At 45.5% G+C, this 57,671-nt stretch carries 41 protein-coding genes and 2 pseudogenes (2 of these 43 cut by a window edge); 28 read left to right on the top strand and 15 right to left on the bottom strand.

Annotated features, from left to right (window positions below; translation table 11 throughout):
- The 3 genes from AB4Z30_RS22220 to AB4Z30_RS22210 form a co-directional block, all read left to right on the top strand.
- A protein-coding gene (locus tag AB4Z30_RS22220; RefSeq protein WP_441929635.1) for a hybrid sensor histidine kinase/response regulator crosses the window boundary here: on the top strand, positions 1 to 2,324 show its 3' portion. The gene continues 730 nt to the left of window position 1, outside the view; only the last 2,324 of its 3,054 coding nucleotides appear in the window; the start codon falls outside the window, past its left edge; its stop codon occupies positions 2,322 to 2,324.
- Positions 2,325 to 2,568: 244 nt separating this feature from the next.
- Complete coding sequence (locus AB4Z30_RS22215) at positions 2,569 to 7,713, top strand: S-layer homology domain-containing protein (protein WP_441929634.1); 5,145 nt, start codon at positions 2,569 to 2,571, stop codon at positions 7,711 to 7,713.
- A 156-nt stretch (positions 7,714 to 7,869) separates the two neighbouring features.
- Positions 7,870 to 8,694 carry a VanW family protein gene (locus tag AB4Z30_RS22210; RefSeq protein WP_441929633.1) on the top strand — a complete coding sequence of 275 codons (825 nt, stop codon included), beginning with the start codon at positions 7,870 to 7,872 and terminating at the stop codon, positions 8,692 to 8,694.
- A gap of 142 nt (positions 8,695 to 8,836) precedes the next feature.
- Here AB4Z30_RS22210 and AB4Z30_RS22205 read toward each other — a convergent pair whose 3' ends face one another.
- Together AB4Z30_RS22205 and AB4Z30_RS22200 are read right to left on the bottom strand one after the other, a co-directional pair.
- Positions 8,837 to 9,043: a DUF2536 family protein gene (locus AB4Z30_RS22205; RefSeq protein ID WP_441929632.1), complete on the bottom strand. Its 207-nt coding sequence runs from the start codon at positions 9,041 to 9,043 to the stop codon at positions 8,837 to 8,839.
- A gap of 115 nt (positions 9,044 to 9,158) precedes the next feature.
- Positions 9,159 to 9,233 (bottom strand): annotated as a pseudogene (locus tag AB4Z30_RS22200) (DinB family protein); the annotation flags it as partial.
- Positions 9,234 to 9,336: 103 nt separating this feature from the next.
- On the opposite strand from AB4Z30_RS22200, the gene AB4Z30_RS22195 reads away from it, so the two are divergent.
- Complete coding sequence (locus AB4Z30_RS22195; protein ID WP_441929631.1) at positions 9,337 to 10,338, top strand: tRNA dihydrouridine synthase; 1,002 nt, start codon at positions 9,337 to 9,339, stop codon at positions 10,336 to 10,338.
- A 346-nt stretch (positions 10,339 to 10,684) separates the two neighbouring features.
- On the opposite strand, the gene AB4Z30_RS22190 is transcribed toward AB4Z30_RS22195, so the two are convergent.
- From AB4Z30_RS22190 to AB4Z30_RS22180, 3 genes are all read right to left on the bottom strand, one after another.
- Positions 10,685 to 11,371 (bottom strand): response regulator transcription factor, encoded by a 687-nt coding sequence (locus AB4Z30_RS22190; RefSeq protein ID WP_441929630.1) that lies wholly within the window; start codon positions 11,369 to 11,371, stop codon positions 10,685 to 10,687.
- Entirely contained in the window at positions 11,368 to 13,527 is a 2,160-nt protein-coding gene (locus tag AB4Z30_RS22185) for an ATP-binding protein (RefSeq protein ID WP_441929629.1), read from the bottom strand. The genes AB4Z30_RS22190 and AB4Z30_RS22185 overlap by 4 nt, the downstream gene beginning before the upstream one ends.
- 124 nt (positions 13,528 to 13,651) lie before the next feature.
- Positions 13,652 to 14,707 carry an ankyrin repeat domain-containing protein gene (locus AB4Z30_RS22180; RefSeq protein WP_441929628.1) on the bottom strand — a complete coding sequence of 352 codons (1,056 nt, stop codon included), beginning with the start codon at positions 14,705 to 14,707 and terminating at the stop codon, positions 13,652 to 13,654.
- Between the two features lie 254 nt (positions 14,708 to 14,961).
- Between AB4Z30_RS22180 and AB4Z30_RS22175 the strand changes: the two genes are divergently transcribed.
- From AB4Z30_RS22175 to hemG, 5 genes and pseudogenes are all read left to right on the top strand, one after another.
- Entirely contained in the window at positions 14,962 to 15,531 is a 570-nt protein-coding gene (locus tag AB4Z30_RS22175) for an SF0329 family protein (protein WP_441929627.1), read from the top strand.
- A gap of 360 nt (positions 15,532 to 15,891) precedes the next feature.
- Entirely contained in the window at positions 15,892 to 17,088 is a 1,197-nt protein-coding gene (locus AB4Z30_RS22170; RefSeq protein WP_441929626.1) for a winged helix-turn-helix domain-containing protein, read from the top strand.
- 146 nt (positions 17,089 to 17,234) lie between these two features.
- Positions 17,235 to 18,395 carry a cobalamin-independent methionine synthase II family protein gene (locus AB4Z30_RS22165; RefSeq protein ID WP_441929625.1) on the top strand — a complete coding sequence of 387 codons (1,161 nt, stop codon included), beginning with the start codon at positions 17,235 to 17,237 and terminating at the stop codon, positions 18,393 to 18,395.
- A gap of 270 nt (positions 18,396 to 18,665) precedes the next feature.
- Positions 18,666 to 18,800 (top strand): annotated as a pseudogene (locus AB4Z30_RS22160) (radical SAM/SPASM domain-containing protein); the annotation flags it as partial.
- Positions 18,801 to 18,824: 24 nt separating this feature from the next.
- On the top strand, positions 18,825 to 20,381 hold the full coding sequence (hemG, locus tag AB4Z30_RS22155) for a protoporphyrinogen oxidase (protein ID WP_441929624.1): 1,557 nt from the start codon (positions 18,825 to 18,827) through the stop codon (positions 20,379 to 20,381).
- A 136-nt stretch (positions 20,382 to 20,517) separates the two neighbouring features.
- Here the strand turns inward: hemG and AB4Z30_RS22150 are convergent, their stop codons facing one another.
- Together AB4Z30_RS22150 and AB4Z30_RS22145 are read right to left on the bottom strand one after the other, a co-directional pair.
- On the bottom strand, positions 20,518 to 21,126 hold the full coding sequence (locus AB4Z30_RS22150; protein WP_441929623.1) for a GNAT family N-acetyltransferase: 609 nt from the start codon (positions 21,124 to 21,126) through the stop codon (positions 20,518 to 20,520).
- Positions 21,127 to 21,232: 106 nt separating this feature from the next.
- Positions 21,233 to 22,045 carry a TVP38/TMEM64 family protein gene (locus tag AB4Z30_RS22145; protein WP_441929622.1) on the bottom strand — a complete coding sequence of 271 codons (813 nt, stop codon included), beginning with the start codon at positions 22,043 to 22,045 and terminating at the stop codon, positions 21,233 to 21,235.
- Positions 22,046 to 22,205: 160 nt separating this feature from the next.
- Here AB4Z30_RS22145 and AB4Z30_RS22140 point away from each other — a divergent pair, with 160 nt between their 5' ends.
- From AB4Z30_RS22140 to AB4Z30_RS22130, 3 genes are all read left to right on the top strand, one after another.
- Complete coding sequence (locus tag AB4Z30_RS22140) at positions 22,206 to 22,904, top strand: response regulator transcription factor (protein ID WP_441929621.1); 699 nt, start codon at positions 22,206 to 22,208, stop codon at positions 22,902 to 22,904.
- Positions 22,897 to 24,234, top strand: a complete 1,338-nt coding sequence (locus AB4Z30_RS22135) for a histidine kinase dimerization/phospho-acceptor domain-containing protein (RefSeq protein ID WP_441929620.1) — start codon at positions 22,897 to 22,899, stop codon at positions 24,232 to 24,234. The genes AB4Z30_RS22140 and AB4Z30_RS22135 overlap by 8 nt, the downstream gene beginning before the upstream one ends.
- 190 nt (positions 24,235 to 24,424) lie before the next feature.
- The gene (locus tag AB4Z30_RS22130) at positions 24,425 to 27,805 is read left to right on the top strand and encodes a HEAT repeat domain-containing protein (protein ID WP_441929619.1); all 3,381 of its coding nucleotides are present in this window, start codon (positions 24,425 to 24,427) and stop codon (positions 27,803 to 27,805) included.
- Between the two features lie 85 nt (positions 27,806 to 27,890).
- On the opposite strand, the gene AB4Z30_RS22125 is transcribed toward AB4Z30_RS22130, so the two are convergent.
- Entirely contained in the window at positions 27,891 to 28,382 is a 492-nt protein-coding gene (locus AB4Z30_RS22125; protein WP_441929618.1) for a hypothetical protein, read from the bottom strand.
- A 216-nt stretch (positions 28,383 to 28,598) separates the two neighbouring features.
- Here AB4Z30_RS22125 and AB4Z30_RS22120 point away from each other — a divergent pair, with 216 nt between their 5' ends.
- From AB4Z30_RS22120 to AB4Z30_RS22065, 12 genes are all read left to right on the top strand, one after another.
- Positions 28,599 to 29,708, top strand: a complete 1,110-nt coding sequence (locus AB4Z30_RS22120; RefSeq protein ID WP_441929617.1) for a glycosyltransferase — start codon at positions 28,599 to 28,601, stop codon at positions 29,706 to 29,708.
- A gap of 572 nt (positions 29,709 to 30,280) precedes the next feature.
- The gene (locus tag AB4Z30_RS22115; RefSeq protein ID WP_441929616.1) at positions 30,281 to 31,639 is read left to right on the top strand and encodes a radical SAM protein; all 1,359 of its coding nucleotides are present in this window, start codon (positions 30,281 to 30,283) and stop codon (positions 31,637 to 31,639) included.
- Positions 31,611 to 31,907 (top strand): PqqD family peptide modification chaperone, encoded by a 297-nt coding sequence (locus tag AB4Z30_RS22110; protein WP_441929615.1) that lies wholly within the window; start codon positions 31,611 to 31,613, stop codon positions 31,905 to 31,907. The genes AB4Z30_RS22115 and AB4Z30_RS22110 overlap by 29 nt, the downstream gene beginning before the upstream one ends.
- Complete coding sequence (locus AB4Z30_RS22105) at positions 31,877 to 32,653, top strand: S24/S26 family peptidase (RefSeq protein WP_441929614.1); 777 nt, start codon at positions 31,877 to 31,879, stop codon at positions 32,651 to 32,653. Before AB4Z30_RS22110 ends, AB4Z30_RS22105 begins: the two co-directional genes overlap by 31 nt.
- On the top strand, positions 32,641 to 32,883 hold the full coding sequence (locus tag AB4Z30_RS22100; RefSeq protein ID WP_441929613.1) for a 4Fe-4S dicluster domain-containing protein: 243 nt from the start codon (positions 32,641 to 32,643) through the stop codon (positions 32,881 to 32,883). Before AB4Z30_RS22105 ends, AB4Z30_RS22100 begins: the two co-directional genes overlap by 13 nt.
- Positions 32,884 to 32,973: 90 nt before the next feature.
- Positions 32,974 to 34,269, top strand: a complete 1,296-nt coding sequence (locus AB4Z30_RS22095; RefSeq protein WP_441929612.1) for a hypothetical protein — start codon at positions 32,974 to 32,976, stop codon at positions 34,267 to 34,269.
- Positions 34,266 to 36,122: an ATP-binding cassette domain-containing protein gene (locus AB4Z30_RS22090; RefSeq protein ID WP_441929611.1), complete on the top strand. Its 1,857-nt coding sequence runs from the start codon at positions 34,266 to 34,268 to the stop codon at positions 36,120 to 36,122. Before AB4Z30_RS22095 ends, AB4Z30_RS22090 begins: the two co-directional genes overlap by 4 nt.
- Entirely contained in the window at positions 36,122 to 37,831 is a 1,710-nt protein-coding gene (locus AB4Z30_RS22085; RefSeq protein ID WP_441929610.1) for an ATP-binding cassette domain-containing protein, read from the top strand. Before AB4Z30_RS22090 ends, AB4Z30_RS22085 begins: the two co-directional genes overlap by 1 nt.
- Before the next feature lie 31 nt (positions 37,832 to 37,862).
- Positions 37,863 to 38,870: a glycosyltransferase gene (locus tag AB4Z30_RS22080; protein WP_441929609.1), complete on the top strand. Its 1,008-nt coding sequence runs from the start codon at positions 37,863 to 37,865 to the stop codon at positions 38,868 to 38,870.
- A complete protein-coding gene (locus AB4Z30_RS22075) occupies positions 38,867 to 40,264 on the top strand; it encodes a glycosyltransferase family 2 protein (RefSeq protein ID WP_441929608.1) in 1,398 nt (465 codons plus the stop codon). Before AB4Z30_RS22080 ends, AB4Z30_RS22075 begins: the two co-directional genes overlap by 4 nt.
- Positions 40,227 to 41,579 carry a glycosyltransferase gene (locus AB4Z30_RS22070; protein ID WP_441929607.1) on the top strand — a complete coding sequence of 451 codons (1,353 nt, stop codon included), beginning with the start codon at positions 40,227 to 40,229 and terminating at the stop codon, positions 41,577 to 41,579. Before AB4Z30_RS22075 ends, AB4Z30_RS22070 begins: the two co-directional genes overlap by 38 nt.
- A gap of 91 nt (positions 41,580 to 41,670) precedes the next feature.
- Positions 41,671 to 42,249: a DUF4256 domain-containing protein gene (locus tag AB4Z30_RS22065; RefSeq protein ID WP_441929606.1), complete on the top strand. Its 579-nt coding sequence runs from the start codon at positions 41,671 to 41,673 to the stop codon at positions 42,247 to 42,249.
- Between the two features lie 313 nt (positions 42,250 to 42,562).
- Here AB4Z30_RS22065 and AB4Z30_RS22060 read toward each other — a convergent pair whose 3' ends face one another.
- Positions 42,563 to 43,408, bottom strand: a complete 846-nt coding sequence (locus AB4Z30_RS22060; protein WP_441929605.1) for a MerR family transcriptional regulator — start codon at positions 43,406 to 43,408, stop codon at positions 42,563 to 42,565.
- Positions 43,409 to 43,538: 130 nt separating this feature from the next.
- Between AB4Z30_RS22060 and AB4Z30_RS22055 the strand changes: the two genes are divergently transcribed.
- Positions 43,539 to 45,275: an ABC transporter ATP-binding protein gene (locus AB4Z30_RS22055; protein WP_441929604.1), complete on the top strand. Its 1,737-nt coding sequence runs from the start codon at positions 43,539 to 43,541 to the stop codon at positions 45,273 to 45,275.
- On the top strand, positions 45,268 to 47,085 hold the full coding sequence (locus tag AB4Z30_RS22050) for an ABC transporter ATP-binding protein (protein WP_441929603.1): 1,818 nt from the start codon (positions 45,268 to 45,270) through the stop codon (positions 47,083 to 47,085). The genes AB4Z30_RS22055 and AB4Z30_RS22050 overlap by 8 nt, the downstream gene beginning before the upstream one ends.
- 110 nt (positions 47,086 to 47,195) lie before the next feature.
- On the opposite strand, the gene AB4Z30_RS22045 is transcribed toward AB4Z30_RS22050, so the two are convergent.
- Together AB4Z30_RS22045 and AB4Z30_RS22040 are read right to left on the bottom strand one after the other, a co-directional pair.
- A complete protein-coding gene (locus AB4Z30_RS22045; protein WP_441929602.1) occupies positions 47,196 to 49,007 on the bottom strand; it encodes a flagellin N-terminal helical domain-containing protein in 1,812 nt (603 codons plus the stop codon).
- A gap of 203 nt (positions 49,008 to 49,210) precedes the next feature.
- Complete coding sequence (locus tag AB4Z30_RS22040; RefSeq protein ID WP_441929651.1) at positions 49,211 to 50,746, bottom strand: carboxylesterase/lipase family protein; 1,536 nt, start codon at positions 50,744 to 50,746, stop codon at positions 49,211 to 49,213.
- 189 nt (positions 50,747 to 50,935) lie between these two features.
- Here AB4Z30_RS22040 and AB4Z30_RS22035 point away from each other — a divergent pair, with 189 nt between their 5' ends.
- Positions 50,936 to 51,766, top strand: a complete 831-nt coding sequence (locus AB4Z30_RS22035; protein ID WP_441929650.1) for an AraC family transcriptional regulator — start codon at positions 50,936 to 50,938, stop codon at positions 51,764 to 51,766.
- Between the two features lie 136 nt (positions 51,767 to 51,902).
- On the opposite strand, the gene AB4Z30_RS22030 is transcribed toward AB4Z30_RS22035, so the two are convergent.
- The 4 genes from AB4Z30_RS22030 to AB4Z30_RS22015 all read right to left on the bottom strand — a co-directional run bounded on the left by AB4Z30_RS22030 (position 51,903) and on the right by AB4Z30_RS22015 (position 57,390).
- Positions 51,903 to 52,106, bottom strand: a complete 204-nt coding sequence (locus tag AB4Z30_RS22030) for a hypothetical protein (protein WP_441929601.1) — start codon at positions 52,104 to 52,106, stop codon at positions 51,903 to 51,905.
- Complete coding sequence (locus AB4Z30_RS22025; RefSeq protein ID WP_441929600.1) at positions 52,107 to 53,276, bottom strand: glycoside hydrolase family 27 protein; 1,170 nt, start codon at positions 53,274 to 53,276, stop codon at positions 52,107 to 52,109.
- A gap of 359 nt (positions 53,277 to 53,635) precedes the next feature.
- Positions 53,636 to 54,559 carry a hypothetical protein gene (locus AB4Z30_RS22020; RefSeq protein ID WP_441929599.1) on the bottom strand — a complete coding sequence of 308 codons (924 nt, stop codon included), beginning with the start codon at positions 54,557 to 54,559 and terminating at the stop codon, positions 53,636 to 53,638.
- Positions 54,556 to 57,390 (bottom strand): AAA family ATPase, encoded by a 2,835-nt coding sequence (locus AB4Z30_RS22015; RefSeq protein ID WP_441929598.1) that lies wholly within the window; start codon positions 57,388 to 57,390, stop codon positions 54,556 to 54,558. The genes AB4Z30_RS22020 and AB4Z30_RS22015 overlap by 4 nt, the downstream gene beginning before the upstream one ends.
- A 178-nt stretch (positions 57,391 to 57,568) precedes the next feature.
- Here AB4Z30_RS22015 and AB4Z30_RS22010 point away from each other — a divergent pair, with 178 nt between their 5' ends.
- A protein-coding gene (locus AB4Z30_RS22010) for a DUF4317 domain-containing protein (protein WP_441929597.1) crosses the window boundary here: on the top strand, positions 57,569 to 57,671 show its 5' end (the start). Its footprint extends 1,070 nt past the window's final position; 103 of the gene's 1,173 nt are visible here — the first part of the coding sequence; its start codon is at positions 57,569 to 57,571; its stop codon lies off the right edge, out of view.

Genomic DNA, 57,671 nt, shown 5'->3' with positions numbered 1-57,671 from the left:
TCGCGGCGTTTACAAGTGTCAGTGGAGAGAGAGTGCTCTTTGATGCCATTGGTCCAGTTCCATTCTGGCTATACTTCCGTATTCAAATGGTGCTAACCGTAGGGGTTGGTGCAGGATTTTTCCTGTATGTGTATACGGCTTTTCGCCCTTACAGTTACAAATGGCTTACCAAAGGAGGGCTGGTCGCAGGTGCAACCTTGCTGCTTCTGCATATGGGTTTTGCAGCGCAGATCACGACAGGTCCATTCCGTCTTCTGACGTCTTTATATGTCACATTTGCTTTGCTGTATGCCACGTATGTGTTTGTCTACGCTGTTCTGAACAAGGTGGCTGGAAGCTGGTACCTCGCTGTGGCAGCCATGGCCTTGAACGCAATGGTGCTGAATCAGAACTTAAACGTTTATTTTGGCGTACCGATCTATTCTATTGCACCCGTCGAGCCATTTCTTGTACTGCTCATGCTTGCGCTTATGATGTCACTCCGCTTCTCCAACGCCTTTAAGAGAATCGAAGAGCTCTCGGGTCAACTGTTGGAAGCGGACAAACATAAGGACGATTTTCTGGCACGCACCTCACATGAATTCAAGACACCTCTTCACGGCGTAATGAATATATCCAGATCCATGCTTGAGGATGTGACGAATCCCCCAGGAATTGACCAACAAGAAAAGCTTCAATTAATGATTGATATTACGAAAAAACTGTCTCAGCTTGTCTACGATATTCTGGATTTGTCCAAGCTGAAGCAGGGTGAACTTAGAATCGAGCCGGCGTCTGTCGACGTGCGTTCAGTTGTGGAGATGCAGGTCCGTTTCTATGCATATCTATGTATGGAAAAAGAAGTAGAACTCCTCAACCAGGTGCCGACAGGTCTTCCTCTTGCATATGGTGACGAAGCTCGATTGAGCCAGATCGTCGGAAATTTGCTGGATAATTCCATCAAGCATACGGACGGCGGGACGATTGTGGTTAACGGTAGAGAGCACAGCGGTATGCTTCAGTTTGAAGTCCGGGATACAGGAGTGGGTATCCATCCGGAAGATCTGCCGTATATATTCGAACCGTTCAAATCCATTGATAACACAGGGCGGCGGGCCACAGGTCTGGGGCTGTCCATTGCGAAGCAACTGGTTGAATTGCAAGGGGGAACGCTTCTTGTGAGTTCGACACCGGGAGTGGGGACAATTTTCACCTTCACACTGCCAGTGGCAGATCCAAATGATGAATCCACCGGGTCCTTGGACCATATGGCTGTATCTTACGTACAGCCTATGAAGACCAATTATTCATTCCAAACCCCTTATGTTACCAATGCTGAAGGTAAACGCACTGTGTTAATTGTTGATGATCAATACGTGAATCTGAAGGTTCTGCTGGATGCTCTGCAATCGCTCGACTATCGTGTGATTGCTGTCAAAAAAGGAGCAGAGGCCCTTTATGAGATTGAACAACCGGGGAGAATTGATCTTGTCATTCTCGATCTGATGATGCCGGGCATGTCTGGATACGAAGTCTGCCAGGAAATCCGCAAGCGTTATTCCTTATTGGAGTTGCCTGTACTGATGGTCACTGCCGCATTTCAGCCGCAAGACAAGGTGGCGGCCTTTCAGGTGGGAGCCAATGATTATCTGCCCAAACCGTTTGATCTTGAGGAACTGAAAGCACGAATTGGCAGCCTGCTCGCCATGAAAGAGTCACTGGGACGAGCAGTAGATATGGAGGTTGCTTTTCTTCAATCACAGATCAAGCCACATTTTCTATATAACGTTCTGAATAGCATTGTGTCTTCCAGCTATACAGATGTGGAACAGGCACGGAACATGATTGTTTCACTGGCTGATTACTTGCGGGGGAGTTTCCGGTTCAGTAATACGGATGAACGGATTGCGTTCGAGGAGGAGTTCAGCCTGATCCAAACGTATGTAGAGATCGAGAAAGCCAGATTTGGAGATCGCATCTGTTTCGAATATGACATACCTGAGGCTGCTTATCATGTGGCAATGCCACCTCTATTGTTGCAACCGTTAGTGGAAAATGCAATTCGCCATGGCATTGGTGATCAGATCAAAGGAGGCAAGGTCAAATTGACAGCGGTGTGTGCTGAAGGGTATTGGTTATTCACCGTAACCGATGATGGAATCGGAATTTCTCGCGAGCAACAGCAACAGTTGCTTGAGCAAATTAAACCGAACAGTGAGCGAGGTGTTGGATTACGAAATATTGATAAACGGTTAAGATTTGAATATGGCACCGCGCTCGATATTACAAGTGAGCCGGGGCATGGAACGAGTGTTGCTTTCCGTATTCCCGATGTGCAGCTCTGAGCAGCCTTAATCGCAGAAATATGCCAGTAATAAGTATGAGTCCTATCGTATGAGCGATGGGGCTTTTTTGTTTTTTTTTAAAATTAACGCACGAGTAAGACAAAAAATGAATTAATCCCCTCAGATTTTTGTTTGAAAAAGTAGAATTTTGTCATTATTTTAAGGTTTTTTTAAGGTAGCTTCAGATATGCTGAGCTGAAAGTACAGATGCAATAACAGAACGATACGATGGAGGGATCGAGACGTGGTATTTTCAGTGAGCACAACAAGGGACAGGTACAGCACTATTCGAAGAATGGCACATTTATTTTTAGCCATGATTCTCTTGATACCATCTTTAATAATTGGCGGTGACAAGACTGTGGCAGCGGCCAGTGGATGGACGATCATCGACGGAGGCGGAGCAAACGGGCTTAATGTAAATCAAGCAATGGCTGCTGAAACACCTGCAATAGTGGAGTGGAATGGGGAGATTTACGTCGCATGGAGTGAGCGAATTCAGACAACTCCTGCCATCCACCAGATTAGGGTTAAAAAGTTTAATGGGTCTGGCTGGGTGAGTATTGATGGGAACCAGCCAGTATATGGTCTAAATGCCGATATTAACAGAGATGTTGGAAATCCTGATCTGGCGGTGTATAACAACGCTTTGTACTTGACCTGGATGGAAAAGAATGCATCTTATAAGGATCAGGTCCGGGTTAAAAAATACGACGGCACCATGTGGACGAATGCAGAAGGCGGGTCCACTATTGGAATCAATGTGAATCCTGCAGCAAATGCTTTTGGTCCCAAGTTGACTGCTTATAAAGGTGAGTTGCACGCAATGTGGACAGAGGACGGTAAAATGCGTGCCAAAAAGTATAACGGTACCACGTGGACAAGCATAGATGGTGGAGGAGCAGGGGGAATGAACGTTAATCCTTCCAGTTATTCCAGTCCTCCTGCAATGATTGTCATGGGAGATGACTTATATGCAACATGGTACGAGATGACCAATGGCCCAAATTACAAATTGCGTGTCCTAAGGTATGACGGATTAGACTGGTCGGTGTCCGACGGAGGAGTTGGGTTAAATAGATCTGCTACGAAGATTCCGATTAATCCCTCACTTGCGGTCATGAATGATATCCTGTATGTGGCATGGACGGAACCAATAAGTAGTACGGACGAGCAAGTTCATGTGAAGAAGTTCGAAGGTGGCGTCTGGTCGAGTATTGATGGCGATGGTAACAATGGAATAAGCGTGACTCCGGGAGCACGCAGCGAAACTGTCAAGTTGGTAACATTAAACAACCAATTATATGCGGTTTGGTCTGAATATAGTTTAAATACAGTCAACACTGTACCTATTTTCAAAATCCGTGTGAAAAAATATGATGGTAACAGATGGACACTGGCTGAAAGTGGGAGAAATGGTGGTTTGAATGCGTCAGCCAGCAGAACGGCAGTTACACCTTCGGTTGTACCAATGAACGGAGCACTTTATGCCGTATGGAGTGAAAACGATCGATCCGTGACGAACGTTCGTGCGGCGAGTTACATGCCCCCACCTCCGCCTAGTGTTAACGGTGTTACCGTTAGCCCGATTACAACGAGTATGCAGCAGGGTGTGAACAGACAGCTAACGGCTGTGGTGGATGCAGTGGGTGAGGCTGCAACGACGGTGACGTGGAGCAGTAGTGATGCAACGAACAAGGTAATTGTGGATTCTGGGGGAGTAGTGAGGGTTGCTCGGGATGCAGTGCCAGGCGATTACTTGATTACGGCAACTTCCACATATGATAACAGCAAAAAAGGAACGGCTACGGTAACGGTGACTTATGCACCCGCTGTCAACAGTGTTACTGTGAACCCCGGCACGGCCAGCCTTTTGCAGGGGGAGAGTACACAGCTTACGGCCAATGTGGCATCCGTAGGGGGAGCCCGAACCACAGTGACGTGGAGCAGCAGTGATACGAACAATAAAGTAACTGTAAACGGGACGGGGAAAGTATCCGTTGCAGCCAATACGCCTCCGGGTGATTACACCATTACGGCGACCTCCACGTTTGATACTAGCAAAAAAGGATCAGCGGTCATTACGGTGACATACGCACCTGCCGTGACTGGCATCACCGTTACCCCGGATAACGATAGCATGATGCAGGGAGAGAGCAGACAACTTGCGGCAACGGTAAACGCGGTGGGCGGGGCTGCAACAACCGTGACGTGGAGTAGCAGTGACGCGGATAACAAGGTTGCAGTAAGTGATACAGGCTTTGTTACTGTCGCGTCCGATGCTGTACCCGGCATCTACTCCATTATGGTGACCTCAACTGTGGACAGCAGCAAATCAGCTACAGCAACGATTACCGTGACATATGCTCCGGCCGTCAACGGTGTTACCGTTACTCCTGATCCTGCAAGCATTGTTCAAGGAGATAGCTTGCAGCTGGGAGCCAGCGTGGACGTCGTTGGGGGAGCTTCGACGGAGGTAACATGGAGCAGTAGCGACCTTAATGGTAAGGTGCTGGTTAGCAATACAGGCAATGTAACGGTCGCATCCGATGCGGTGCCAGGCAATTACATCATTACGGCGACCTCGGTGGAAGATAACAGCAAAGCAGGTACATCCACTGTGACAGTAACGTATGCGCCAGCCGTTCAGGGAATCAGTATTCAGCCGGACAGTGCCCGTGTGGTACAAGGAAGAGGCACGCAACTTGCCGCGACTGTAACTGCCGTTGGTGGAGCGGATGAAACGGTGAATTGGACAAGCAGTGACTCCAGCGGCAAGGTGACGGTGAGTAATACAGGTTACGTAAGCGTGGCCGTGGATGCCGAACCAGGAGACTATACGATTACGGCGACCTCGGTGTACGATTTTTCCCAAACGGCAACAGCAACAATCAAGGTAACGTATGTGCCATCCGTGAACAGTGTGGTTGTAACCCCGGTTACGGCGAGTCTCATGCAGGGGGAGAGCAGACAACTGGCAGCCACCGTGGATGTTACAGGCGATGCTGATGTGAGTGTGACGTGGAATAGTAACGACACGACAAGTAAGGTTGCCGTAGATGATACGGGTTACGTTACGGTGGCTACCGATGCGGAGCCGGGTGAATATGTCATTTCCGCGACCTCTACAGAAGATAGTAGCAAAAAAGGAACCATGATCCTTACGGTCACGGCCGCCCCGACCTATACGATTGCTGGCATTGCAGATCAGACATTGCAATCGGTGTTGCTCGGTTATAATTCGGGTTCTCAGGAGATGATTACAGTGCCTGTTCAACATACCGGAACAGGCAAATTAGTTAATTTGTCGGCAGCTCTTGACGGTAATGATCCAGATGCTTTTACCCTCACGCAGCCCATGGTTGAATTGGAAGCGGGTGATAAGACAAGTTTCAATGTACATGCCAAAGATGACTTGCCAGCAGGAACATATACGGCTACGGTTACTTTGACAGCTGATCACATGCGGCCTGTGACTTTTAAGGTTACACAAGCGGTAAACTTGCCGAATGCACCGGCTAATCCTCGCCATCTGACAGCAGAGAGCGGAGATCGTAAAGTCACGGTAAAATGGGATATGGAACCTGATGTTACGCAATATCGAATTTATATGGCAACCGATGCTGATCCGAATCACAGGGTGGAAGTGACAGCCAATGCTTCGTCACCATACACGATCCCTGATTTGGTTAACGGGACCACCTACTACTTTGTGGTAAAAGCAGAGAATGTGGGGGGAATGAGTGAAGCTTCTAATTTGGTTAGTGCCATTCCTTCGAACATGCCAGGGGTACCAACGGATGTGACAGCAACTCCGGGTGACGGACAAGCTGTTTTGAAATTTACAGCACCGACGGATGACGGTGGTAGCCCAATTACGGGTTATGAAGTAACCGTATCACCAGGAGAGAGGAAAATCACAGGTAATGCCAGTCCAATCACCATTACCGGATTAAGTAATGGAACAAGTTATACCTTTACGGTGAAAGCAATGAACGGAGCAGGTAAAGGTGCAGAATCAGTCCCATCCAATGCGGTTGTTCCATTAGCTACCTCTGTACCGTCTAACAATTCGCCGAGCACACCACCCGCAGCGACTGCACCTGGGCCGTCTACGACACCAACACAGCCAGCAACGACGGGTGTAGACATTCTGGTGAACGGCAAGGTGGAGAATGCTGGACAAGCGACGGTAACCAAACGAGACCAGCAAACGGCTCTGACCATTGTAGTTGATCAGAAAAAACTCAATGACAGATTAACTGAAGAAGGGCGAAATGCTGTGGTCACCATCCCGATCAATCAGTCGTACGATATTTTTGTAGGCGAACTAACAGGTGAAATGATTCGGACCATGGAGGGATATGAAGCTGTTCTGGAATTCAAGACGGATCAGGCTTCATACATGGTTCCTGCCAGTCAGATTCGTATTGCGGAAATAGCTGATCAGGTTGGAGGAGCGGCAGATATGCAAGCGATCAAGGTGCGCGTTGAAATTGCATCCCCAACAGCTGCAGAAAAGAACATTGTGGAGCGGGCAACGGCACAAAATGAGCTAACGCTTGTGGCTCCGCCACTGAACTTTGTAGTTAACGCCTCCTATGGAGAGAAATCTGTCGAAATTAAAAAATTTGATGCTTACGTCGAAAGATCGATCGTTATTCCAGACGGCGTTGATCCGAACAAAATCACGACAGGTGTTGTTATAGAGCCAGATGGGTCTGTACGTCACGTGCCAACCAAAGTTCGGAAGAATAACGGACGATATGAGGCTCAGATCAACAGCTTGACCAACAGCACCTATGCCGTTGTATGGCATCCGCTGGAATTCAGTGATGTTGTACATCACTGGGGCAAAAATGCGGTCAATGATATGGGATCACGGATGATTGTCGAAGGATTCAGTAATGGCACTTTCAATCCAGATCAAGCAGTTACCCGTGCCGAGTTCGCAACAATGGTTATTCGTGGGCTAGGACTTCGAGTGGAGAGTCGAGATACAGCTTTCTCGGATGTGAAATCCGGACAATGGTATAGTGGGACTATTCATACAGCATATGCCTACGGCTTAATTAACGGTTTTGACGATGGTACCTTCCGTCCAGATGACACCATCACCCGGGAACAAGCGATGGTGATTCTGGAGAAAGCGATGCAGATCACCCGACTCCAAACCAAACTGAACAACGAATCGCCGGAAGTAACGCTTCAGGGCTTTGATGATGTAACAGAGGTATCCCCTTGGGCACGCAGTGGTGCAGTGGACAATGTGAAGGCAGGACTTGTACAAGGCCGAAGCCAATCTTTGCTGGTACCAAAGGGCAAGATGACCCGTGCCGAGGTTGCGACTATGTTGCAGCGCTTGTTGCAAAAATCGGATCTGATCTAATGCAAAAGCAGAACATGGGCTTTATGAGCCTGTTGTTCTGCTTTTTTTATACGGGATTCAACGGGGTGGCATTTCTTTCATTTTAGTAAGCAAACTGTAAGCCTGTCGTAACCCAATGCACAATGGAAACGTCATAATATGGTAAAAGGAGGACTGATGCAATCCATGAACAAACCCATTCCGAGATCCAAGCTGCGGCTGATGTTGGGAAAAACATATTATACTTGGCGAAGGTATGCGAAATGGCTTGTTGGTGGCATTTCATTTGCAAAAACCTTCTCAGCTGAAAAGCTTCCACATGTTGTATTTCACCATGAAACACCCACCCTGCGAAAGCTGAAGGACGTGGATATGTGGCTTCAGCATAACAAAGAAATCAATCTGTCGATTGCGATCGGGCGACTTAATGGACTTATCCTGCGACCGGGTGAAACGATGTCCTATTGGAAGCTGATCGGCAAAACGACAGTTCGCAAAGGTTATGTTCCGGGCATGATATTATTTTATGGTGGCTTCAAACCGGGGGTTGGCGGAGGGCTTTGTCAGCTCTCAAATCTTATTTATTGGATGACACTTCATACACCGCTCACTGTTGTGGAGCGTCATCGGCATAGTTATGATGTTTTCCCAGACTCTAATCGTACGCAGCCGTTTGGCAGTGGGGCAACGTGTGCATATAACTACCTGGATCTGATGGTCTCCAATTCTACGTCAATATCCTACCAGCTTCATCTGGAGTTGAAAGATCATGTGTTGCGAGGGGAATGGCGTGCAGAAGAGAAAGCTTTGTATTCTTATGAGATCTACGAGAAACAGCACCGTATCCAGCAGCAGCATTGGGGAGGTTATGTAAGGAATAATGTGTTACATCGGCGTGTTTTTAATCCAGAGGGCGAGTTAGTTAACGATGAATTTATTACGGAAAACAATGCACTTATGATGTATTCTCCACTACTCACTGAATCCGTGATAAGTGGTTAGTTGTGTGTTAATCCTGTGACAGATGGCATTTTATATAAAGTTTAAAATTCATAAATACAACGAGCGGGTTATCTCTTGGATAACCTGCTCGTTGTGCTCCATCCGATATCGCGTAATCCCGCATGAACTTCGCATGAACCCATCAAGCTACTGCAAAATGCACTACAGCACTATACAGCATTTTATTGCGAACAGGGTCAAATGTGACTTGGTGCTGAACCAGCTTTACGCGCAAAAGAAGAGCTTTGTTCATACCGATTCGATCATCGATTGCTCGCTCCAGTTCCTGAAAATCATAAGCTTGAAGACATTCAACCTTGTCTTTGATCATATCCAGTGAAATTTCCATATGTGATGTAGACCTCCATTGTATACAATTGGCCCAATCCAGAGCCTGCCGAGATTAATTGTAGAGGAGCTTGTAAAGATCAGCAAGTGAAAACCAGTGAAGCTGAATGTGATTATTATATTTTAGATAAATTCATTTTGGGAGGAGTGGTCCCGAGTAGTCTTGCGATTTTCGTAATCTGCCCTCGATGATGAAACTATGCTTCTTTGAGGGGTGTGATATAATTGAGCTACAGATGTTTGAATATTTTCAGGATAAAGAATTTTCCTAGTATGCATAGAGAGGTTTTGGATATGACGAAAGACAATTTTTGGCGTGAATTGCCACGACCATTTTTCATACTTGCACCGATGGAGGATGTGACGGATGTTGTATTTCGGCATGTCGTCAGTGAGGCGGGCAGACCGGATGTTTTTTTTACCGAGTTTGCGAATACAGAAAGTTATTGTCACCCGGAAGGCAACAAAAGTGTGCGCGGACGGTTAACGTTTACCGAAGATGAGCAGCCGATTGTGGCGCATATTTGGGGGGACAAGCCGGAGTTTTTCCGCGAGATGAGCATTGGCATGGCGAAGGAAGGGTTCAAGGGCATTGATATTAACATGGGCTGTCCTGTAGCCAATGTAGCGGAGAACGGCAAAGGGAGCGGTCTGATCTGCCGACCTTCCCTTGCTGCGGAGATTATTCAAGCGGCGAAAGCTGGAGGCTTGCCGGTCAGCGTCAAAACAAGACTGGGATTCACCGAGGTCGATGAATGGCGCGACTGGTTAACTCATATTTTGCAGCAAGATATTGTGAATCTGTCCATTCACCTGCGCACAAGAGAGGAAATGAGCAAGGTGGAAGCCCACTGGGAGTTGATTCCCGAGATCAAAAAACTGCGGGATGAGATCGCACCGAATACGCTGCTAACCATCAACGGGGATATCCTTGACCGTGAAGCTGGCCTGAAACTGGCAGAGCAGTACGGTGTGGATGGCATTATGATTGGACGGGGCATATTCCAGAATCCGTTTGCCTTTGAGAAGGAGCCGAGGGAGCACACGACGGAGGAGTTCCTTCATCTGCTGCGGCTGCATCTGGATCTGCATGATCAATATTCCGAGCTGGAACCACGTTCGTTCAGCCCGCTGGCGCGTTTTTTCAAAATCTATGTTCGTGGATTCCGCGGTGCAAGTGAGCTGAGAGGTAACTTGATGAACGCCAAGACAACCGCTAAAGTGCGTGAGTTGCTGGATGAGTTCGTAAGGAAGGAACAGGTAGAGAAGGCGGAGGCGGAAGAAAAAAGTATTTGAAATCGCCCTTAGTATACCCTTGTTGCTGTAAAATTGTAATTGAAGGCAGCACTTCGGGTGTCTCATAACAGGAGAATTTGTGAGAATGGAGAGGTATCCATTACCAAATCGCTCAAGCGGGATGACCGCTTGGGCTTTTTTTATTTTTGCAGAAATAACTGCATAAGAGCAGCCTTTTTTATATTTTCACAAAATAAAAAGACGTTACCGGAATGGTTGATCACATCGACCAGAGATTCCAGTACACGTCCTGCGCTTATCATGGCAACATGCAGCTAAAGGTTGGTGCTTAACCAGCAAATCGCTGAGTTGAAAATACTAAAGCTGAGTTGAAATATGAAAATAGTTATGACGAGGCCAGCATGTACCCGGCTCCCCGAATCGTAATAATTCTCTCGGGATGGAGAGGATCATCCTCAATTTTTTTTCGTAGATTACTGATATGTACAGCGACTGTTCTCGTATCCTCCAGACTTTCCATACCCCAGACGAGATTGAACAACGTATCGACAGAGATGACCCGATTCACATTTTGTGCCATATAGGAGAGTAGACTAAATTCTTTTTTGGATAAAAAGATCGGTTTACTGCCTATGTTAACGGACTGTGCATAGAAATCCAGTGTCATTCCTGGTAACTCCAACAGTTGTTCCCGTCTGCTTGTCGATACTCTGCGAAGGTGAGCCTTGATTTTAGCCATGAGCACGCCCGGACTGAACGGTTTGGTCACATAATCGTCGCCGCCATCGGTTAATGCACTGATCTTTACCTCATCTTCCTCATGGCTGCTCAAAAACAAGATCGGAGCATCGGTATAGACCCGTGCGCTCCTGCACCAGTCAATGCCGCTTTCATTCACCAGCATCACATCCAGCACAATCAAATCCGGGTTAAATGATGTAAGCAGCTGCATTGCTTCTGTCCCGGTGTGGCTGTATGAGGAACTAAAACCTTCTCGTTCACAATATGCCTGAACAATCTCGCATATATGGGGATCGTCATCGACGATCATAATTTTGTACGTGTCCTTCATGCTGTCACCTTCCTGTTTTTTGAATACAGTGGCAGCGATATATAAAATATCGATCCCGTCTCGCCATCGCTGTCCGCTTGAACAATCCCTTCATGCGCTTGTACAATTTCCCTGCAAATCGCAAGTCCGAGTCCGCTACCCTCTACTTTTATGTCTGGGCTTGGCCGATCATATCTGTAATTGCGATCAAAGATTTGTTCGAGTTGGTCCGGGGGAATACCCATGCCAGAGTCTTGTACACTAATGATCACACTAGGATGATCTTTTGTCTCGTCCACGGCTAGAGCAAGACGTATACTTCCACCAGTTGAGGTGAACTTCATCGCATTTGATACGAGATTAAACAACGCCTGTTCTAATCTTTGCTCATCGATCTCAATGATCGGAAAGTCAGCGCGATGATCTTCTCCTTTTCCGATATCCTGTGTGAAATCTAATCCTGCGTCAAGCACAACCAGCTCATATTGTTCAAAAAAACGATGTAGGAATTCGGCGGCATGAACCGTCTCCATTTGATATTCTACTTGTCCCGTCTCCAGATGCGACAAGTAGGACAACTCTCCGATCATATGATTAATCCGTATCGTGTTATCACGGATATACTTCAGGTACTGTTCATTGCGCTCCGGCTTCACCCTGTCTTTTACAGCTTCGACATAACCGAGCATGCTGGACAGCGGCAGTCGCAAATCATGGGTTATGTAGGCGAGTAGCTTCTTCCTTCCATGCTCCGAGCGGAGTAACTGCTCATACGATGTACGCAGGTCTTCATGAGCTGCAGATAGTGCATATGTGCGTTCCTTCACGAGTTGCTCCAAATTGGTATTCATATCGGTAAGCCTGTCATTCGCTTCCTGAAGCTCACGGGCAATCCGTACCTCGTTTGTTGCGGCCCTTGTGAATCTTGAAGAAACCAGAATCAGCTGTGCAATCGTAAATATTAACAAACCCATCGGTGATGTATTTCCGATTGGCGACCACTCATTGTAATATAAGAAGTCGTTAATCACGGTAACCATAGCAACCACGGATACGAGTAGGAAAATCAGAGCCCCCTCCATATGCTGCATAGCCGCTTTGGCTAGTCCAATCATCAGATATGCCATATGAAGAACAACGACCGCACCAATCAGCATTAACATTTTGGTATAGATCAGTGCAGGGGTTACGACAACAACCAGGCAGAGTATGCCCGTTGCGATCCGGCTGCCAAGACGGAACCATCGCGTGACATAATTCGGGAAAATACATTCAAAATACTTGGTAATGATATAGCCGCCAAGAGAAAGAGCCAGATACTCCATCTTGAACTGCAATTCCCACGGGAAATCAGGGAAAAACTGTGTAAACATCAGCTCGCCATTCAACATGGATCGGATGCCAAACAACAAGGTGAACAGACCAAAGTATAACGGTGCTCTGTCCTGACGGCGGAGCAAGAACAACATCAGATTATATATGCCAATGACGAGCAGACTTGCCGTTATAAACATGTCTGTGGCAACATTCAGTTTAGTCTGGACCGTTAATACGTTACTGCCACCTAGTTCTATTTCCTTGGTGATACCGCCACGATTATGATAGAAATTGGATACTTGTATCACTAGTTCTACCGTGTCGCTCTTGGGCTGGAAGAACACCAGTCTTGTTGCCAATTGCGGTGTCATGTCACTTTTGTCCTGACCAACCGTACCGGCTGCTGTCAGCAGTTCTCCATTTACCCATAGTTTATATGCATGGAAAATGGTAGGTAGCCGCAGCGCAAGTCGCTCATTTCTGTCCTGCTCGCTAAGCGTAATGAGCAGACGAAAAGTGGCAAAGCCTTCTCCTGTCAGTTCTTGACCATCCAATCGGTAGCCTAACCATGATCCAGGGATATTGATATATCGGTCAGAATGTCCACCCATTTCCATACGACTTCGTATATCCTCAGGCGAAAGCAACTCATGCCAGTAAAATGTCCATTCCCCCTCTAACTTTACAGGGTTCGTACGAATGTGGTCCCGAGTTAAATCGAGTATGCCTTGTTCGCTTCGAATGGGGGGGGGTTCTGGAGAAGACATGATGGCATAGCTTATGGCCGCACCGATAACAACAACAAACGTAATGTGAAGCAAGATCGTACGAGAACTGACTCGAAGAATATCCCTGATCATGAAGTCGACCCCAATCTACAAAATTCGCTATAAATATCTGAATATCTTCATGATAGCATCAACCTAAGAAAATGTGTGAGTAGTTGAGATGAAAACTTAAAGATAGGGTTGATTCTTATGGAAATCAGCGTTTATATTCCGGTTCTACCAATGCGACTGGATAAGGATTATCCAGCACCCATAACACGGCTAGCTCACTTAATCGGGCAGGTGCATCATAATCCGATCCATTGCGTAGCTTGTGTGCCAAGTCGTGTGCCTCTTGTAAGAGAGTCGGGTTTAGCGGAGAACCGGTGCCTAAGTGCTGAACCAAGGTAGCCAGCATCTTACGATAATCTGCATCCCAGTTTCCACCACCATTGCGCAATACTTCATCAGAGATGCGCCCGGTAATACGAATGACCTCGCCCTGAACCGTTGAGGCATGACCCTGTGGAGGAATGAGATACGCCCACAGCTCTTGGTGTTGCTTGGACCAGTGATCTGCCTTTACATGGATGGGGCTTGTTCCATCATGCATGATCCGATTGGCCACAGGTTTAACATCAAATTGTCGATACAACTTGTCCAGTGCGTCCGACACTTCATTAACCTTGTCTTTATTATAATTTTCACGGACGAATTCAAAATCCTTGCCGATTCGTTTCACCGACTCCTTCATTGCGGGGGTGATCGTTGCTCCAGCATTCAGCAGAATGGAGGAAATCTCTGACATGTTAACAATATCGCTATTCCGGCAATTGATTAATCCCTTGGCCAGCGGAGTATTTCCCTGGTTATTTTCCACATCAATCTTAGCCCCGTGGCTTATCAACTCTTGAACCGCCGGTGTTCTATATGAATTCACTGCTGCATGCAAAGGGGTTTCGTTGGTGTAGTCTACCGCATTCAGATCGGCACCGCGTTCAAGAAGTAGTGCTACGTTCCCCGACCAATGTGAAGCATGAGCATGTAAGGGTGTACGTTGGTATTTGTCACGTGCATTCAGATCGGCTCCTTGCTCCGCAAGCCAGTGAATAATCTCATCTGGAATATGCCGAAAGCTGAGCGCGGTGCCTTTGCTATACCCCCCGATTGCATCCCATTCGCAATGTTCGAAAACTTCTTTTATCGCATGAATATCTTTATTCTTAAAAAGCTGTTCCAGATTAGCAGGTAATGTTGTTTGCTTCTTTGTCATTAATATCTCCCTCTCCTTCGTGAGTATAAGATCTCTAATGATAGGTAATCAGGTTCCAGAGTGATTGGCGATGATAGAGTAGATTGCAATGATTACCAAATTTTATCACACATGTCCATTGAGAACCAAACACTCAGCTGCCTTCAAAGGTGAACTATTCCTTTGTTCTATAGCTATTGGAGGGCGTATCGTTGTGCTGTGCTATACTTTAGGTAAATGTTCTGCCTGAAGCTTTGCTGAGAATAGGAGGATATATGTCCTGGAGTAAATTAAAACAACAATTAGAGAGTTTCCTTAGCCCGGCACTGGCCGGAACCGTAGCGTACCGGGCAACCAGTTATCGCTATTCACCGGATAAATCAGGGAGTGGTTATCTGACCGTGGATCAGAAGAATATCCTCAATATGGCGGATACGACCACACCCATTCGGTGGTATCAGAGCGATCAGGAGATTAAAAATGATCCGAATATCGTCATTCCTGTAAGTATGGAAGAGATTGAAGCCATCCGCAAAGAAACCAAAGGCGCTGTCCCGGAAGAACGTCTTGAAATCATGGTGCGAGGTAGAAAAAGCACATCTCATGCCAAAGAGCTGTTAGCGGCTCAAGCTGCGTTAAGCAAATCTAATTTTACAGCGGTAGCAACGACGTTTCTAGCCACTTCAATCGAGGACAATCTGGAGAGCAATGACATTCTGCTCAATATTCTGGCGCTGATCGATAGACGGGTGGGCAAAAAGCGGATTCTGAACATGTCGGAATCGATTAAAATGAAGCATTCTGCCGTGCAGTATTTTTACGAACTTCGCCGCAGAACGGTGTGAAATTTGAATTTCGCAAGTTATACTAAGCTTATAAACAGCTTATATTGCAAAGAGAGCCGTGCTGTAACACGACTCTTTGCACAATAGCCGCTTTTAAGGGCGGTGGGCTTCAAACAAGAGGATACACGACCAAGTAGACCGCGACCTTTGCAAGGGGGGCGGTCTACTTGTGTTTATCGGACAGTAGCTAACCAAGACTCCAACAAAATTTGGATTTTTTATTGTGATTTTGTACTACATATTGTTTTCATGCTTCAAAAAAGTTAAAATAGAATGAGAACATATGTTTTTATTGTGCTATATTTTATACATATTCGGGGGATTACTGCGGTTGAACTTGTTAAGGGGTGGATACGTCCAATGTTACGATTAACTAAACAGCAAGCCAGGCAGTTTTTATTGTTAAAGCATGGGTTAATGGGAGAGCATCAATTTGTCGGAAAGTCAGGGATCATGGAATTTACAAGACAGGTTGGCTGCATTCAATATGATCCTATTGATATCTGTGGAAAGAATGCCGAATTAGTACTACAGTCACGCATCAGTGGGTTTAGCAAGAACATGCTCGACGAATTATTGTATCAGGATCGATTGCTGATCGATTATCCCGACAAGAATCTTGCTATAATTCGGGTGGAGGACTGGCCTTATTTCGAACGGTACAGACAAGCTGCCAGACAACATGCAGAAAGCTATCCCCAGATGGAGACACTGATAGGACAAGTACGGGCTCATACACAGCAGGTTGGTCCGGTAAGTTCGAATGAATTAAATGCCTTGCAATTAGAAGGAGACTTCACTTGGCGTTCAGCCATTCACTGGAGTAGTGGGAACAATGTCTCGCGCTCGGTGTTAGAGCAGATGTACTCGACAGGTGAACTGATTATCCATCACAAAAAGGGAACACGTAAATATTATGATCTGGCTGAGAAATACATACAGGCCGATTTGTTGCATGCGACAGATCCGTTGTTGAACGAATCAGAACATCACAAGTGGAGAGTATTGCGCCGAATCGGTGCAGTTGGCTTGCTGTGGAATCGTGCATCGGATGCCTGGCTTAATATATGGGGGTTAAAAACGGAGCAGCGGAACAGAGCCTTTCAAGAGCTATTGCTGGAGGAGCGCATTGTTGCTGTTGAGGTAGAACAGATGAAGGAACGATTATACTGCCGTGCAGAAGACTTGCCTTCGATTGAACGCATACTGCAAAGTCCGGAGTTACAAGAGCGTTGCGAATTAATTGCTCCACTGGATAATCTAATGTGGGATAGGAAGCTTATTTATGCATTGTTTGAGTTTGACTATAAATGGGAGATCTATACGCCGGCTCTCAAACGGAAATTCGGTTATTATGTGCTACCTTTATTGTATGGAGATCGGTTCATTGGCAGAGCGGAGATTATTGTGGAACGTAAATTCAAAAGGCTGGTTGTTAAACATGTCTGGTACGAAAAAGACATTCAGCCCACCAAAGAACTTGTAGCCGTGGTGAAGCAATGCTTCGAGCGGTTTTCAATATTCAATGACTGCGAGACGATTTCAATAGAGGGATAAGCATAAAAACCAAAGTTGAAGATGATATATGTTTTGAATTTCACTTGATATAGCCTAAAGCTATAACTAGTCATGCTTTTTTGGTATCTCTTCTAACCCCGCTTCACGTGATATGATGATCATATACAACTGAGGGGGTTATTTTCATGACAGATAAATTCCAAATCGTAGGAAGTTTATTGCGGCCGGATGAGCTGCTGACATATAAAACACAGATTGAACACCGGGATGATATCCAGTATCCATTCTATGAAGACTTTCAAGGGTACCAGCAATGTGAGAGCAAAGCGATTGAGCAAGTGATTAAAAAAGAAATCGAGAATGATCTATCCGTCATCACAGACGGCGAGTTCTCCAAATCGATGTGGCATCTCGATTTTGTCTGGGGTTTTGGTGGAGTGGAGCGTTATATCGCGGATCATGGGTACTTTTTCCGGGATGTGGATGGCACTTCGAAATATGAGACTCGTAAAGATATCGGGCTGCGCATCACAGGTCAACTAAGCGGCAAGAATCATCATTTCATTCAACTGTTCAAACAGCTGCAAGACCAAGCGGGTGAACAGCAGACTAAACTCTGCATTCCATCGCCATCGCATATTTTCGGTGAATTGTCCTGGTCGGACAACATCGGAGGGAAGGATGCAGTGTACCAGAATACGCAGGAACTGAAAGCGGGTCTGGTGAGTGCTTATACGGAATTTGTGCAGGAGTTTGCAGATGCGGGCGGTACGATTTTGCAGATGGATGACTGCCTGTGGGAACTGTTTGCCGATGACAATCCGAACTCGCCGTTTACCGGAGAGCATATTAATCAAGAGGAAGTACAGGGCCTCGCAACGGAGTTTATTGATATCAACAATACGGTCATTGACTTCGGTCGTAGCTTGGGTCTGAAAATGTGGACACATAACTGCCGCGGCAACTATGATTCCCGCAACATGGGCGGTGGATCGTATGCGAAGATTGCAAATCTGTTCCTGAAGCAATTGAAATATGACCGTTTCTTTTTGGAGTGGGATGATGACCGTGCAGGTTCCATCGAAGCGCTGGAAGTGTTCAAAGACAGACCGGATACGGAAATTGTACTGGGATTGTTGTCCTCCAAAACGAGTACACTCGACGATGAAGAACGTGTGGTTCGTCTACTGGACGAAGCCTCCAAGATCATCGATAAGGACAGACTGTTGTTGTCTCACCAATGCGGCTTTGCCTCCTGTGATGGCGGTAACGAATTGAGCGAAGCCCAGCAGTGGGCGAAGATTCATCAAGGGCAGCAGATTGCGAAGCAATACTGGGGAAGCTAACCCACATAATAAGATAGATATTTTCATGGGCGTGACATAGACATAGGCACAGGCGTAGACATAGACGATGCCTCGTAAATGGGGAGCAAGATTCAACCATACGTGATGCCTTTATACGGCGATCTTTTCCGAGCAGGATTCGGGAGAGGTCGCTTTTTGTTTGGACGGATTTGTTGACTTGTGACGGATATGACCTTGTTGTGATTCTTCTCACTTTCCTGACCTTACATCTGATCTACACTTAATGGCATGTAGATAGGGGGAATTGCGAAATTGAACGGGAAATGTGGAGTATGCGAGTACAAAACGACGTGCGGCGGCTCAAGAGCAAGAGCGTACGCAATGACGGGAGATTACATGGCCAGTGATCCTTCCTGTGCCTATATCCCGGTGGAGCTACGTTAAAGTTTATATGGCGGGAAGTGTAGCATGGACAATCAACGCACGAAACAAGTTGTTATTGCTGGCGGTGGGATTACCGGATTAAGCGCAGCTTATTATATTCAACAGTTTTGCAGAGCGAATGATATTACAGTAGAACTTATTATTGTTGAAAAAAATGATCGATTCGGTGGACATGTGCACACCGGTAAAAGGGATGGATTCGTGATCGAACGGGGGCCCGATTCTTTTCTCGCACGGAAAACATCCATCATTGAGCTTATGCAGGAGCTCGGTATGGGCGAAGAAATCGTTGGTACGCGTCCAGGGGTGTCACATAGCTATATCGCCTATCGGAATAAACTGCATCCAATCCCGGATGGCTTTATGCTCGGTGTGCCTACGAAGTGGAAACCCTTCGTAACAACCCGTCTATTGTCACTGCGGGGCAAGGTGCGAGCGGCTGCAGATCTTGTGTTGCCGAGGCGGCCTGGCGGGGAGGATGAGTCGCTAGGGCATCTGCTGCGCAGGCGACTTGGTGATGAAGTGCTGGAACAGATCGCTGAGCCGTTGCTAGCCGGTATATATGCTGGCAATGCAGACGGACTAAGTGTACAGGCAACCTTCCCGATGCTGCAAGAAACGGAACAGAAACATCGCAGCCTGATCGTGGGCATGTTGGGTATGAGAAAAAGCCGGGCTCCAAAGCAAGCCACCCAGCCGACAGTTCAACCAACAGTTGAAGCAACAGCCAAACTTACATCCCAACCACCGGGCACGGCTGCAAGAAGTATGTTTTTGAGTGCAAGTGGCGGTTTGGAGGGCGTGGTGGCACAACTAGAGCAAGCATTGTCAACTAGAGCACATTTGATTCGAAATACGGAAATCTCTCGTGTGACGAAGGTAGACCAAGAACAAGAGCAAACCAAAGATAAGAATAAAGGAACAGGGAAAGAAAAAGATCGTGGGCATTATACGGTTCATTTTAACAATGGAACGATGCTTGCAGCAGATGCGGTAGTGATCGCAACTCCAGCGTATGCAGCAGCGGACATACTCGCACATGAGCATGAGCCGATTGCGGAACGGCTGCGTTCCATCCCGTATGCATCTGTGATGAACGTTGTGCTGGCTTATCGTAAGCAGGATGTGGGTATTGACCTGAATGCATCAGGCTTTGTTGTGCCACGCAAGGAAGAGCGCAAAATTACGGCCTGTACCTGGACTTCGTCCAAGTGGGCACACACAGCGCCGGAAGGCCACATTCTTTTGCGAGCATATGTAGGGAAATACGGTCGTGACCCGGTAAGTCATCAGTTGGCGGATGACGATATCATTGCCGAAGTACGCCGAGAATTACAGGAGACGATGGGCATATCTGCAGAGCCTGTTTTTACAGAGATTAACCGATTACCGCTGTCCATGCCCCAATATCAAGTCGGACATCTGAAACGAATCGCTGAGGTGGAGCAGATGCTTGCGGACGTTATGCCAGGCGTTTACGTCGGCGGTGGGGGATACCGAGGAATTGGCGTACCGGACTGTATCTCTCAAGGTAAGGCCATGGCGGAGAAAGTACTTGGCACATTGTTGGACACTAGATGAACATAAGAAGCGGCAGCCTGTCCCGAAATACAATCGGAAAGAGGCTGCCGCTTCTTTTTATGGTTGGGTGGGGCTAACGTCTGTGCTTGAATACTTCACTCCATAAATCAACTCACGTGATGAATCAATAGATCGACTATTCGGCAGCAGCCTGTTGTGCCAGCCATTCTTTTTTTAATATCGCATATTGATACGTGTTCTCGTATTTCGGCGTGCCGTCTTCATTTTTAACAAAAGAAATAAACTCCAGGAACAGACCTTCCCTGCGCATGCCCAGCTTCTCACACAGCTTCTGGGAACGGAGGTTATCGTCCTCGACATAAGCGTAAATTCTCCGAATGTCCTGTTCCATAAAGAGATGTTGCATGAAAGCACGAGCACCTTCACTGGCATATCCCTTTCCTTCAAACCTTCCATTGAAATTCCATCCGATACTATACGTATCGGAATCTGATTTTGAATTGGATTCCGAACCTGATTCTGAACCGGAGTCTGAATCTGGATCATGACCTTCTGTCATACCAAACAGCTCTCCAATGATTTCGTTACTGTCTTTCAAACACACAGCAATATGGGAGTCTTCCTTGCTTCTTTTTTGGACCTCTGCAACGGCGTCTTCTAACGTTGTCAGCTGTTGATCCATAAAGCAGTTGACCCGCGGATTTGCAGTATATTCGAGTAACCCGGCAGCGTCCGATGCGGCAAAATTGCGTAAAATCAATCGATCAGTCTCAATCGTTTGCATGAATGATTCCTCCAAAGATGATGGAGACAGATGAATGGCATCTGCTCCTTATTTCGTATTTTGAATAGTGTAATAAGGTGTTGGATCATGAAATATGAAATACGGTTTATCCCTTCTTAGGTGCCAAGTCTCTCGACTTAACTATAGCAGGTACAGTTTTGGGTTTGATCGTTGTGCTGACTTCTTTTGCCTCGCTAATTTCATTGATCTCTATAACCTCATTGGTCTTATCCGTTTTATCCGCTTTGGAGAAAATGTTCATTAACTTGTCTTTGTAAATATATCCGAGTACAAAACCGACAACAGCAATAACGGATATGACGATTGCGATAGTGTACTGCTGTGTTTGAATCGTTGAACCTACCATAGCCGATCCGATAATCCATGGCACTCGTGCTACCAGCAGAATGATGAAGAAACGCAAGGAGCTAATGGAGGTTAGCGCGGCAACAAATACCAGCATATCCTTTGGTAAGCCCGGAATTACAAAAAAGATAAATAAAAAGATAGCAAACTTGCGCTCATCATGCATGAAAGAAATCCATTTCCCATTTTGTTTCTGCAGCAGGCGCGATACAAAATCACGACCGATAAAACGGGTGAAATAGAAGGCGATGGCTGACCCTAAGATCAGACCGACCGTTGTATAGAAGGAACCGAGTGCGGTACCGTAGATATATCCCCCGGCTATCTGTACGATCTCTCCGGGAATAGGTGCAACGACGATCTGTAGAATTTGAAATAAAATAAACATGATCGGGCCCCAATGTCCCGTTGAATGAATATAAGCTCTGAAGTTTTCCATCGACGACATGATTTTGATGATAGCTGGTGCATAATAGATCAGTAGAACCGCGGACACGACGGCGATCAGACCAAGCAGTACTTTCATCACGATACGTTTTGAGATTTTCGGCATAACGTAAGACCCCTTTTTGTAATGACATTCACTATTAACAGTATAAAACGAAATCATGAAGAGATACCTACTTAACTTCTGAAGAATTCTTAAGGCGGTCCTGATGCGCTGGCTCTGATGAGACTCGCAAACTATACTGAAATGAACGGAGGGATTTTGAATGAATAACAACAAGCAGATTCTGATTGCAGACGACAACAGTGAGATTCGTGAAATCGTAAAGATTTTACTAGAAAGTGAAAATTACGAAGTCATTGAAGCCGTAGACGGCCAAGATGCGATTGATAAAGTAACAGAAGAGACCGATCTTATTATTCTGGATATGATGATGCCCAATAAGTCAGGACTGAAGGCGTGTCTGGAGATTCGTGAAAAAACGAGTGCGCCGATCCTGTTCCTTACAGCGAAAACACAGGATTCAGATAAACAATTGGCATTTTCGTCGGGGAGCGATGACTTTTTGTCCAAGCCTTTCTCATATACCGAGCTGGTGGCCAGGGTCAAAGCGCTGCTTCGTAGATATTATGTATACCGGGGCAAGGAGAAGGTTGAGGAATCCGAGCACATTGTGGTGAAGGATCTGACGATTCATCAGGATGCCAAAACCGTATTTATCGGCGAGCGAGAAATCTCGCTGACCGACATTGAGTATCAGATTTTGTTACTACTGGCATCGAAACGAAGAAAGGTGTTCTCAGCCGAAAATATCTATGAGAGCGTGTGGCAGCAGCCTTATTTTTATACTTGTAATAACACCGTGATGGTTCACATTCGTAATCTGAGAAACAAGCTGGAAGATGACCCGCAGCAACCTAAATATGTGAAGACGGTTTGGGGGAAGGGGTACAAAATTGAATAAGCTGCTCATCGGAAAAAAACTGAAGCTCAAGCTGGTACTTGCAATTATTCTCTCTCTGTTCGTTTCCGTAGGTACATTCATCGTCTTGCAGGTGGTTGGCGAAACGGCGCTGGACAGTTATCTCAGCAAATCGACGTTTATCGAAAACAGGCAAAGGGATGTGCTGGAACGATTTAGGGCCATGGTTAGCAGTGAGCACTTGTCCTCGCAGAATCATGAAAGGCTCTCGGAATGGATTCGTGGGGAGCGGTACTTGGAGCTATTCATATTTGAACAGGATAAATTGATTTATGCATCCAACACGGAAGCGGATCCTGCGATAAATAAAGAGCTGTTAACTCAGTTTTTACCGTCCAGAACACCGATTACAACAGTCCAGTTTGCAGATCAGGCGGCACAGATTTATCTGGTGGGTTTCTATGAATATCAATACTATAACCTGCTTCTGATCTTGACGGTATTCATCGCTTTGATTGCGTTCATTCTTGCCTTCCTGCTCATGATTAATCAGAAAATATCGTATATTGGCAAGCTGGAGCGTGAGATTAAAATACTGGAAGGCGGCAATCTGGATTACAAGATTACTGTATCAGGTAAAGATGAGTTATCATCGCTGGCATGGAGTATTGACGAGATGCGTAAATCGTTTGTCGAACGGCTTGGCAGTGAGGAACGGGTGAGAACGGCGAATCGAGAGTTAATAACGGCGATTTCTCATGATTTGCGCACGCCACTCACGATTCTACTTGGATACATGGACATTATTGAACTGGGCAAATACAAGACACAAGAGGACCTGCACAAGTATATTCACAATAGCCGGGAGAAGGCGTTTCAGATCAAAATTTTATCAGACAAGTTGTTCGAGTACTTCACAGTATCCTCTGCATCAGAGGAAGAGGAAGTGGAATTCGAAATCTATGATGGACGGGAGTTGATTGATCAGCTTCTGGATGAGCAACTGGCCGTAATGGAAGATTTCGATGTTCACATGCAGCAGAAGCATGGGGAACGGCCCTTTTTACTAGAGATGAATCTCGTAGCCATTCGCCGTGTATTCGATAATATGTTCTCCAATATAAAGAAGTATGCGGATCGTTCTCATCCAGTGGATATCGAGTTATCCCTTAAGCTGCAGACGTTGATCATAACCGCTCGAAACCGGGTTAGATCTGTTGACATAACGAAGGACAGCAATGAGATTGGACTGGTCAGTTGTCAGAAAATAATCGAACAGCATAACGGGACACTGAAGATATCTCAGCAAGCGGACACCTTTACCTTACAGATTGAATTGCCTGTTATTCTCAGTAAAGAAGATCCAAAGTAACAGTTAATACAGGCCATGGGGAGTAGGGCAGTTTGGACATAAATAAAACATTTTCGCTTAATCGATGTAACTTCCAGGTGTTGGGAAGGGTTATATAAGAGAGTTATAGAAAAGGTCACATGAAGAGTGGCATAAAGAAAAGAGTAAGTGAAATAAAAGTGCAAGTGACAACATGAGGGGAGAGGGTCTTGTGAAGAACAATCATACTCCACTGAATAAAAAACGGGTTTTAGAAGAACTGGACTCGCTGGGTTATTCGAACCGAATGAAAGAGATTGCGCGGCTGGGACGGAATCATCTGGCTGTGGCCCCGAAAGATTACGCGGCGTTGCTGCTTGAGTTGCTGGACAGCGGAACATCGTACGAGGCGCAGTTGGCATTAACCGGTGCCGGAGCAGTACAAGATGCGCAAGCCGTTATATACGCATTGAATCATCCCAAGGCTGGGGTTAGGGGAAGGGCTGCCTGGCTGCTGGCAGAGGTGGTCACTGATCCGGGGTATGACATTGAATCCGAGATTGTTTCGATGTCGCACCATTGCCGTCAGCTGCTACTGCGAAGTATTGTGAAGTATACCAGACAGGATTGGGCAGAACGTCTGTTTCCGATCGTATTGGAACGTTGGGGTGCCGATGAGGCTGCTCTACTGCTATCCATGTGCGGTGAAGCAACGGTTCGCACACAATTGCCACAGCTTGGATATGCAATTGATAATTGGAGAACCATAACAACCCGTTACCCGGATCTGGTCGCTGCTTACTTAAAGGATGCGTTGAATGAGGCATCGGAGAGCGGCAAGTCCAGCGTATGGGCTGAGATGAGTACGGCGGTAGAGAAGCTCAGTATGTTCAGACCAGCAATGGTCCTGGAATATGCGTTGTCTTATGGTCCAAAAGAACAGATTCATCCTGTGATTAAGAATCAACTGGGTATCCTGATTCAGACTAGCCCAGAGCAAGTATTTGAACTGCTCACAAGGCAGGAGACAAGGGCATATCTTCTGAACAACGGAGTCCCGGCGGGGGTATTGAAAAAAAGAAGGTACTTCACCACCGCGCACTGGACCGCAATTGTGACCATGCTTGCGGAAGCGCCTCTCCAAGTGGCAAAGGTGCTGGACACGCTGGCGCCTTCAAGCCGTGAAGCGTTATTTAATGCGGCGTACCCGGAGCAGGAGCGAATAAATCGAATGTTCCCCACCGATTTGCTTGATGTACTGCCACATCTGTTGCGTGACAAGGAAGCAGTTCGTATGCTTACCCTGAGGGAAGTTCGGGAAGACCGGGACAGAACGTACGAAATGACAGTGCGTCGTCTGATCACCCAAGTTAGAGAACCGCTGGAGAAATCTGTTCAGGTGTCGAATGCAGATGAGCGAGCTGCGGCCTATTCCCGGCTTATTCGAAGCACGGCTCTGTCCCGAAGCGGGATGGAGGAGACGTTAAATTTCCTGACAAGAGTGAAAAACGATCAGGACCCGGTACGTTTCATCGTTATGGCCGAATTATCAAGATGTCCAGTCACGATGTTTAAAGAAGAGCATGTGCAGCATCTGACGATCCTGGTCGACAGTGTCATCGAGGCCAGAGATACTTCGCATGGAACCAGAACGGCAGTTGAGCAATTGGCTTTTGACATTCTGCGGGAGCATGCAAGTGAACCGGAGAGTCCCTTGTTCCAATGTGCGCTTAGAACGCTCAAGCGCATGGCGATGCGTGATGGGCAGTTTATGTTATTTTCCAGAGAGTGGGACAGTCTGCCGCAGTCCGCGCTCGAAACCTTATTTGACGAGATCTATGCCATAGGTTTAGAAGCGAACAAGCGGGAGAGTGACTATGTCGTGCTGGTGATGGCCGATGTATTTGGTGAATCGATCGAACGACTGCCCAAACTTCAGGATCTTCTGGAAGAGTTAGTGAAGGGGAAGAAGTCAGCAGCTCAGGCCGTCAGGTACTGGCTGGCACCCTACAAGACCAGGGATAAACGGGTTAGGGAGCTGCTGGACCTTGATCCAACCTTCATCTCATTCTATCAAGTGTTCGAGCATTTACACCGGAAACGTCAGGAGTGGCTTGATCCGTTTATCTCTGGCAAAATCCTCAAAGGTAAGCATTTAACGGGGAAAACGATCTATCTGGTTCCAGCTCATAATGGCTTTTACCGCTGGTTGCCTCGTCAGCAACAAGCGCTGGCTTCGCTACTTGACCGGGTGGCACAAGACAACAAGCGAAGCTTCTATGAGCGTGCAAATGCGATGCGGAGTATGGCAGGTATGCCGGATTATCGTTCGAATCCATTGCTAGAGAAGCTGCTAACTGATCCGGAAGTACATATCGTGGAGGCCGCACTGCATGCTTTTTCGTTAACGGAGGAACCAGAAGAGGCTCTTAGGGTGCTGTTAAACCATCTGGATGGAGATCGTGCACGAGTGGCGATGTATTCTATTCCGAGGTGTGCACGCAGGGTGAATCCGGTGCTGCTCACGTCCATGCTTTCGGACCTGTTAGACCGGGAGAAACTCAAGATTACGGTGCGGAAAGAAGCGGTGCGACTGCTGGGAGCCTATAAAAGCCGTGAGAGCGTAAACTTACTCGTACGGGAATTTGAGAAGCCAAACAGGCACAAGGATGTCATCATTGCCATTGGTCATGCGGCGAGACAATGTCTGGATGACGAGCGAAGCTGGGCGATGATGAGTGTTATGGCTTCCTCTTCGGATCGGGACATTGCACGCAGTTTGCTGAATCAACGACCGGATGTCCTTCCGGTGGAATCGCGACTGCGATATTTACAATGGATTACCGAAATAGCGGCCCATGATGACCCGATTGTATCGATGGAAGCCTTTTATGCGATGTCATGCTGGGCACAGGTGAGTGCAGAGATCATTGCGGAATGTGCTGGCAAAGCACTAATTGATCTGCAGGATGGTACGCGCTGGAAATCTGCGATTCATGCTTTGGTCACGGTTAGCAGGGACGGGAAAGTGAATGATCGGGTCGTGCAAATCATCCGGCAGTTGGCAGAAGTGGAGGCCAAAGATGACTGGAACGCAGGCAGAGAGCGAGATTTACCGCATCGTCAACGTTTGCTGGAGTTGATAGATCAGCTCGTCTCGGTATCCCTACCCGTGAAAAGGAAACTTGCTCCATTATATGTAGCCATGATCAGGGCTCTTCAGCACCAGGAATCGCTGAAGCTCAACATGATACGTCTACATCTGGCTGCATTGGACTGGAGCCAACCGGATCAGGCGGTACAAGGGTTAGACCCTGTTATTGATATCGTTAATGCGCATCCGTATGTACTGGAATCGGTTGATCGGCAGATTGCGCGTACGGTGCTTGATGGGAAAGGATATTGGAAACCGGAGCAATTGCTTCACATCATAGATATGTTGAATGTGCGGACGGATATGGCGTCTTCCTGGGTAGGGTTGTCGTTGCTGAAGATTGCTGGTGAGGAACTAGCATGGAATCAGGATTGTCGCAATCGATTAAGAGCTTACCGGCAGCATGCGCATGAACCCATCCGGTTACAGGCGCTGGACAGCTGGACCATACTTGAATAACGTCACAGGAAAAGCGGTACAGAGATCATTCCGTACCGCTTTTTTTGGATGATTTAATTTTCATAAAAAATGTCTCGGTGACCGTTTAGTAACCCGCATTAATGGATTCAAACATTTGCTCTTCATATTTCAGTACACTGTCGCTTCCAGGCTTGGTTACTCCGGTATATACGTTTTTGGTATTGTGATAGAAGGCCTTGGCAAAATCTCTGAGAAGGTCAAGGTCATGATGCTCCAGAGCGATAGCCTGAAATATACCACTTAACATATATTTGTCGTTTGAACTATCGTCAAGATATCTCAAATTAAGAAATTCATTTAGAACGTATACTTTGAATTCCTCAAGCTCTTCGGTAGTCGGGACATATTCCTTAGCCAGCTTCTCTACTGCTGCAGCCTTTTCCTTCGGGGATTGCTGGTTGTTGGCGATGTGATCAATCTGTTCTTCCCATGCAAAAGAAGGGGTCTCATCCTGGATAGAAACTGCAGGAGACACGTCACCACCGCCCCCGGTGTAGATCATCAAGGTGTTAAACGTGTACATCAGGAATGACAACATAAATATAAACTCTTTCATTTTTTTCCTCCATTGGATATCTATATAGCGTAGTTTATCAGAGGTTCGAATGAATGTCATGTAATTCATGTTTAATTGAACATATAAATAAGTGTTATGTCAAAAAAAGATCAATTTACTTTAAAGCAGAGAAGTGTTAAAATTTGGTGGAAAATGCTAGAAAATTAGCATGAATTTTGCTTGTGAATGATCTACAACTTAAGGAGGTATCCCGTATTGAACATTATATTTGTCGTGGATATTGTGCTCAGTGGCCGAGGTGGAATGGAAACAGTCCTTTCGTTAATCTATCATGAACTCAAACAGAGGCATGATATAACGGTAATTTTAAGAAGAGAATCGGAAGATCACACCTGGGAAGAGGGGATAAATACGATCACTCTGTCTGCCAAGATCAACGATTTTATCCCACAGCATATTTTGTTCAATATGTATTCTGCTGCCTTGGCGGACGTCATGAAAGATCTCCCGAGTGCAGATATCATAGTCTCAACAGGGGCTATCGGCGTGAAAGCTGCAACAATGGCAGTGAAGCGTTTAGATAGGCAAGTGCCGGTGGTTAGCTGGCTTCATTTTAATCTGGATTTTTACTATCAATTCTTCGAAGATTTACGAGCTGCAGATGGCCATCTGGCGATCAGTGAAGGGAATTTAAGAGATTTAAACTGTGTTTTTCCCGAAAAACACAATAAGCTGGTCTACAATCCCGTGAAATTTGATAACACTCCATATGTGAACAGAGCACCTCATCCCGTATTTCTAGTTGTTGGAAGACTGGTTAAGGTAAAAAATGTGGATCAGATTTTGAGGGCCTTTTCCCCTTTGCAAAAGGAATGCTTTGAATTACACATCATTGGTGACGGGGGGCAATATGAATCGTTAGTAGAACTGTCCCGACAATTGGGGCTGCAAGATCACATCGTTTGGCATGGATGGCAGCAAAGGCCATGGGATAAGGTGAATAGCGCGACTTCATTAGTCCTGGCGTCCGATACGGAACCGTTTGGGCTGGTTCTAATCGAAGCCCTTTCCAGAGGGATTCCGGTGATCTCAAGTAACTGCAAGTATGGGCCAGGAGAGATTGTGAATGACAGCAATGGCTGGCTGTATGAACCTGAAAATCTGGAACAATTGACGTCTATTTTGGGCGGCATTATGCAAGGTCATCTACGGCTTCCTGAACCTGAAGTATGCAGAGAATCTGTGAGAAGGTATGCAGTTCAGAGCATTGCTGAACGGTTTGAACAGGCACTTCAGGAGATTGCAACGTATCGAACCGTTACAACAGGAATGAATCGTTCACAAAATATTCAAAAAAACAGTTGACACAGCAAAAAAATGGAATTATTATAGAAAAAAATTCAATTTAATGAAATTAAATACATTAAAACATCATAAACATTGAAGAAGTAATTATACACAAAGTCATACACAGGACTCTACGGCATATCCATTATGAAATCATATTTCAATTTCAATGAAATTGATGTTACGTACAATTCCTAGACTAACCTCTTGATTCCCTCCTTTCGTTTTAAAATAGACTTGAATGTACAACTTTTGTGCTAGACAAGCCTTCACTCCATACTTCTAACGATTGATTCGTTCAGCTTCTTTGTTTTCTCTTACAGCTTCCTCTTGTACTACACCTTTTTCGTTCTATTTATGCAAGCGCTTACTTTTGGTTGTTATATGAGAGGAGGTGAGAAAATATGACGAATTACAAAAAACCAACTTTCCGCAAATTGGAATCTGCAGCGATTGCTGTTGCAGCAGGCTGCGGCTGTGGCTGTGCATTTTCAGTGGGCGGCGGTTACGGATGTTAATCATTTATTCTTCATGAACACACAAAGAGGCCTGTTTATCGGCCTCTTATCTTGATTACTGGAGGCTTGTTCATGCAAATAGAGGAACGATTGCATATTCCGGATGTCGCAGTGTACTACGAAGATGGTCATTATGTCGTACATAACGTTCAACTCAACTGTTGGGTTGTGTACTCACCAAGCGAGTATGATATTGCGTCGGAATTGATATATGACAGGAAGTCGGTAGCAGAATTGATTGAATCCGGTCTGAACCCTCAGCAGGTGAAACAGGTTGCTCGAAAAATGCTGATGTACCGTGTGGCCTATCAAGGAGAAAGACCTGCCGAGTATCACTTGCTGGATGTGATGCAGAAGCAGGGAATAGGCAAGGTGCCGCCTACCGCTGTTTATTTTGTAACCACCTACAAATGTAATCTGAGCTGTATTTATTGTTACGCGGACAGCAGCCCGGAGCGCTCGATGAATGGGGATATGAACACCGAAGAAGCCAAAGACATGATCAGACAGATCAAGGAACTGGGTACCAGTACCATCGTATTTACAGGCGGTGAGGCATTTATCCGTAAAGATATTATGGAGCTTATGGCCTACAGTAAGGAAATTGGATTACGAGTCAATGTAATCAGTAACGGCACGTTGATTAATAGCCGTGAAAAGGTCAACGAAATTGCCAAACTGGTGGATTTGTTTACGATTAGCTTTGACTCGCTCGATAAAGAGGAGCATGAAGCCAACCGTGGCATAAATACGTGGGAACGAGCGCGTAAAGCCATCGATTTGATCCTGGAAGCCGGAATCAAATTAAAAATCAACCAAACGGTGACCAAGCATAACCGGGATTCGGTTGATCCCATGCTGGAGTTCGCGACGGAGCGTTCGGTACGCTTGAATATTGTACCGCTAGCAACGCTTGGCCGCGGAGATGACCGCATGCAAGGACTGAACTTTGGTGAACGCCGCCGCATCGCGGATCGGATGTTGGATATCGAGATGGGAGATGCCCATGAAGACTGCCATGCCTTGAACGTAAGGCAATATGAGCGTAGACGGCATTGCGGTCACGGCACGAGTGAGTTTTCAATTGATGCGAAAGGTAACGTTTTCCCCTGCAAGCTGATGCATTCTCCGATGTTTCACGCTGGGTCGATTCGGGAGAAATCACTTCGGGAAATATGGGAGACGTCGGAAGTGTTTGAACGCTCACGGAACAGGACAGTACACACGTTGCCAGAGTGCATGAAGTGTACGTTCAGGGAATCTTGCGGCGGAGGTTGCCGTGCATTCCATTGGGGAGCCACAGGCGATGTTGATGGAACCGATTCGCAGGATTGTTCAGGCATCAGACGTGGAATTCGTAGAAAAATGGTCGCTTATTTCAAAATGGCAGGAGGTAAAACGAATGAGCCAGTGGTTTCAAATAGCCGATGATGTTTTTTTTGATGAGAATGTAGAGGGAATATTCATTCTTTCGGATTCTGGCGAGGTATTTGTCTTGGAGGATGATGTTAGTAAAGCGGTATGGAATATGCTTGCCGATTCTGCGCAATCTCTTGAGGAGATGGGTCAGCAGATCAAACTGAAATTTAATATTAGCGAAGAAGATCATGTCGAGGACGATATCCGGGATTTTGTAACGGCATTATCCAAAATGGGAGTTCTGAACGAATGCTTAGTACCCGCAGACAGGATTTCCTGATTCACGCATTGCAACAAGGAAAGTCTATCCCAATCGTGATCGATGGCAACTGCATGCATCCTCTTCTTGTTCAGGGGCAACACGTTGCTGTTCATCCTTTGCTGGAGGAGATCAAAGAAGGCGATGTTGTGCTGGTTCGTGACCAGATGAACGGCTTTCTGGCTCATCGTATTATCAGTCTTGGACATGACTTCGTTGTTACTGCAGGTGACCGCAATCACTTGTCTGATCCTCCTGTAAGGCGAGATGATATTTTGGGACGGCTGGACATACCGGAAGATCCAATGCTCAATCAGAACCCGGATCAAATTCCCGATCAACGTCACTTGACCTTAGCTGATTCACATGGGTCATCATCTGAAATGAAAGTTGTGGTTCATCCTGATGCCATGGGTACTTCATCCAGCGAAGCGTTATCCCGAGCCTTTGGTGTAGATATCATCATTGCGGAAAACCCGTTCAGCCAGCTAATAAGTATGCGGGAGAAGGGATGGACATCCGTTGTCATTCATGAAGGTGCAAGGCAGCATCTATCTCGGCTGCCGCATGCTGCTAGCAAGGTCGTGATCTTTGCAGGTTATGAGGTGGCGAGAGAGACGGATGAATCTGCCGGTATTATTGGCATGAGTGATGTCGATTTCGTGGCCCGAACAGCCACCCAGTACTGGAATACACTACATGCAGAACTAAGCATTGCAGCGATTATAGGTTTTCATATGAGGGGGACAACCGTATGTCATGGGTAATTACCGCCACATGCGAAGGAGAAGTGCTGGCGAAATGTATCGTGGCTTGCCCGGAAGAAGCCATTCAGACATCTCCGGGTGCCAAGCAATATTATATTAATCCATCGGTATGTACCGATTGTGGCTTGTGTGATCTGGCCTGCCCTGTGGCAGCTATTTTTCCAGAAAGCGCCGTGCCCAAGCAATGGAGAAGCAGCATTGAAGAAAATCGTTCGTTTTTTCTCACGTAGTCACGCCGTCATAACCTGCATGTGTCAGCGCAAGGAGGAAGAGCCTTGCGTTGACATGTAGTACCAGGGAAGAAGGGAAGCCGGAACGAGATGCCGACATTTCGTGTACGAGTTGGGCAATATCCGCTGTTATTGGAGATGTGTAGAGCCATTAATGAATTAAGACAAGATAAGTTATGGACGGCTCCTCAGGAACGAAGCTATCCGCCTGCGCTTTTGAATCTTATTCGTAATCGGGGCCTCCGTTCTAATGTCTATCGATATTGGGGCAGTTTGCTTCTGAAAGATATGTTAGCCGTGCAGACTGGGCCTGAAGTGAAACTGGTCAAGCGTATATTAGCAGCATATGCCGATAACAAAGCAGATGAAGTTATGGCTGAGTATGAAAATCATATGGCTTCACAATGTGAGGCCATTCGGGAATATATTGCACCGTTAATACAAAATTTCGACATTGCCGAGGTTGTTGAATTAAAGCTGTACCCGTTATCCACCATGCCTCCTCCGCAGATTGGGAGATTTGGAGCCAGTCTTAGCAAAGCAACGTCCACTTCCGTCCATTTGGCCTTTGGCGCACCACCGCTTCATCTATGGGAGGACTTTAACCTGAACGTCTCTTTCTTCGCACGAGGTGGCATTCATTATCTCGTTAAAGAATGGCTGCTTGCTCACGAAGACGAATATGGAGAAGTAAAGGAAGGCTTGAAGCCATATCTGATTAATCTGGTTTCGGCGATCATTTTGATTGAGGTGGATCACTTTTTCAGCACGAATATCGATTTGGTTTTTCATGAAGAAGACAAATTAGTCTACCAGTGGGCACTCTCGCAATATGATGGCAAGCTGGGGTTTGGGGATCATCTGGTTCAATATGTTCGCAGTCTGAATGCCCACTGGCCGCCTCCGCATCTGGAAGAGGTGCGGCATGAGATCCCTATGACGGTTGTACATACGATCCAGAAAAAGGTTCGAGTCTCCATAAAGGATCAGTACAATCTTTTGGCAAACACCAGATGGATTGCGGATTATTATGATATTGCAGAATCAGAGTCAGAGGACGAAGGTGAACTGGGGAGGGCGTATCTGTTTCTGGTCTTACCATGGAATGCAGAAGGTGCTGCAGAGATCTGCTCCAGGCATCATATCCAGCATAGTCATCATGAAGCAGCTGTAACGTATGACCATACGACAGGTCAGAAGCAATTCGATACGACAGATACCCTCTGTCTACTCATTGATCAGGATGCAGATGCCTCTTGGAAATTTGTTTTATTGTGCCCTTCCGTTCGTACCGAACCAGGTTATTACATCGAGACTTCTGTATTGTCACAGATTCATACACCGATTGCTTTCGTGGATTCTGCCTCGGGAAGGAGAATATTATGAGCCGTGTACATGCCGGGTTTGCCCAGATGTGGATGATCGTCCGGGCAGGAGATCGGGCCATATGGGCATTGTTAGCACTTATTTTTGCACTCGGCGTGTGGCCTGGTTTCATGGTATGGGCGATCAAGCATTCAGTCAATCAACTGGCTAACGGCGACCGCAATGCCTCTTTAGCTTACATAGGTATTATTGCTGGGGCTGGCACGATTGCGATTCTGCTCAACGTGATACAGCCTTATTTTCTTAGAAAAGTAAAAGATCACGTCTATCACAATCTATCTATCCGTTTATTTGACAACGTGAATCGCAGAACAGAGAATGAGTTGCTCCAGGCGACAACGCGAAACCGAATATCAAGCACTTCGGAATCCGTCAACTCGATCTATCACGGTGGACTGGACGGGTTGACGGCTTTACTCCAGGTCATTATAACGGGATTCTCCCTGACATGGATTTTGCTAGTAGTAGCATGGTGGGCGCCACTGCTGATTCTCGCTGGAACGGTGCTTAATGTGTGGCTCATGAAAAAGGCAGCAGCTACTGAATCGGATTTTCTGCAGAGCATCTCGGAAACAACGAGGCTTGAGGGAACGTTTCTGGACTTGCTGACCACGTTTAAATCTGCCAAAGAAATGCGTATTTTTGGTATATCCAGTTGGGTGAAAGGTAAATGGCAGGCAGAGCAGATTCGAATCGCACGGTTAACGATCAGACAAATGGTCAAGACCGGATTTTACAGGCTGGCAGGTCAACTCGGCAGTGGGGTTGTGACAACCATTGTATTGCTGGTGGGGCTATGGAAACTTTGGCAAGGTACCTTGCATCCGGGCGAAGTCGCGGCATTGCTTATCGGAGGACTGCATCTGGAACAGTTGCTGGGTCTGGTGCTCACTCAAGGCAAGCACTGGCTAGGACGGAAAATATTTTTGGCGGAGTTGATTGAGCAGCCTGCAGAGGAACAGCCGAACAAGACTGCAGACCCGGTTAAGGGGACTTTTGCAAACACAGCTGTTGCCAGAAGTGCAGACACAACTCCAGATGCGGGGATGGATACAGTCACAGTCACAGGCGCAGTTAACTGCACAAATAATGATATCCATTCTACCTATGCAATATCTGTTCGCCAATTAACGTTCAGTTATGACGGAGAACAGGATGTACTGAAAAATATCAACTTCGATGTGGAACGCGGAGCCAAGGTGGCGATCGTTGGCGCTAACGGCTCAGGCAAAAGCACCTTGATGCTGATGCTTGCGGGGCTATTGAAGCCGGATCAGGGTTCCGTAGCGTCGGAGGATGTAGGTGGCTTCTGCTTGCAAGACTACGGACGTTATAAGCTATCCGCTGCCGAGAATGTGTATCTGGGTGACATCACTCGTAAGGAGCATACCGATGGCATGATGGAAGCGTTGAAGCTGACCAATGCCCAATTTGTAAACACGCTGCCACAAGGGTTGCAAACCGAACTGTGGCCGGAAGTCGGAGGAGCCGATCTTTCAGAAGGGCAGTGGCAAAGGCTAGCGTTAGCCAGAAGTATGTTCCGGGCTATTTATCGGGCAGGCTCAGTCATCATTATGGATGAACCGACGTCCAAACTTGACCCGAGTAACGAATTAAGCATTCTGGAGTCTATTATTAACCGGTTAGAGGGGTACACCGTGTTATTCGTTGTTCACCGTTTGGTAGGTTGTGCTTTTGCCGATACGGTTCTCCTGATGGATCAAGGGGAAATCCGGGACTATGGAACGCATGACGGACTGCTTGAAAGAAGCCAACCTTATCAAGCGATGTGGAAAGCTTCTTCTTCTTTTATGGAGACGATGAAGGAAGAGGAAGGAGGGGACGTGGCCTAATGTGGTTGACCAAGGTAAAGAACAAACGAAAGCTGTTACCGTGGATTGCATTTGCTCTCTCTGTGACCCTGTTCAAAGGCATATTGCCAGCCGTTCGCATTTTTCTATTCGGATATGCCGTTCAGCAGGTGATTACCGGGGTGGATCTCGATCGCATGATTATGCTGATGGCCTGGTTTGCAGCGGCAACCATCGGAGAGAAATTGATGGATTCGTTATACGGCATTGCGCTGGAGGGATTACGTGTTCACTTGGGGCGAGCCGCCAAAGAGCTGTATATCGATCAATACAATAAAGTGCCCTACCAGAAACTTCTCGATGCCTCGTTCTCCGAATCTGCGGAGAAGGCAGCGAACGGTCTGGATCGTGGACATCGCGTTCTCACACTTGCGCTGGATGTTCTTAGTGCCGCAGTTACTCTGATCAGCTTGGGTACAGCGCTGTGGTTTGTCACGAAAATCGGGTGTCTGGTGATGATGGTGACCTTTGCTTTTGTTGTATTCAAACAATACAAGTTGGGGCGTCAGATGTTTAACGTGGAGAATCAGCTGTCAGGGCAGCGTATCCGCGAAAATTATTACCGCAGCACCGTCATGGATTTTCAACTGGGTAAGGAACGCAAGTTTTTTGGATACTCCCCACACATTGTGAGTCTTTGGAGAAATACATTTACTGACATCAGCAAGACCCATCAATCCTTTCTCCTTACTTCTCAAAAGACATCAGGAGTGATGCAGATCGGTCAGCTTCTTCTCATCTCTGCGGCCTATATGGTATCCATTCTGACAGCCAGTTCTTCTATCGGCGGTTTAATCATCGCCTTTCAACTGATTGATGAATTGCTTGGCAAAGCCAATGCATTTGTACTGGAGCTGCGTATGTTTACCAGTGAATTACTCACCGCATCCAATCTCTCTCGTTTTCTAGCCACGGATACGGCAGATCACGTCGAGACCACTGCCAAGGAAGCTGACAAAGAAATCGAACTGAATGGAGTTGGATTCTCCTATCCCAATAGCAGCAAACCTGTGCTGACGGATGTGACGATGCATTTTCGTACTGGAGAGCTCGTCGGGCTGGTGGGGGAGAATGGGGTTGGTAAAACAACATTGTGCAATCTGATCTGTGGCTTGCTTGAGCCTTCCGAAGGCCAGATTTGGATGGATGGAAAACCGAGCTTGCATACGGACAGACTACGTACAATCTCTGTTGCTTATGCTGACTTTGCCCGATTACCGCTGAGTATTCAGCAAAATGTTGGGCTTCATCGGGAGTGGAGTGAGGCTGCGCAGCAGCTTGTACAGGATATCACCGAGCGAAGTGGAGGCAAACGACTGGGTGCAGGATATACAGACGGAACGGAGCTGTCGGGCGGACAATGGCAACGTGTGGCAGTTGCACGGGCGATGGCTAATACCCAGACGATGCTGATTCTGGATGAACCTACAGCTGCAATGGATCCGGTGATGGAAGAAAGTGTCGTTCGGAGTGTCAAACAATTTGCAGCTCAGGGTAAAGCTGCTCTGCTGATTGCGCATCGAGTCAGCACAGTTATGCATTGTGACAGGGTCTATGTGATGGCGGATGGACAGATTGTGCAAGAAGGTGTACCGCTCAGACTGCTGGAGGAAGATGGCGTATTTCGGGAGATGTACGGTGCACAGGTGGCTTTGCTGAGGAAGCAGGGAATGACCGCATCCGCCGGATGATAGACGAAAGCCAGGGAAAGGGGAAATATCAATGAAGATACTCGTTGTCTCACGTGGAAACGGATTTGGACATGCGAAGCGCGATGTGCTTGTTGCCCAGCGGCTTATTCAGTTAAATCATGAGGTCATTATTGCGTCTTATTCCTCCGGATTTCAATATGTACAGAGGGCGTATTCAGGTCATCTGATTGATCTCGAACTGCCATCTGCTGGCAGTGGCGCCGAGCGAATTCTGAAGTTGCTGGATTTAATACGCCGCACAAAACCAGACGGCATCGTGGTAGATGAAGAACTAATTGTATTACCGCTCGCCCGAAGTTTGGGCATCCCTACCTGCTTCATCACCAATTGGATGGAAGATGAACAAGAGACGCTTGATTATCTGCAAATGGCGGATCGCATCGCGATTGTGGATCAGCAGGAACACTGGATGTTCCCTGCATCGGATTCGATTCGGGAGAAGCTGCATTTTGTGGGTCCAGTGGTCGAGGTGCCTGAAAGGACAGAGGTCAGGGAGAATAAAATCATCATAACGTCAGGATCAGCGACGATTGCGGACGTTCCCTTTTTCAAAAAAGCGATAGCGGATCTGAAGGGGGAAACGGACTATATCAAGCTGGTGTACAGCGGCACATTGACCAGATCATTGCAGCGGCTCGGGGATGAAACGACACAGTTTATTGCTGACCCGGGCTCTTTTATGGACGAAGTGAGGGATAGCTCCCTGGTGGTGTGCAGAGGGGGTCATACCACGTTGTGGGAATTGGCTTCGCTGGGTGTACCCGCTATCGCAGTTCCCCGGCGGGAAGAAGTGAACCCCTACAACATTGTGTATGCTAGGCAAATGGCAGAAAGAGGTTATATCCGGTGGCTAGAGGAGTCAGAGATGGATCAAGGCCTTATTTCTACGTATGCCAGTGAGATTTTACGTGGAAAGACACAGCTTCAAACCTATGCTTACGATGGTACAGCATTGGATCATCTGACCTCTTGCGTTCTGGAAAGCTTTTCACTTCAGCTTGCGGAGAAGCTGTTATGAACGTTACGGTCATTATCCCGGTATACGGCAAACCGGATGTGTTGCATCTTACTTTGCAAGCGCTTGCCGGTCAGCATTACTCAGACTTTTCCGTCTGGCTAGTGGATCAAGGAGGAACGATTTCTTTTGAACCGTTCAGGGATGCCTTTGAAGACAAGCTGCGTATTCATTATATCGACACTCCGGCACATACAACGGTATCCGCCAAACGAAACAGGGCGATTCGCGAATCCGCGGAGGATGTGGTTATTTTTTTGGATGCAGATACGATTGTGTGTGCTGATTTTGTTGGTGAACATATGGCAATGCAGTGTTCCGGGCATGATGTCGTGATTGGTTATATTTATGGGAAGAAGGGCATGCACCGGGAAGAGCTGAATTATGAGGGGAAGCTGGAGCTTGAAGCTTTTATGAGATGGTTCGAACATGAATCCGGACACATGCCAGACGAGCGTGAGAAATATTATGAGTCGGTGCAGGATCAGCTGATGCAGCTGCAGTGGCCTTGGGCTGTATTCTGGTCAGGAAATATCTCTGTTTCCCGAATAGCATTGCAGCGCGCAGGCGGATTTGAGCACAGGTTCAAAGGCTGGGGCATTGAGGATATCGAGGTCGGATACAGACTTGTGCAATCAGGATATACACTCCATTTAAGCCGGTCGGCTTGGGCTGTACATGTGCCACATGAGGTGGATGAGGCGCAGCGAATGCGAGATCAGGCGGTGAATGCCAGAATGTTTTTGCGAAAATATCCTGGAATGGAGATTGAATTATTCCTTCTCAAGCTGCATGACTGGAAGAAGGATTCAGTGACAGCTACAACCACCACGGCAAGCACAGCCGTAGCCATAACCGACACCCTCGTTCAGGAGGATGCACTGACCCATGTGATGCAGAAGGTTATACAGACGGTCACTTCAAGCTATGGTACTCATTTTTTAATGATAGGTTATGATGCCGAGCTGTTTGCGTTATCGCAAGTGAGTACACTGATCGACCCCAGAGAGGTGAGCGAAGGGCTGATGAATGTCTCTGGAAAAAAGGTCTACAGGCTTGCCGGGAGCTGCATGCCGTTTGATACATTGTCTTTCGATGGCTGTATCATCACTCCAGTGTGGACGATGTACAGAGCGGAGATGATTCCCCATCTTCTCATGGAAGCGTTGAGAACCTCGTCTGTATGTTATTGCTTAAGTCCAAGAACGGAAATTCTTCCTCTGCTAGCAACCCTCACTTCTTTGAAAAAACGGGGCAGAGACATCGAATACAACATTGTGGATGTCGTGGATCGAAATATGAAACTGGTTACGTGCACAGACCGTGGAATGGTTCAAGTTCAGGAAGGAGGCATGTTAGATGACCCAAGGAGTCACCGTCATCATTCCTACATATAATCACTCCGATTTGCTGGAGCGCACGCTTGTATGCCTGAAGCATCAGGAGGCGGACACATCCTTATTCGAGGTCATTGTATGTGATGACGGGTCAAGTGATCATACGAAGGATGTCGCCTGTTCCTTTGAAGACGATCTGGATCTGAGATACTGTTACCAGAAGGATTTGGGGTTTCGGGCAGGGACAGCACGGAACATGGGGCTGCATCTGGCTAAACATGAGATATGTGTATATCTGGATACCGGCGTACTGATCGGTGCGGATATGATTCTTAATGTCATTCAATTTCATCAATGTCACGAACATACGGTTGGACTCGGCACAGTTCATGGCATGAATCAAAAGGATCACGAGCAACCGCTCGCCAAATACTTGCAATCCATCGCTTCCTCGGAGCATCCTGAGGCCTGTTTGCGGAATCCGATGCTGAAGGCTTATCCTGACTCCAGACAATTGCAGTTTGATTTTTATGAAAATGATCTGGATCGCAGTTCTGCTCCATGGACGATGTTTTGGACAAGCATGGTTTCGGTGGAGACCAGTTTGCTGAGACAGGTGGGCGGATTCGATGAGTCGTTCCATGGCTGGGGACACGAGGATCTGGAGCTAGGTTACCGCCTCTGGAAGGCAGGGTTGCATTTCCGGGCAGACCCTTCACTCCGTGCGTTACATTTGCCACATGAGCAGTTTAATCCGGTAGAGATGACTAGCCGAAAGAATCATTTGCATTTTGTGAAGCTACATCAGGAGCTTCCCGTGGAGCTGTCCTATGTGAATCAAAACTTTGTTTATGAAATGTTGCTTGCACAGTTTAATGTTGCGGATCAACATCTGCCGCAAGATTACAAAGACATTGATCGGGCCCTGCTTGGTTTGCGGGAAGAAGGCAGACATTTGGCTGTCGGGTATATCACTCCCGCGTTTGCAGACAGGTTGAATATCACCGATGTATTTGCATGCAATCAGAAGAATACCGAGATTATTCGTACAGAGAGACCGGACGTTCATACGGCCTACAAAGCAGGGTTTGTCAATTTTTGTGAGGAAGATACGTACGAAACGGCAATCGTTACAGATATCTGGAAGGTCATTCCGCTTACACTGTTAATCGTGTTTCTGGATGAGATGCTGCGGATTGCTAAACGAGTGTATCTGCTGGATACAGCGGGTGTACAGCTCGAAAATCTTCCTATTGTGGGGGAACAGCTGCCAACCGGATTTCATTCTGAGTTACTTGGGCGTACGAGCAAGACAGCGGTGTTTGGCATAACTCGTCTGGCTCAGCAGCTGGATGCCGAGGTAAACAACCTGTGAACGGGACAGGTTGTTTTTCGTTTTTATTTTCAATACAATCAGTAAGATTAGTGTAATACAAATTCCGATGATGAACCGGGGGAGAATGAGGATGACAACGAACTCCATTGAAAATGAAAAAGAACTGTCACCGGAACAACGTGATGAATTGTTCAAGGCATTAAAGACCCGTTTTGAAAAGAATATGAGTCGTCATCCCAATCTGGAGTGGGCTAACGTAGAGGCTAAAATGGAAGCACACCCGGACAAACTATGGTCACTGCACGAGATGGAGAAAACCGGCGGCGAACCGGATGTTGTGGAGTTGGATAGTGAGACAGGTGAATATATCTTTATAGACTGTTCAGCAGAGAGTCCCAAGGGTCGCCGCAGTGTATGTTATGATCAGGCCGCACTGGATGCTCGCAAAGAGAACAAGCCCAAGCACAGCGCGGTTCAGATGTGCATCGAGATGGGCATTGAGCTTTTGAATGAAACCCAGTATCGGGAGCTGCAGCAGCTAGGAAGCTTTGACCTGAAAACATCCAGCTGGGTGGTGACACCTGAACATATAAGACAGCGGGGTGGAGCTATTTTTTGCGACCGTCGTTACGATACCGTCTTTATGTACCATAATGGTGCGGAGTCTTATTATGCGGCAAGAGGTTTCCGCGGTTTGTTAAGGGTGTAAATGGAATCTAAATTGGACTAATAGAGAGGAACGATTCGGCAGGGTGCGAATGGTTCCTCATTTTAAATTAAATTAAGCCAAGTTAAGTGAGTTAAGCTATATAAGTTGAACTATTCTTTTACACAATAACGGAGAGGACAGAAAAAACCTGAAAAAGCGGAGCTAAAAGCTTTCTGAAAGAAAGCTAGCATCGGAAGCATACGCTTCGCCTTTATCACCGGATTTTCCCCTTTGGAAAAGGGAATCCAAAAAATCTGGGGATAACCGCTACTCTCCAGGTTATTCTGTCATCGGAGTGGGCCGTGTAAAATCTTTAGTTCAACTTATATAGATCTCCTTTTTCATTTGGCTCCTCAATATGCACCATAACCCGAACCAGATAATCCTCCGCATGCTGCAACACAATCTCATCCTGCATGTAATCTTCGTAGGCATCCCCCTTAATGACATATTGTTTCTTCTCTATATAATCAAAGATTTGCGGAAAAAACTTCTCGGTATCTCCATAGTCGGCTCTGGCATAAGACACTAGATAGAATCCCTCGGGCATATACGCCTGTTCATGATGCTCTGTGGTCATATAGCTGTACATATGAGAGATCATATCTCCATCCTTGCGTAGCAGATCCGCTTTGGGGATGATGACTCCGCCGGGATAGCCGAGTGGTGCATGTTCCTTGTTCAAACGCACTCGAAAATCCTCCCATAGTTCCTCAGGAAACTCCTTTTTGGATGAGTAGATGCGGCGGCTCAGCAACAAAGGGGTTTCAGGTTGCCAGATGACGTGCATTTGGCTGGTGTTCAGGTGCATGGATTGCTCTATATTTTCCGCACGCTGAATAATCATTTGTTTTGCCTGAGTCAGTTTGGCAATCTGCAGCTGCAGATTTTCTTCCTGTTTACGCAAGAGTTGAAGAGTGGTATCTGGAGAACGCTCACCGAGATGCTGCTGAATTTCCTCCAGGGACATGCCCAGCTCTTTGAAAATATGAATAACGCCGATCGTTTCAAACTGGCTGTGACTGTAAAAGCGATAACCGTTATCCGCCACATAAGCAGGTTTGAACAGACCGATGCGGTCGTAGTAAATGAGGGTTTTTCGCGAAACCTCGGACAGCTTGGAAAAGGCGCTAATGGACAACATTTCATTGGGATGCATAAGTACCTCCAGGTCGAAAATAATGGATTGACTGTATAGTTACTATACAGTTTATAATACAGCTGTTCTGACCGCCGATCTACCTTTAGATCGCAGATCAGGGTGTTTATTTTAGATGAGGAGAATGCTTATGGTCAGGAAATTACTGCAAAGTGTACGCGAATATAAAAAGGATACGTGGCTGACGCCCTTGTTTTTGCTAGGTGAAGTGGCCATGGAAGTCATTATTCCGCTGTTTATGGCTGAATTGATCGACCAGGGGATCACGGGGGGCCAGATGAATCAGGTGACCAAGTACGGCTTGATTCTGGTGTTGTTTGCCCTGGTGTCTCTGGTCTTTGGAGCGCTGGCGGGTAAGCATTCTGCGATTGCCATGTCGGGGTTCGGTAAAAACTTGCGTTACGACCTGTTCCGTCATGTGCAGCAGCTGTCGTATTCCAATATGGACAAATTCTCAACCTCAGGGATCGTCACCAGACTGACTACGGATATTACGCATGTGCAAAATGCATTTCTGATGATTATCCGGATTGCCTTCCGTAGCCCGGTGATGATGATTTTTGCAACGATTATGACGTATCGCATCAGCCCGGCTATCGCAATGTGGTTCATGATTGTTATACCCGTGCTGGCAATTGGCATGATGCTCATCATGAAGTATTCTTTTCCGATTTTTGAGCGCGCCTTTGGAAGTTATGATGATCTGAATAAAGTTGTACAGGAAAATGTACGCGGCATTCGGGTCGTGAAATCGTATGTACGTGAAGAGCGAGAGGTATCCAAGTTTCAAGCCGTATCCCAGCGGATATTTGCACAGATGGCTAAGGCAGAACGCATTCTGGCGTATGAGCTTCCACTGATGCAAATTGTGCTGTATGCGGTGATGCTGATGATCTCATGGATTGGCGCCAAACTGGTTGTGGGTGGGAATATGACTACCGGGGAGCTGACGAGTGTATTCGCGTATTCCATGCAAATTCTAATGAGTTTGATGACGCTGGGCATTGTTGTCATTATGGTTGCCATTGCTCGTGCTTCGGCGGGACGGATTAATGACCTGTTAAGTGAACAGCCAGATATCACTAGCCCTGAATCGCCAGTTACAGAGCTGCACAGTGGAGAGATTGAATTCCGCAATGTGTCCTTCCGTTACTCAGACAAAGCCGAGAATTATGCCCTGTCTGGCATCAATCTGCGAATGGCTTCGGGACAGACGATTGGTATTATTGGGGCTGCGGGCAGTGCAAAATCCACCTTGGTGCAACTGATTCCACGTCTGTATGATGTCAGTGAGGGTGAAGTGCTTGTCAGTGGAGTCAATGTGAAGGAATACAATCTAAGTTTGCTTCGCAGTCAGGTCGCGATGGTATTGCAAAAAAACGTCCTGTTTGAAGGCACGATTAAGGAGAACCTGCGCTGGGGCAATGAACATGCAACCGATGAAGAATTGATTGAAGCGTGCAAAGCGGCGCAGGCACATGAGTTTATTTCCACCTTTCCGGATGGATATGATACTCATTTGGCACAAGGCGGTACGAACATTTCGGGAGGTCAGAAGCAGAGACTATGTATTGCCAGAGCTTTGCTCAAAAAACCGAAAATTCTGATTCTGGACGATTCCACCAGCGCCGTAGATACACGGACCGACGCGTTAATCCGCAACGTTTTCAAGGAAAGCATACCGGATACAACCAAAATTATTATTGCCCAGCGCATTGCATCTGTTGAAGATGCGGATCAGATTGTCGTGCTGGATGAAGGTAAGATGGTAGATATCGGAACCCATCAGGAACTGCTGGATCGAAATACAATTTATCAAGAAGCTTATTATACACAGACGAAAGGCGGTGAAGCACTGGATGGATAACATGAATTATGGTCAGACGATAAAACGTCTGCTATCCTACTTTAAATATTACAAATTCAGAACCGCATTGGCGCTGATTCTGGTTCTAGTTAGTTCCGCCGTCTCTGTCGCTTCAGCTGCCTTTCTGCGATTGCTGATCGATGACTTTATTACGCCGCTACTTGGAAATCAGAACCCAGTGTTTGACGCCTTGTTACAGGCTTTAATTATTCTGGCTGTAATCTACGCTGCTGGAGTCATCAGTACGTTTGTCTCGAAACGGCTGATGATTACCGTCTCACAGCAGATTATGAAGAGGATTCGTGACCGCTTATTCGAACATATGCAGAAGCTGCCGATTAAATATTTTGACCGTAAAGCCCACGGGGATATTATGAGTCATTACACAAACGACGTGGATACGCTGAATATGATGCTGACGGATGGATTACCACAGCTGTTGTCCACTGCCGTGACGGTTGTGGTCGTTCTTGGTACGATGCTGTATCTGGATGTGCCATTAACAATCGTGGTTGTGCTAGGTGCACTTGCCATGCTCTGGATTACCAAAGTCGTGGGTACTAAGGCAACCGAGCATTTCTTCAAGCAGCAGGAATCGATCGGTGTGGTGGATGGATATATCGAGGAGATTATTCATGGGCAAAAAGTGGTGCAGGTATTCGGTCGCGAGCAAAAAGCGATGGAACAATTTGCCCGCCTGAATGATGGATTATTTGACGACTCGGCGACAGCTAACAAATATTCGAATATCCTTATGCCAATCAATGCAAATCTGGCTACGTTAATCTACGTGCTTGTGGCCATTGCAGGCGGAGCTATGTCAATCTCGGGCTGGAATACCGGCTTGAGTCTGGGAATTATCGCAGCTTTTCTGAGTTTATCCCGTAATTTCACAATGCCCATTGCCGAAATTTCCTCGCAGGTCAGCATGTTTGTCGTAGCTCTTGCAGGGGCTCAGCGGATATTTAACATGATGGATGAACAGCCTGAAGCCGATGAAGGCCGTGTGACCTTGGAGAAAAATCTGGATCAGGCCGGATGGGTCTGGAAACTGGAGGACGGAACAAGTGTTGTTCTGAAAGGCAAAGTGGAGTTTAAGGATGTCCGTTTTACGTATGACGGAAAGAAACAAGTGCTTCAGAATATTACGTTATATGCCATGCCTGGACAGAAACTTGCGTTCGTAGGTGCAACGGGTGCGGGCAAGACAACCGTAGCCAACCTGCTCAATCGTTTCTACGATATTACAGAAGGCGAGATCATCTATGATGGCATTAATATTCAGCGTATTCGAAAAGCGGATTTGCGGCGTTCTCTGGGAATTGTGCTGCAGGATACCCATCTGTTCTCGGGTACGGTAGCTGAGAACATTCGATACGGAAGACTGGAGTCCAGTGACGATGAGGTCATTCAGGCTGCGAAGCTGTCGTATGCGGCGAGTTTTATTGAACGTTTGCCTGACGGGTATGAGACCTGGCTAGATGGTAACGGCAATGGACTATCACAGGGACAGAGCCAGTTGCTGGCGATTGCCAGAGCAGCGATTGCCAATCCGCCGGTCATGATTCTGGATGAAGCCACTTCATCCATCGATACACGTACCGAATCGCTGGTTCAGAAGGGCATGGATAATCTGATGCAGGGTCGAACGGTATTTGTCATTGCACACCGTTTATCCACTGTGCGGAATTCCGATGCCATTATGGTCATGGAACATGGCCACATCAAGGAGCGCGGTGATCATGAACAGCTACTGTCTGCAAAAGGTACGTATTATCAATTGTATACTGGAGCTTTTGAGTGGGATTAACGTTTAACGTAGTATTTAAGCATCAAAGAGTATACTAGAAAGCAGCCAAGATCAAAAAGGGGGTGTCCCAAAAGCCTTATAAATGGCTTTTGGGACACCCTTAAATTTTGTCACTGGTGGAGCAATTGTAGAACGGATTGAGGGCTTTGATTCGATTGTGTGAGCATGGCTTGTGCAGCCTGCAATAAAATATTTGATTTTGTATACTCTAACATTTCTTTGGCCATGTCTGCATCTCTAATTCGAGATTCTGCATTACTCAAATTCTCTGTAGCATTACTTGTATTGTTTAATGCGTGTTCCATTCGATTTTGGATTGAACCGTATATTCCACGAATACTGGAAATTTTGGAGATGGCCTTGTCTACACGAGATAATGCTTGTTGTTCAATAGCTGGTGGTAACAAGCCCTTCGTTGTCATGCCTAACTCATCAGTCTGCACGTTGAATAAGGGGATATCCATATGTTGCCCTTGATTTGCTCCGGCTTGGACCGTGAGTTTCGGTGTGATATAGTCTATGTCTTTGATCTCGACAGTTGAAGTTGTTTCTATGCGTGTAGACACTTCTATTTCGTTTGTACGTTCAAATACATCCAAATTTAATGAGAAAGGGCCGTATTTGAAAGCAAGTGTTAAACTTGATTGAGAAGGGAGGTTAACATCCCAATCAAAATTAATTGTAGGTTGTCCCCCTGAGGGATTATGAATTGCAAGTTGGGTTGGTGACAGAGATCCGAGTGAATCATCGAACGTAATACTAGCATTTGCTTCCGTTCCTGTCATCGTATATGTTGTATTCCCAGATGGCGAATTTATGGATGTTACACCATTGGGGATAAGTAGCCCATTTGCATCTTTCATCACTGAATTATCAGGTGGGTTAACTAGGTTACTTAGCTTTAAATTCGTATCCGTTGGATTTCCGTTATTTATTATATATTCGATTTGCATCGAATTATCTGGAAGTATAGTCCGGATTCTTTTTATCGATACTTCGCTATTTGGAAACCACATATGATCCCAAGCCGGAACTGTACCGGTATTGCTTCTAGATGTATACTCCACTGGTCGCATCATGCCATCCACTTCTACATTCTCACTCATCGTGCCATAAACACGACCTAATGTTTTGGGGCCAAACCAAGTTGTGTTCATTCCCGAAGCAAACCAATAGTCTGGTGCTGAAAATTGCGGATCGGTTGTAGGTGCTAACGTTTCATATACTGAACGCTCTGTATCTGTTTTAGTTGTTGTATAAGTATCCACATTATATTCGTTGTAACTTTCTCTCAAATCCTCCGAGGTTATCGGAGTAATTACATTTGTGTTTGTATACGTCTGAGTTGTAGATGACGTTTTAGAATTGCTGGTCAGGTGTCTTGCTTCTGGGGGTGTCCCAGAGGCTGCATAAACTACAGTTTTCTGTACGGTTGGAATTGTAGGCGGCTCACTAAGGGAAGTGTTTGTACTGGAACTTGAACGATCCGCCAGTATTTCATAATCATCTCTTGCCAACAAGTTTATCGTGTTATAGCTTGTGCCTTGGGAGATGTGGTTTATTTCATTCGTAAGCTCTTGAATCTCGCTTTCAATCATCAGACGATCGTTATCGGTATATGTATCATTTAGACCCTGAACAATCAGTTCTCTCTGTCTTTGTAAAATAGCTGAAATTTCTTGCAGTCCACCTTCTGCTGTTTGAACAAGAGAAATCCCATCCTGTATATTGCGATTTGCTTGGTCAAGTCCCCGAATCTGTGCCCTCATTTTCTCGGATATTGCTAGTCCTGCTGCATCATCAGACGCACTATCAATTCTTTGCCCAGAAGATAGTTTCTGTAGGTGGCCAGAGTTATTACGGGCGTTTTCTTGAATTCTCCTATGTGCACTAGTAGCCGCTAAGTTATGCGAAATAATCATATGTTATACCTCTATCTAAAGTGGAGTGATATGATTAATTTTACCATGGTAGAATAAGGATAGTCTATTGATATGTGATTTTTTTGTAAATGTAGTGTGCAAATCGCCCACAAAAGTGATGTCTCCACTAAGATAATTACCTCAGAAAGAAGAGGGCCATGCGCCACCGCACAGCCCATTAAGAGGAGGAAATGCAACACGTATTAAACTACAGGTTCATTTTGCTTTTTGAAAAAGTATTCAATCACTAATTCAAGCACAGGTCCCGGTACTGCACGCTGCAGCTGGGACAGATCACCAAATTCCATGCGATACGGCTGCTCGGTACTGCTCGGAATCCAGTAGGGTAGAGGTTTACCCGTGGAATCCAAGCCATTAGGATCACCTGTCGCAATGAAATTCGATAGATAATTACACATCTGGCGTGCCAGATCATAATGTTTACCCGTGAAAGGGCGCCAGCATTTGGCGAGTGTCTCAAAAAAGAACCATAGATCAACCGAATGGAACGTGCCTGGCTGATCCCAGCCGGGAATCTCTGCGTCGAAATTATAATAATAGAGTGGTGTTTCAGACGGATGACCGCTGTTGGAGCGAATTACCAGCTGAATCGCATGTTCAATCATGCGCACAGAAGCTCGCTGTAAGGCATGATCCAGATCGCTAGTATCGGCTTCACATCGTTCTAAAAAGGCAGGAGCATCCTCGCCAAATAGCTCTGTAGCCATCTGTTTCAGTTCCTCCACACTGTTTACCGCAGGTTTGGTCCAGAATTCGGAGGACGTGTGTCCAAGCATGACGGGCACGAGTTCACGCTTATGCTGCATGAAACGAGTGAACGGATCACCTACGCAGAACTGATCATCAATGACCGTTCCCCAGAAGCTTCGATATTCCAGTATTTTATCCCGTAAAGTGACGGCATCCAGCTGTCTGGCTTCATCCAGTGAAGATACGCCTAGAAAACGGAAAAATTCAACGCCTTTCTGCTCGGCTTCCCGCAGCGTATTGCGAACAGCGGGTACAGGAACATTTGGATATAACTCTGTTGCAATACCGCTCATGATGACAGCTCGCTGAAATTGGCCTTTGTTTTGTGGAGAGGTCATTTGACTAAGAACACTGCCACCGCCAGCAGACTGTCCCCCAATTGTAATCTGATCCGGGTCACCGCCGAACGCAGCGATATTACGCTTCACCCACGCTGTTCCTGCCTGCTGATCCAGATGTCCAAAGTTTGCAGGTGCATGTGGTGACTCCGCACTGATCTCTGGATGACACAGGAAACCAAATGCATTCAAGCGGTAATTGATGGTCACGACCACAATGCCTCTGCGTGCAATACGCTCACCGTCAAATTCCATCTCCGCGGTGTGACCGACTTGGAGTCCACCACCGAAATACCAGACAAAGACAGGCAGCTTCTCATCCGTTCGTTTGGCAGGTGTCCATACATTTAAATACAGACAATCTTCATTCATCGGCAGGTCGGGATCAACAGCCCATTCCCTAGTGTAGATGTTATTATCGTCGATCACGGTTGGCACTTGCATGGAGGTTGGCGCAAAATCAAAGGCTTGCAGGACGCCATCCCAATCGGAAGCAGGCTGCGGCGCACGCCATCGGTTTTGACCTACCGGGGGAGCAGCGAATGGGATACCTTTGAAGCTTGTAATACGAGGGTCCGCGGCAGGTAGTCCTTGAACTTTACCATTTTCTACTGTAACCGTTCTAAGCAACACAACATTCTCCTCTCTGAATTGAACATCGTTAATATATGTCGATCCAAGATGTGTTTTTGGTTGCGCTTACAATTATGCTGGGTGATAAGCCCTCTATCTCTATAATAAGCAACTTGAAGCGTTGTTTCCAGCATCGAAATTAAACCAATAACCCCTCACAATGATATATAATGACTGGTATCACGAATGGAGGTGCTGGATGTGGACTCATTATGGCGAGACGGGAGCAGGGAGAGCCAGGTTTATTTTATCAGCGGCGGACATAAACCGGTCAATCTCCACCAATGGGGCCCAGGCGTGCGTGACGTCTATGCACTGCATTTTATCATTCGAGGGCAGGGCACACTGGAAACCGGCGGACAGCATTTTCGGCTGGGTGCAGGCGAGAGTTTTATCCTTTTTCCGCAAAAAGAAATCTATTACTATCCCGACCCGGCGGACCCGTGGGAGTACGTATGGATCGAGTTCAACGGACGAGATGCGGGGCGAATCGTAGATATGACACAACTATCGGTTATGCACCCTGTACTGCCAGTTGCACCGGAAACGATGGAGCCATGGTTTCATTTGGCCTGGAATGCAGGTGCATCACCAAGTGAAGTATTAAGAGCCGATGCACGTTTGCATCTGTTATTGTCCTATTACATCGAATTTTTCCCGAGCGAGGAGCAGACAGAAACCAGAGATGAGGTATGGATGGCGAAAACCTATATTGAGCAAAATTACTGGCAATCGTCCTTAACGGTTGCAGAGATTGTGCAGGCCGTAAATCTGGAGCGAAGTTACCTGTTCCGCAAGTTCAAGGAGGCCACGGGTGAATCGGTATCAACGTACATAACGGCATGTCGTATCCGGCGTGCCCGCGAGCTGCTCATGTCATCCCATTTGTCCATTCAATCCATAGCGTATTCGGTGGGATATAATGATCCGCTTTATTTTTCCAGAGTATTCAAAAAGGCAACATCACATACGCCATCAGCCTACATGATGTTGCACCAGAAAAAAACAAAACATTARGATAAGAGAGCTTCGTATCAGTACGCGAATGAGTCGGTACGACGCCAACAGCGATTGAAAGGTTATTCTGTCATCGGAGTGGACTGTGTGAAATCTTTACTTCAACTTATATAGTAAGACAGATTACAGATCGGGTTTAGCGAAAAAGAGCACAATTTCCGGACTCGCGGAAGTACCGAATCAGTTTCTCAATCGGCTCCCGTCCGCAATTCAGCTTCACCCCAAGACAATCGATGCAGACATATTGCCGGGCCGTTAAAGAGACTAATTTCAGATAAATGCCGACATCGTCGGAAGTGAGCGGAACCTGACAGGTTGTGCATAGCCGGCTTTGCGCCATTTATTTCACCAGTGTGGCCCGTACGACGAGGCAATCATGGGCCGCCACTACGGGTGCATAACGCTCGCGGAATACACCCAGCTCCTTGTGCTCCCAGCAGTCATAGAGGGACAGGGAGTAACCTGATGCGTAAGGCAGTCCCATATCCCAGAATTGCAGGGACAATTCGCGCTGGCTGTCACTCAGGTTGAAGAAACCAATTGCCAGATCACCATCCGTAAGCACCTTTACGAGCATGAATACATCATCGGTATGGAACCATTGCGGCTCGGGTTTGATGCGGTAAGCCCCGCGTGCCTCTGCATCCTGATTGATGGCAAGCAGATCCGGGTTCAGCAAAATGTCCTTGGTGACCTGATTGGCTTTGCGCACATCACATCCGATCATGAGGGGTGAACCCATCATCGACCAGAGGGAGAAATGGGTTTTGTATTCAATATCGTTGCAGCCGCCGATGCTGCCGATAAAGTCATTGTTACTGCCGCCATACATCCCGACGATGAGCATATCCATGTCGTTGTGGCAGAACGAACCCGTGTAGCTTTGTTTTCCGAGCTGTGAAAGGGCTAGTTCTTTGACCGAATCCCAGTTGTCGCGGATATCTCCGGTGGAACGGTACATATGTGCACCTGATTCACGAATCCATTCATAGACATTGTCCTCTCCCCAATTGCAGGCGGAGAAAAGAATATCACGGCCGCAGTTTTTGAGCGCAAGACTCATGCGTTTGTAGAGTAGCTCACCAGAGATATGACGTGGCTTGAAGCAGTAGTCATATTTTAAATAATCCACGCCCCACTCGGCGAATAATGCCGCATCCTGAAATTCATGCTCGAAGCTGCCCGGATAACCTGCACAAGTATGTGTTCCGACACAGGAGTACATGCCAAACTTCAGTCCTTTGTCGTGGATATAATCTGCAAGCGCCTTCATTCCACTCGGGAATTTGGCAGGGTCTACGACCAGATTGCCACCCGCATCCCGTTCCTTCAGGCTCCAGCAATCATCAATGACAATGTACTCGTATCCGGCATCCCGGTATCCCTCTGTTACAAAGACATCGGCAACATCCCGAATCAACTGTTCATTGATATCCCACGTAAACGTATTCCATGAATTCCAGCCCAGTGCAGGGGCAAATCCCATCATTGTATTGGTGTTATTGCTCATGATCTAACTCGCTTCCTTCCTTGTCCTGTTTTTTTGAAATAACGAAGTGTGACTCTTCCATGCTGTAAATAAGCGTAAATAACTATCATGAACTTACCGAATTAAGGGTGTTTTAACCATAGCTTCACGTTGCTTGGACATGGACAAATGTTGTTTGGGTTAATGAAAGGTATATGGATAGAGATGATGTATGTTGAGGGGAACTAGTGTCCAACTATTACTTCTGATTTGGAGATGTACATTAAGAGTGAAAATAAAGATACCGTGAAATACGATATCTTGAAAGGCGACAAATATTGAATTACCACATCATCTCTGTGTAATTTAACCTGTATAATTTTCAGAAAATTGCAAAGGGGTCAGGGATAAATTTTCAATTCCTTATGTAGATCATACATCATCTTTGTAAGAGGTTTATTTTTGAATTGGTCCTCAGTAATTTCTGGTCCGAAAATAATTTTTTTGATTTCTGAATCAGATAAATTGATTTTGCCCAATACTTTTTGAATTTCCTCGTTTTGTGTGTTGTTGTACATCTGTTTTTTTTCGATTAGTTCAAGTACTTCAGTGCTATGAATTTGATACGCCTCGCGAATTCTCATTCCTGCAATATTATGTTCGGTACCACCTTCTGTTTTCACAATAATTTTCATATCATCTGAAGTGGTTCCATCATAAGTGAACTTTATATCATTAATCCAGTTGATTGAACTATCAAAAGGAGAGGAAAATTCTAATTTTTTTGATCCCTTAATTCTGTTGCAATTTCCGCACACTGGTATTAAATTATACAGGCAAATTGAAAACAAAGGAAATTTAGCTTTATTAAAGAAATGATCTAATTGTGCTCCTGCAACATTATCTGCCCTGCAGTTGATATAATCTCTATTGCAATAGGGACATACATTAAGACTGGAGCTTCGAACTAATCTGACACGTATAGATACCTTGTTAACCTCCGAATTTGCAATAATTGAGTAGGAGTCATGTAGTTTTCTATATAACTTCTTCATAGGAGGACTATTTTTATCTGATTTTAAAAAGCATTCTTTATTCATTATTTCAAGGTTATTATTGATAAAGGAGTATGCTTCCTTTAACTTTTGCAAAGGTGCAAGAACTAGGGTCTTAAATTCATCAGTACTCTCATCATAGAAGTTAGAGGGTAAATATTTTTTACAACTTTTCAAAATTAGTTTTTGACAAGGGGGAGGTATTTTGTCAATAACAGCTTTCCAATATTCAATTTCAAACTCTTCTGAATAATTTTGAATTTGAATCATTCTGCGTCTTTCCTTTCTTTAAATAATTTAAACTGTTCGATCTTGAAATTCAATTCATCTCTCTGTTTAACTAAAAGATCCAACTCAGCATCCTTACCTAACTTTTGGCTAAGAGTGAGCATTAGTTTTTCTCTATATACTTGTTCACCAATTTTATTAATCAATTGGCTAATTTGTTCATATAATTGCTCAGACTCAAAAGGCCTGTCAAAGTATTGTTTTAGAAATGTGCTGATTTTGGGCTTAATTTTATTGTTTTCATCAGGACTCAGTAATTCACTGATATCTACAATGAATTTACGACTATATTCACCTATGGTGTATTTCATAAAGAAATTATGTGTAAGGAGCTTGTGTATATTTTGGCCAAAAGTTTGGTCGAACTCGGTATCTTCCTTTGAAAGATAAGAAATGTCCTCACTAAGAACATCGGAGATAATAAATGGTGAGTTTGTCGTAATAACGATTTGGATCTTAGATTCAGTTCTTGAAGCATGTATGAGATCAATAAGAATTGAAATGTAGTTTCGCTGCCATTCAGGGTGATAATAAAGCTCTCCTTCATCGATAAATAGAAGAGCAGTTTCTCCTTCGTGTAATGCCTCATCATCACTAAAAAGTTGAGTTCCAACTAAATTCTCAAAAGTTTTTGAATACTTCCGATGGCCCTCTAGAAACCAGTAGAGCTTAGATAAAAAAGAAAATTTAGCATGCTGTCCAGATGAAAAATGTCCAAGCTTGGCATCAGGTAAAGTAAGAAACTGATTTATAGAGTTAAGATTCTTATCAAGATTTTTTACCAATATTTGTTTTTCAGGAGGTTCAGATAAGGTACTCATCACAAAAAAATTCTTATCTTCTGGGAAATCAAAATATTCCGAAGAATCTTCTTGTTCCAAATAGTCTAAAAAAGCAAGTTGATAACATAGATCCTTGTTGACTGTTTCAAAAGGCCTAGCTCGCTTATTTTTTTTATTAATTATAGCGTTGTTTATAACATTTCTTTTTTCTATGAAACTTGAATTTTCAGAATAATTAACTTGCCTAAAACCGATAAGGGATTTGGCCAAATCTTCTTTATTGCTCTTGTTTTCATCTTCATTGTCTGTTTTTTTTCTTTCTTCTTTTCTGGTTGTCAGTTCTTCGATATCAAATAGACTATCTTGGTTAACACTGAGCATACTTGAGAAATATACAACTTTGCTTAATTCATTTCTACTTTCATATGCTTTGTGATTAAAGGCATTGGCACCTGAAGTCATGGTACTGTTTATATTTGTCAAATAATATGGTTGATCACCTAAATGGAATACAATAAAAAATTCGATGTTATTCTCCATTATTTTATAAGGTTCATATTCAAGTTCATTTACGACTCCGTTATTACATGAAATATGTTTCTCTTTTATTAAATGGATGAGGCGGAAAAAAGTATCTCGTAAAAAATCTACCGTACTGGTTTTGCCCATACCATTCTTGCCAACTATACATGAAAGTGAGTAGACTTTATTTCCATAAAAATTTGGGATCTCATCGGAGTTAAATGAAGCTTTGAGTTCTTTAGTGTTAACGTTATAAGTGAATTTATGGTCAAAATCAATTATCTGAGATTTCATACCTCTATAGCGATTAATATAAAGAAGTGAAAACTTAAGAGGCCTGTAAATGTACTCTGATTCTTGTGAATAATCTTCGTTTATGAATTCCAGTATTTTTTGTTCTGATTCTATTGAACGATATTTATCTAACATCCAATCTTGATAGGAGTATTCGAAAATCACCTCTGTACTAGGATTATCTATGTAGGTTACAGATATCTGTTTATTGTCAGAATGAAGATGTATATTGATAATTGCTTTTTCATTTATGATAAACTGTCTATTGAAATTAAAAGAATTTGTCCAATAGCCATAAATACTTTTTTGATGATCATCTACTATTAATCCAAGCTTGTCCGACGCTAGATTTTCATCAAGATGAAGATAATTTCTAATTAAATGTTCTTGGACTCCGTATTTTTGATAAAGACTGGAGTTCATTAAATCTGCTATAAGTAAACTGTCCAAAAAACTGAATTTATATTTTTGCTTTTCTGGAACAGGTATTGAGGAGTATTCAATGATGGTGAATACTTGGTTTCTGTATACACCTTTATTAACGATTTTATATAACTCGTACTTTTGAAGTAAAAGATCAATAACTTCTACAGGAAGGTTTCTTATATTCTCCCGAATACTTTCAATCCCACTGAAGGCGAAACCGAAATCACTTGGCGTTCCAGCATTTGTAATATGTCTATAGATAGCACTAACTGTAGCATCTTTTTTTAAAATTAAACTGTCATCTTTAGGATAAAATTTGCAGAGGAATTTGATTGCTCTCTGATTATCTGTGAAATTCCCATAATAATTTTGGTAAAATTCAACCAAGCCCGAGTAGAGCAAACTTTCTATTGGGGTGTCATCCAACACATCGACTACTTCTATACGTTTTTGCTCAAGGGTATTGTAAAACCCGTAAGCCACATGTCTGTGACGCAGCAAATTCTTATAATCAACATAGGTCTTAAGTTCATTGTGGCTCGGTACCATGGAATTTAACAATTGTATAGCAAAGAACATAATATCATTCTCATAATGGTCAGTTACATATGGACGGGAACGTACCACATCTATAGCTTGTTCTTCCAATTCAAAGACAGTATCTAAAGAAGATAACAAATCCTTTATATCCATAGAGTCAATCATTAATAATTTTTCTTTTCCTGCGGGTATGTATTCTTGAAAATTAATTATTGCTTGTTTAATATTTCTTAATTGGTGTTCCTCCATATTTGAAGATTCCTTTCTTTCATAAATTTAATTGCTTACTATATATTATTTAGGGTCATTAAAAGAGTAAAGTGAAAATATGGTAAAAGAGAATTTCAAATATTATCCTTCTGGCGAAGCTTTTTTTTATCGTTTATACTTGTAAAGCCAATTTACTTGAGGAGTTGTCTAACGAATCATGAATAAAAAAGAAGTCGCGCACATTCGCAAACAATTCAAGCTGGATCATGACCTGCTGAATATTTACGACATCCTGAATGTCTATATTACGAAAGAAACGA

It is taken from the genome of Paenibacillus sp. 2TAF8, from assembly GCF_052114825.1.
Lineage (GTDB): Bacteria > Bacillota > Bacilli > Paenibacillales > Paenibacillaceae > Paenibacillus.
This window is presented reverse-complemented; position numbering and strand designations above follow the sequence as displayed.

What these genes read in the sequence shown, in the direction of transcription:
- AB4Z30_RS22210 (WP_441929633.1), top strand. Translation starts at nt 7,870, where the DNA reads ATGCAATCCATGAACAAACCCATTCCGAGATCCAAGCTGCGGCTGATG.
- AB4Z30_RS22015 (WP_441929598.1), bottom strand. Translation starts at nt 57,390, where the DNA reads ATGGAGGAACACCAATTAAGAAATATTAAACAAGCAATAATTAATTTT.
- AB4Z30_RS22060 (WP_441929605.1), bottom strand. Translation starts at nt 43,408, where the DNA reads ATGCATCCCAATGAAATGTTGTCCATTAGCGCCTTTTCCAAGCTGTCC.
- AB4Z30_RS22030 (WP_441929601.1), bottom strand. Translation starts at nt 52,106, where the DNA reads ATGGCGCAAAGCCGGCTATGCACAACCTGTCAGGTTCCGCTCACTTCC.
- AB4Z30_RS22095 (WP_441929612.1), top strand. Translation starts at nt 32,974, where the DNA reads ATGCCGACATTTCGTGTACGAGTTGGGCAATATCCGCTGTTATTGGAG.
- AB4Z30_RS22020 (WP_441929599.1), bottom strand. Translation starts at nt 54,559, where the DNA reads ATGATTCAAATTCAAAATTATTCAGAAGAGTTTGAAATTGAATATTGG.
- AB4Z30_RS22025 (WP_441929600.1), bottom strand. Translation starts at nt 53,276, where the DNA reads ATGAGCAATAACACCAATACAATGATGGGATTTGCCCCTGCACTGGGC.
- AB4Z30_RS22070 (WP_441929607.1), top strand. Translation starts at nt 40,227, where the DNA reads ATGACCCAAGGAGTCACCGTCATCATTCCTACATATAATCACTCCGAT.
- AB4Z30_RS22165 (WP_441929625.1), top strand. Translation starts at nt 17,235, where the DNA reads ATGACAGATAAATTCCAAATCGTAGGAAGTTTATTGCGGCCGGATGAG.
- AB4Z30_RS22050 (WP_441929603.1), top strand. Translation starts at nt 45,268, where the DNA reads ATGGATAACATGAATTATGGTCAGACGATAAAACGTCTGCTATCCTAC.
- AB4Z30_RS22170 (WP_441929626.1), top strand. Translation starts at nt 15,892, where the DNA reads ATGTTACGATTAACTAAACAGCAAGCCAGGCAGTTTTTATTGTTAAAG.
- AB4Z30_RS22140 (WP_441929621.1), top strand. Translation starts at nt 22,206, where the DNA reads ATGAATAACAACAAGCAGATTCTGATTGCAGACGACAACAGTGAGATT.
- AB4Z30_RS22105 (WP_441929614.1), top strand. Translation starts at nt 31,877, where the DNA reads ATGCTTAGTACCCGCAGACAGGATTTCCTGATTCACGCATTGCAACAA.
- AB4Z30_RS22180 (WP_441929628.1), bottom strand. Translation starts at nt 14,707, where the DNA reads ATGACAAAGAAGCAAACAACATTACCTGCTAATCTGGAACAGCTTTTT.
- AB4Z30_RS22110 (WP_441929615.1), top strand. Translation starts at nt 31,611, where the DNA reads ATGAGCCAGTGGTTTCAAATAGCCGATGATGTTTTTTTTGATGAGAAT.
- AB4Z30_RS22145 (WP_441929622.1), bottom strand. Translation starts at nt 22,045, where the DNA reads ATGCCGAAAATCTCAAAACGTATCGTGATGAAAGTACTGCTTGGTCTG.
- AB4Z30_RS22205 (WP_441929632.1), bottom strand. Translation starts at nt 9,043, where the DNA reads ATGGAAATTTCACTGGATATGATCAAAGACAAGGTTGAATGTCTTCAA.
- hemG (WP_441929624.1), top strand. Translation starts at nt 18,825, where the DNA reads ATGGACAATCAACGCACGAAACAAGTTGTTATTGCTGGCGGTGGGATT.
- AB4Z30_RS22055 (WP_441929604.1), top strand. Translation starts at nt 43,539, where the DNA reads ATGGTCAGGAAATTACTGCAAAGTGTACGCGAATATAAAAAGGATACG.
- AB4Z30_RS22125 (WP_441929618.1), bottom strand. Translation starts at nt 28,382, where the DNA reads ATGAAAGAGTTTATATTTATGTTGTCATTCCTGATGTACACGTTTAAC.
- AB4Z30_RS22090 (WP_441929611.1), top strand. Translation starts at nt 34,266, where the DNA reads ATGAGCCGTGTACATGCCGGGTTTGCCCAGATGTGGATGATCGTCCGG.
- AB4Z30_RS22065 (WP_441929606.1), top strand. Translation starts at nt 41,671, where the DNA reads ATGACAACGAACTCCATTGAAAATGAAAAAGAACTGTCACCGGAACAA.
- AB4Z30_RS22115 (WP_441929616.1), top strand. Translation starts at nt 30,281, where the DNA reads ATGCAAATAGAGGAACGATTGCATATTCCGGATGTCGCAGTGTACTAC.
- AB4Z30_RS22150 (WP_441929623.1), bottom strand. Translation starts at nt 21,126, where the DNA reads ATGCAAACGATTGAGACTGATCGATTGATTTTACGCAATTTTGCCGCA.
- AB4Z30_RS22100 (WP_441929613.1), top strand. Translation starts at nt 32,641, where the DNA reads ATGTCATGGGTAATTACCGCCACATGCGAAGGAGAAGTGCTGGCGAAA.
- AB4Z30_RS22175 (WP_441929627.1), top strand. Translation starts at nt 14,962, where the DNA reads ATGTCCTGGAGTAAATTAAAACAACAATTAGAGAGTTTCCTTAGCCCG.
- AB4Z30_RS22085 (WP_441929610.1), top strand. Translation starts at nt 36,122, where the DNA reads ATGTGGTTGACCAAGGTAAAGAACAAACGAAAGCTGTTACCGTGGATT.
- AB4Z30_RS22190 (WP_441929630.1), bottom strand. Translation starts at nt 11,371, where the DNA reads ATGAAGGACACGTACAAAATTATGATCGTCGATGACGATCCCCATATA.
- AB4Z30_RS22045 (WP_441929602.1), bottom strand. Translation starts at nt 49,007, where the DNA reads ATGATTATTTCGCATAACTTAGCGGCTACTAGTGCACATAGGAGAATT.
- AB4Z30_RS22075 (WP_441929608.1), top strand. Translation starts at nt 38,867, where the DNA reads ATGAACGTTACGGTCATTATCCCGGTATACGGCAAACCGGATGTGTTG.
- AB4Z30_RS22195 (WP_441929631.1), top strand. Translation starts at nt 9,337, where the DNA reads ATGACGAAAGACAATTTTTGGCGTGAATTGCCACGACCATTTTTCATA.
- AB4Z30_RS22185 (WP_441929629.1), bottom strand. Translation starts at nt 13,527, where the DNA reads ATGATCAGGGATATTCTTCGAGTCAGTTCTCGTACGATCTTGCTTCAC.
- AB4Z30_RS22080 (WP_441929609.1), top strand. Translation starts at nt 37,863, where the DNA reads ATGAAGATACTCGTTGTCTCACGTGGAAACGGATTTGGACATGCGAAG.